General features: G+C 59.2%; 46 protein-coding genes, 1 pseudogene and 1 riboswitch. Of the genes and pseudogenes, 12 read left to right on the forward strand and 35 right to left on the reverse strand.

The window, feature by feature from the left end; translation table 11 throughout:
* Positions 1 to 67 precede the first annotated feature (67 nt).
* The 6 genes from AC3WP4_RS25225 to cobO are packed head-to-tail and all read right to left on the reverse strand — an operon-like array spanning position 68 to position 6,075.
* Positions 68 to 1,519 carry a cobyric acid synthase gene (locus AC3WP4_RS25225; protein ID WP_102614654.1) on the reverse strand — a complete coding sequence of 484 codons (1,452 nt, stop codon included), beginning with the start codon at positions 1,517 to 1,519 and terminating at the stop codon, positions 68 to 70.
* On the reverse strand, positions 1,516 to 2,508 hold the full coding sequence (cobD, locus tag AC3WP4_RS25230) for a threonine-phosphate decarboxylase CobD (RefSeq protein WP_102614655.1): 993 nt from the start codon (positions 2,506 to 2,508) through the stop codon (positions 1,516 to 1,518). The genes AC3WP4_RS25225 and cobD overlap by 4 nt, the downstream gene beginning before the upstream one ends.
* The gene (cbiB, locus tag AC3WP4_RS25235; protein ID WP_102614656.1) at positions 2,501 to 3,409 is read right to left on the reverse strand and encodes an adenosylcobinamide-phosphate synthase CbiB; all 909 of its coding nucleotides are present in this window, start codon (positions 3,407 to 3,409) and stop codon (positions 2,501 to 2,503) included. The genes cobD and cbiB overlap by 8 nt, the downstream gene beginning before the upstream one ends.
* Entirely contained in the window at positions 3,406 to 4,056 is a 651-nt protein-coding gene (gene bluB / locus AC3WP4_RS25240) for a 5,6-dimethylbenzimidazole synthase (protein WP_102614657.1), read from the reverse strand. Before bluB ends, cbiB begins: the two co-directional genes overlap by 4 nt.
* Entirely contained in the window at positions 4,053 to 5,453 is a 1,401-nt protein-coding gene (locus tag AC3WP4_RS25245) for a cobyrinic acid a,c-diamide synthase CobB (RefSeq protein WP_102614658.1), read from the reverse strand. Before AC3WP4_RS25245 ends, bluB begins: the two co-directional genes overlap by 4 nt.
* A gap of 10 nt (positions 5,454 to 5,463) precedes the next feature.
* Entirely contained in the window at positions 5,464 to 6,075 is a 612-nt protein-coding gene (cobO, locus tag AC3WP4_RS25250; RefSeq protein WP_074874701.1) for a cob(I)yrinic acid a,c-diamide adenosyltransferase, read from the reverse strand.
* A gap of 81 nt (positions 6,076 to 6,156) precedes the next feature.
* A riboswitch (cobalamin riboswitch) is annotated at positions 6,157 to 6,389 on the reverse strand.
* 154 nt (positions 6,390 to 6,543) lie between these two features.
* On the opposite strand from cobO, the gene AC3WP4_RS25255 reads away from it, so the two are divergent.
* Positions 6,544 to 7,128 carry a hypothetical protein gene (locus AC3WP4_RS25255; RefSeq protein WP_102614659.1) on the forward strand — a complete coding sequence of 195 codons (585 nt, stop codon included), beginning with the start codon at positions 6,544 to 6,546 and terminating at the stop codon, positions 7,126 to 7,128.
* Positions 7,129 to 7,195: 67 nt separating this feature from the next.
* Complete coding sequence (locus AC3WP4_RS25260; protein ID WP_102614660.1) at positions 7,196 to 8,503, forward strand: PQQ-dependent sugar dehydrogenase; 1,308 nt, start codon at positions 7,196 to 7,198, stop codon at positions 8,501 to 8,503.
* A 118-nt stretch (positions 8,504 to 8,621) separates the two neighbouring features.
* On the opposite strand, the gene AC3WP4_RS25265 is transcribed toward AC3WP4_RS25260, so the two are convergent.
* The 6 genes from AC3WP4_RS25265 to AC3WP4_RS25290 form a co-directional block, all read right to left on the reverse strand.
* Positions 8,622 to 9,275: an O-methyltransferase gene (locus tag AC3WP4_RS25265; RefSeq protein ID WP_076030220.1), complete on the reverse strand. Its 654-nt coding sequence runs from the start codon at positions 9,273 to 9,275 to the stop codon at positions 8,622 to 8,624.
* A gap of 15 nt (positions 9,276 to 9,290) precedes the next feature.
* Positions 9,291 to 9,827 carry a C40 family peptidase gene (locus AC3WP4_RS25270; RefSeq protein ID WP_074880553.1) on the reverse strand — a complete coding sequence of 179 codons (537 nt, stop codon included), beginning with the start codon at positions 9,825 to 9,827 and terminating at the stop codon, positions 9,291 to 9,293.
* Positions 9,828 to 9,991: 164 nt separating this feature from the next.
* Positions 9,992 to 10,639 (reverse strand): C40 family peptidase, encoded by a 648-nt coding sequence (locus AC3WP4_RS25275; RefSeq protein WP_076030219.1) that lies wholly within the window; start codon positions 10,637 to 10,639, stop codon positions 9,992 to 9,994.
* A gap of 214 nt (positions 10,640 to 10,853) precedes the next feature.
* On the reverse strand, positions 10,854 to 11,558 hold the full coding sequence (hda, locus tag AC3WP4_RS25280; RefSeq protein WP_008148645.1) for a DnaA regulatory inactivator Hda: 705 nt from the start codon (positions 11,556 to 11,558) through the stop codon (positions 10,854 to 10,856).
* A gap of 230 nt (positions 11,559 to 11,788) precedes the next feature.
* Positions 11,789 to 12,862 carry an AI-2E family transporter gene (locus tag AC3WP4_RS25285; protein ID WP_074874691.1) on the reverse strand — a complete coding sequence of 358 codons (1,074 nt, stop codon included), beginning with the start codon at positions 12,860 to 12,862 and terminating at the stop codon, positions 11,789 to 11,791.
* Between the two features lie 37 nt (positions 12,863 to 12,899).
* The gene (locus AC3WP4_RS25290; RefSeq protein WP_102614661.1) at positions 12,900 to 13,958 is read right to left on the reverse strand and encodes a DUF2066 domain-containing protein; all 1,059 of its coding nucleotides are present in this window, start codon (positions 13,956 to 13,958) and stop codon (positions 12,900 to 12,902) included.
* 382 nt (positions 13,959 to 14,340) lie between these two features.
* On the opposite strand from AC3WP4_RS25290, the gene purM reads away from it, so the two are divergent.
* The 3 genes from purM to AC3WP4_RS25305 are packed head-to-tail and all read left to right on the forward strand — an operon-like array spanning position 14,341 to position 16,783.
* Complete coding sequence (gene purM / locus AC3WP4_RS25295) at positions 14,341 to 15,399, forward strand: phosphoribosylformylglycinamidine cyclo-ligase (protein ID WP_074874687.1); 1,059 nt, start codon at positions 14,341 to 14,343, stop codon at positions 15,397 to 15,399.
* A gap of 11 nt (positions 15,400 to 15,410) precedes the next feature.
* Positions 15,411 to 16,061, forward strand: a complete 651-nt coding sequence (gene purN / locus AC3WP4_RS25300; RefSeq protein ID WP_074880550.1) for a phosphoribosylglycinamide formyltransferase — start codon at positions 15,411 to 15,413, stop codon at positions 16,059 to 16,061.
* An 8-nt stretch (positions 16,062 to 16,069) separates the two neighbouring features.
* On the forward strand, positions 16,070 to 16,783 hold the full coding sequence (locus AC3WP4_RS25305) for a DUF3108 domain-containing protein (RefSeq protein ID WP_102614662.1): 714 nt from the start codon (positions 16,070 to 16,072) through the stop codon (positions 16,781 to 16,783).
* A 63-nt stretch (positions 16,784 to 16,846) separates the two neighbouring features.
* Here the strand turns inward: AC3WP4_RS25305 and AC3WP4_RS25310 are convergent, their stop codons facing one another.
* From AC3WP4_RS25310 to AC3WP4_RS25325, 4 genes and pseudogenes are all read right to left on the reverse strand, one after another.
* The gene (locus tag AC3WP4_RS25310; RefSeq protein WP_102614663.1) at positions 16,847 to 18,025 is read right to left on the reverse strand and encodes a cystathionine gamma-synthase; all 1,179 of its coding nucleotides are present in this window, start codon (positions 18,023 to 18,025) and stop codon (positions 16,847 to 16,849) included.
* A complete protein-coding gene (locus tag AC3WP4_RS25315; protein WP_074874681.1) occupies positions 18,022 to 19,398 on the reverse strand; it encodes a pyridoxal-phosphate dependent enzyme in 1,377 nt (458 codons plus the stop codon). Before AC3WP4_RS25315 ends, AC3WP4_RS25310 begins: the two co-directional genes overlap by 4 nt.
* Positions 19,399 to 19,567: 169 nt before the next feature.
* Complete coding sequence (locus AC3WP4_RS25320; RefSeq protein ID WP_404942553.1) at positions 19,568 to 20,431, reverse strand: methyl-accepting chemotaxis protein; 864 nt, start codon at positions 20,429 to 20,431, stop codon at positions 19,568 to 19,570.
* A pseudogene (locus AC3WP4_RS25325) lies at positions 20,423 to 21,193 on the reverse strand (MCP four helix bundle domain-containing protein); the annotation flags it as partial. The gene AC3WP4_RS25320 and the pseudogene AC3WP4_RS25325, both read right to left, overlap by 9 nt.
* A gap of 253 nt (positions 21,194 to 21,446) precedes the next feature.
* On the opposite strand from AC3WP4_RS25325, the gene AC3WP4_RS25330 reads away from it, so the two are divergent.
* Positions 21,447 to 21,863, forward strand: coding sequence for an OsmC family protein (locus tag AC3WP4_RS25330; RefSeq protein WP_102614665.1), 417 nt, complete (start codon positions 21,447 to 21,449; stop codon positions 21,861 to 21,863).
* Positions 21,864 to 21,924: 61 nt separating this feature from the next.
* The gene (locus AC3WP4_RS25335; protein WP_102614666.1) at positions 21,925 to 22,812 is read left to right on the forward strand and encodes a pirin family protein; all 888 of its coding nucleotides are present in this window, start codon (positions 21,925 to 21,927) and stop codon (positions 22,810 to 22,812) included.
* A 41-nt stretch (positions 22,813 to 22,853) separates the two neighbouring features.
* Here AC3WP4_RS25335 and htpG read toward each other — a convergent pair whose 3' ends face one another.
* The 3 genes from htpG to AC3WP4_RS25350 form a co-directional block, all read right to left on the reverse strand.
* Positions 22,854 to 24,758 (reverse strand): molecular chaperone HtpG, encoded by a 1,905-nt coding sequence (gene htpG / locus AC3WP4_RS25340; RefSeq protein ID WP_074880547.1) that lies wholly within the window; start codon positions 24,756 to 24,758, stop codon positions 22,854 to 22,856.
* A 96-nt stretch (positions 24,759 to 24,854) separates the two neighbouring features.
* Positions 24,855 to 25,292, reverse strand: coding sequence for a PaaI family thioesterase (locus AC3WP4_RS25345; protein ID WP_074874673.1), 438 nt, complete (start codon positions 25,290 to 25,292; stop codon positions 24,855 to 24,857).
* Complete coding sequence (locus AC3WP4_RS25350) at positions 25,289 to 25,765, reverse strand: PaaI family thioesterase (protein ID WP_074874671.1); 477 nt, start codon at positions 25,763 to 25,765, stop codon at positions 25,289 to 25,291. Before AC3WP4_RS25350 ends, AC3WP4_RS25345 begins: the two co-directional genes overlap by 4 nt.
* 156 nt (positions 25,766 to 25,921) lie before the next feature.
* On the opposite strand from AC3WP4_RS25350, the gene AC3WP4_RS25355 reads away from it, so the two are divergent.
* Positions 25,922 to 26,155 carry a hypothetical protein gene (locus AC3WP4_RS25355; RefSeq protein WP_008032682.1) on the forward strand — a complete coding sequence of 78 codons (234 nt, stop codon included), beginning with the start codon at positions 25,922 to 25,924 and terminating at the stop codon, positions 26,153 to 26,155.
* A gap of 73 nt (positions 26,156 to 26,228) precedes the next feature.
* On the opposite strand, the gene AC3WP4_RS25360 is transcribed toward AC3WP4_RS25355, so the two are convergent.
* From AC3WP4_RS25360 to sdhC, 12 genes are all read right to left on the reverse strand, one after another.
* Entirely contained in the window at positions 26,229 to 26,630 is a 402-nt protein-coding gene (locus AC3WP4_RS25360; RefSeq protein WP_074874670.1) for an MAPEG family protein, read from the reverse strand.
* Positions 26,630 to 27,367, reverse strand: a complete 738-nt coding sequence (locus AC3WP4_RS25365; RefSeq protein ID WP_074874668.1) for a DUF599 domain-containing protein — start codon at positions 27,365 to 27,367, stop codon at positions 26,630 to 26,632. The genes AC3WP4_RS25360 and AC3WP4_RS25365 overlap by 1 nt, the downstream gene beginning before the upstream one ends.
* A gap of 263 nt (positions 27,368 to 27,630) precedes the next feature.
* The gene (gene brnQ / locus AC3WP4_RS25370; protein ID WP_074874666.1) at positions 27,631 to 28,944 is read right to left on the reverse strand and encodes a branched-chain amino acid transport system II carrier protein; all 1,314 of its coding nucleotides are present in this window, start codon (positions 28,942 to 28,944) and stop codon (positions 27,631 to 27,633) included.
* A 457-nt stretch (positions 28,945 to 29,401) separates the two neighbouring features.
* Entirely contained in the window at positions 29,402 to 30,283 is an 882-nt protein-coding gene (sucD, locus tag AC3WP4_RS25375) for a succinate--CoA ligase subunit alpha (RefSeq protein WP_008148605.1), read from the reverse strand.
* Positions 30,283 to 31,449 carry an ADP-forming succinate--CoA ligase subunit beta gene (gene sucC / locus AC3WP4_RS25380; protein WP_008148602.1) on the reverse strand — a complete coding sequence of 389 codons (1,167 nt, stop codon included), beginning with the start codon at positions 31,447 to 31,449 and terminating at the stop codon, positions 30,283 to 30,285. Before sucC ends, sucD begins: the two co-directional genes overlap by 1 nt.
* A 200-nt stretch (positions 31,450 to 31,649) precedes the next feature.
* Positions 31,650 to 33,086: a dihydrolipoyl dehydrogenase gene (gene lpdA, locus AC3WP4_RS25385; protein WP_102614667.1), complete on the reverse strand. Its 1,437-nt coding sequence runs from the start codon at positions 33,084 to 33,086 to the stop codon at positions 31,650 to 31,652.
* A gap of 110 nt (positions 33,087 to 33,196) precedes the next feature.
* Positions 33,197 to 34,417, reverse strand: a complete 1,221-nt coding sequence (odhB, locus tag AC3WP4_RS25390; RefSeq protein ID WP_074874662.1) for a 2-oxoglutarate dehydrogenase complex dihydrolipoyllysine-residue succinyltransferase — start codon at positions 34,415 to 34,417, stop codon at positions 33,197 to 33,199.
* 42 nt (positions 34,418 to 34,459) lie between these two features.
* Positions 34,460 to 37,291 carry a 2-oxoglutarate dehydrogenase E1 component gene (locus AC3WP4_RS25395; protein WP_074874658.1) on the reverse strand — a complete coding sequence of 944 codons (2,832 nt, stop codon included), beginning with the start codon at positions 37,289 to 37,291 and terminating at the stop codon, positions 34,460 to 34,462.
* A gap of 262 nt (positions 37,292 to 37,553) precedes the next feature.
* Positions 37,554 to 38,258: a succinate dehydrogenase iron-sulfur subunit gene (locus tag AC3WP4_RS25400; protein ID WP_074874656.1), complete on the reverse strand. Its 705-nt coding sequence runs from the start codon at positions 38,256 to 38,258 to the stop codon at positions 37,554 to 37,556.
* An 11-nt stretch (positions 38,259 to 38,269) separates the two neighbouring features.
* Positions 38,270 to 40,042, reverse strand: coding sequence for a succinate dehydrogenase flavoprotein subunit (gene sdhA, locus AC3WP4_RS25405; RefSeq protein WP_074874654.1), 1,773 nt, complete (start codon positions 40,040 to 40,042; stop codon positions 38,270 to 38,272).
* Positions 40,043 to 40,045: 3 nt separating this feature from the next.
* Entirely contained in the window at positions 40,046 to 40,414 is a 369-nt protein-coding gene (gene sdhD, locus AC3WP4_RS25410; RefSeq protein WP_007959040.1) for a succinate dehydrogenase, hydrophobic membrane anchor protein, read from the reverse strand.
* Positions 40,408 to 40,782 (reverse strand): succinate dehydrogenase, cytochrome b556 subunit, encoded by a 375-nt coding sequence (gene sdhC / locus AC3WP4_RS25415; protein ID WP_074874652.1) that lies wholly within the window; start codon positions 40,780 to 40,782, stop codon positions 40,408 to 40,410. The genes sdhD and sdhC overlap by 7 nt, the downstream gene beginning before the upstream one ends.
* A 363-nt stretch (positions 40,783 to 41,145) precedes the next feature.
* Here sdhC and gltA point away from each other — a divergent pair, with 363 nt between their 5' ends.
* Entirely contained in the window at positions 41,146 to 42,435 is a 1,290-nt protein-coding gene (gene gltA / locus AC3WP4_RS25420; RefSeq protein WP_008148584.1) for a citrate synthase, read from the forward strand.
* Between the two features lie 662 nt (positions 42,436 to 43,097).
* On the opposite strand, the gene AC3WP4_RS25425 is transcribed toward gltA, so the two are convergent.
* From AC3WP4_RS25425 to AC3WP4_RS25435, 3 genes are all read right to left on the reverse strand, one after another.
* Positions 43,098 to 44,756 (reverse strand): cation acetate symporter, encoded by a 1,659-nt coding sequence (locus AC3WP4_RS25425; RefSeq protein ID WP_074874650.1) that lies wholly within the window; start codon positions 44,754 to 44,756, stop codon positions 43,098 to 43,100.
* Positions 44,753 to 45,064 (reverse strand): DUF485 domain-containing protein, encoded by a 312-nt coding sequence (locus tag AC3WP4_RS25430; protein ID WP_017337238.1) that lies wholly within the window; start codon positions 45,062 to 45,064, stop codon positions 44,753 to 44,755. The genes AC3WP4_RS25425 and AC3WP4_RS25430 overlap by 4 nt, the downstream gene beginning before the upstream one ends.
* A gap of 294 nt (positions 45,065 to 45,358) precedes the next feature.
* On the reverse strand, positions 45,359 to 46,210 hold the full coding sequence (locus AC3WP4_RS25435; protein WP_074874649.1) for a glycine betaine ABC transporter substrate-binding protein: 852 nt from the start codon (positions 46,208 to 46,210) through the stop codon (positions 45,359 to 45,361).
* 300 nt (positions 46,211 to 46,510) lie between these two features.
* Between AC3WP4_RS25435 and AC3WP4_RS25440 the strand changes: the two genes are divergently transcribed.
* On the forward strand, positions 46,511 to 48,106 hold the full coding sequence (locus AC3WP4_RS25440) for a glycoside hydrolase family 17 protein (protein ID WP_102614683.1): 1,596 nt from the start codon (positions 46,511 to 46,513) through the stop codon (positions 48,104 to 48,106).
* Between the two features lie 123 nt (positions 48,107 to 48,229).
* Here the strand turns inward: AC3WP4_RS25440 and AC3WP4_RS25445 are convergent, their stop codons facing one another.
* Entirely contained in the window at positions 48,230 to 48,598 is a 369-nt protein-coding gene (locus tag AC3WP4_RS25445; protein ID WP_102614669.1) for a hypothetical protein, read from the reverse strand.
* A gap of 224 nt (positions 48,599 to 48,822) precedes the next feature.
* On the opposite strand from AC3WP4_RS25445, the gene AC3WP4_RS25450 reads away from it, so the two are divergent.
* Both AC3WP4_RS25450 and AC3WP4_RS25455 read left to right on the forward strand, forming a co-directional pair.
* Positions 48,823 to 50,121: a serine/threonine protein kinase gene (locus AC3WP4_RS25450; protein ID WP_074874647.1), complete on the forward strand. Its 1,299-nt coding sequence runs from the start codon at positions 48,823 to 48,825 to the stop codon at positions 50,119 to 50,121.
* Positions 50,114 to 50,902 carry an MlaA family lipoprotein gene (locus AC3WP4_RS25455; protein ID WP_074874646.1) on the forward strand — a complete coding sequence of 263 codons (789 nt, stop codon included), beginning with the start codon at positions 50,114 to 50,116 and terminating at the stop codon, positions 50,900 to 50,902. Before AC3WP4_RS25450 ends, AC3WP4_RS25455 begins: the two co-directional genes overlap by 8 nt.
* Positions 50,903 to 51,134 lie beyond the last annotated feature (232 nt).

Here is a 51,134-nt window from a genome sequence, read left to right on the forward strand (position 1 = left end):
GCTCCCACAGGTGATCGCATTCCAATGTGGGAGCGAGCCTGCTCGCGATGGGGCCGCAACAGCCACCTTAAATCCCGCAGAGCTCACGCAACAGTCGGGTATCCAGATGCTTCTCCACCAGATCCGCCAGCCGCTCGATATCGCGCTCACGTAACGCGTGATAATCCACGTCCTGCACCGCCTGCAAACCGGCCCAGCGCAACAGCGCACTGCACGCCGCGGGCGATTCAAACAAGCCATGCAAATAGGTACCGAAAATCTGCCCGTCCACACTTTGCGCACCGTCGCAGCGACCGTCGTCCAGCAGCACCGCGGCGTTTTCCAGCGCCGGTCCGGTGGTGACCCCGGCATGAATTTCATAGCCGCTGACCGGCGCGTCTTCCAGCGCCAGACGCCCGCGCACATTGCGCAATTGCTTCTCTTCTTCGAGCCGGGTTTCGAATGCCAACAAGCCCAGACCGGCGCTGGAACCCGGGGCGCCTTCGAGGCCCAGCGGGTCGTGGACCTGTTCGCCGAGCATTTGCAGACCGCCGCAAATCCCCAGCACTTTGCCGCCATAACGCAGATGACGACTGATCGCAGTGTCCCAGCCGTTGGCCCGCAGATACGCGAGGTCATTGCGCACGCTTTTCGAGCCGGGAAGAATTATCAGGTCGGCCGGTGGAATTGCCTGCCCGGGGCCGACAAATTGCAGATCCACCTGCGGATGCAGGCGCAACGGATCGAAATCGGTGTGGTTGCTGATGCGCGGCAGCACCGGCACCACCACTTTCAGAACGTGGTCGGCCTTGTCGGTCTGACGCTGATCGATGCCGTCCTCGGCTTCCAGGTGCAAGTCCATCACGTAAGGCAGAACGCCGATCACCGGTTTGCCGGTGCGCGCTTCCAGCCAGTCCAGCCCCGATTGCAGCAAAGCGATATCGCCGCGAAACCGATTGATGATGAAGCCTTTGACCCGCGCCTGCTCGCTGGGCGACAGCAGTTCCAGCGTGCCCACCAGATGCGCGAAAACCCCACCGCGATTGATGTCGGCAATCAGCACCACCGGACAATCCACGGCTTCGGCGAATCCCATGTTGGCGATGTCGCCGGCACGCAGATTGATCTCGGCCGGCGAGCCCGCGCCTTCGACCATGACCACTGGATACGCCGCGCTCAGTCGTTCATGGGAGGCCAGCACTGCTTGCATGGCAATGGCTTTGTAGTCGTGATACGCGACTGCGTTCATCGTCGTGACGGCGCGGCCATGGATGATCACTTGGGCGCCAGTGTCGCTGTTGGGCTTGAGCAGCACCGGGTTCATGTCGGTGTGCGGCTCGAGGTTGGCGGCCTGGGCCTGCACCGCTTGCGCACGACCGATCTCGCCACCGTCGGCGGTCACGGCACTGTTGAGCGCCATGTTCTGTGGTTTGAACGGTACGACGCTGACGCCCTGACGCGTGACCCAGCGGCACAACGCCGTTACCAGCGTACTTTTACCGGCGTCGGAAGTGGTGCCTTGCACCATCAAGGTAGTCATTGGGTTTCCTCAGCGTAGGCTTCGAACGCTTGCGCGAGACGTGTCCAGTCGGCTTCATCGGCGGGCAAGCCGAAACGCAGGCTGCTGTTGTGCGTGAACATTCGCAGCAGAATGCCGCGCCGGGCCATGAAGGCATGCAGCTCTTCGGCGCGTTCGGTGATCAGCCATTGGAACAAGGCGCAGCCGCCCTGTGGTTCGAAGCCGTGGTGTTCAAGCAGCAGCGCCAGACGTTTGCTGGCCTCTTCTGTGCGAACCCGTTGCCGGATATGCCCTTCGGTATCCAGCAGGCAGGCCTGACCCAGTACCCGCGTCGGCCCGCTGACCGCCCAAGGCCCGACTTGCTCGGCCAGCAACTTGAGCACCTTGCGCTCAGCCAGAACGAAACCCAGACGCACACCGGCCAGGCCGAAAAACTTGCCGAAGGAACGCAGCACGATCAACCCGACCTGATTGGCAAAAGGTGCCAGGCTCAGCTGCGGCGTGTTGTCCATGAATGCCTCGTCCACCACCAGCCAGCCACCGCGTTGGGCCAGCCGCGTGTGCCAGTCGAGCAAGCGACTGGGTGTCAGGCTCAGGCCGGTAGGATTGTTCGGATTGACCACCACCAGCACGTCGAGGCTGTCGAGAAAGAAGTCGACTTCCTGCTCCAGCACTTCACGCACGATGTAGCCATTGCGGCGCCACGCTTCGGCATGTTCGGCGTAACACGGCGAGAGCACGCCGACCTTGCCGGCCCGGCGCAAACGCGGCAGCAACTGGATCGCCATTTGCGAGCCGGCCACCGGCAGCACCTGGGCAGCGCCGTAATATTCACAGGCCGCCTGCTCCAGACCGTCATCGGTTTCCGGCAACCGCGCCCAGGCCCGCAACGGGATCGGCGGGACCGGAAACGGCCAGGGCGCGAGGCCGCTGGACAGGTCGAGCCAATCGGCTTCGGCGATGCCGTAATCGAGCGCCGCCTTGCGTAACCGCCCACCGTGCTCAAGCATAAAATTCAGCCCCCACGCAGAGGATCAGCAACCATAACCATACCCCGCGCTGGACCAATTGCCAGCCGCGGTCGATGGAGTCGGCGTCTGCCGGTTCGCCTTCGCCCAATGGCGGACGCTGATGCAGTTCGCCGTGATAAATCGCCGCCCCGCCCAACTCGACGCCGAGCGCACCGGCACCGGCCGCCATCACCGGACCGGCATTCGGGCTGTCCCAAGTCGGGCCTTGAGTGCGCCAGCATTTCAACGCCAGTCGGGTTTTGCCCAGCACCGCGTACGTCAACGCCACCAGGCGTGCAGGAATATAGTTGAGGACATCGTCGATCTTTGCCGCGGCCCAGCCAAAACGCTCGAAGCGTTCATTGCGGTAACCCCACATCGCATCCAGCGTGTTGCTCAAACGGTAGAGCACCACGCCTGGCGCGCCGGCCACGGCAAACCAGAACAGCGCAGCGAATACCGCATCGCTGCCGTTCTCCAGCACCGATTCGGTGGCGGCGCGGGCGACTTCGGTCTTGTCCAGTTCGCTGGTCTGGCGGCTGACCAGATAACTGACCCGTGTGCGCGCCTCGTCCAGGTCATCACTGCGCAGCGCCTTGGCCACCGGCTCGACGTGTTCACCGAGGCTGCGCATGCCGAGGGCGCAATAGAGCAGGAGAATCTCGACGATCCAGCCGATGTAGGGCGCCCAGGAAAATGCGGTGGCCAGCAGGGTCAGCGGCAACACCGCGATCACCCAGGCAGTGACGCCATGGCTGCGCCAGCCGCGACCTTCACCATTGAAACGTTGCTCGATTCGGTCGGCAAAGCGGCCGAACGCCACCAGCGGATGCCAGCGTTTGGGTTCACCCAGCAGCGCATCCAGCGCAACCGCGGCGACACTCAACAACGCCACACTCATTGACTCACTCCCCAATAATTTTCATACAGCAGTTCACTGAGCGGACGCGCCTGCGCCCAGCCTTCGAGTACCAGCATCGGCGCCGGATAGAACTCCGTGACCGGCCCCAGGCAAAGAACGGCCAAGGGTTTGGCACCCGCGGGAAAACCCAACAGGTCCGCCAGGGCTTGCGGCTCGAACAGCGAGACCCAGCCCATGCCCAATCCTTCAGCGCGGGAGGCCAGCCAGAGGTTCTGGATCGCGCAGGAGAGCGACGCCATGTCCATTTCCGGCATCGTGCGCCGGCCGAAGATGTGACGCTCGCGATCGTCCATCAGCGCGGCGACCAGCACCTCGGCGCAGTCGTTGATGCCTTCGACTTTCAGCTTCATGAATTCGTCGGTGCGCTCGCCGAGGGCTTCGGCGGTGCGGATGCGTTCTTCTTCCACCAGTGACTGGATCTTGCCGCGCAGGGCTCGATCGCTGATGCGGATGAACCGCCAGGGCTGCATCAGGCCGACGCTCGGCGCCTGGTGTGCGGCTTCGAGCAGGCGCTGCAGCAACTCAGGCTCGACGATGCCGCCGCTGAAATGACGCATGTCGCGGCGTTCGCCGATGGCTCGGTAGACCGCCGCGCGTTCGGCTTCAGAAAATGCGTTGTCGGTCATGGCCTCTTCGCGAGCAAGCCCGCTCCCACAGTGGAAGGTGTGCTATCTGAAGAAACGCGGTCCCCTGTGGGAGTGAGCCTGCTCGCGATGGCGTCCTTATGGTCAGGCACAAACAGCGCGGCAATCGCCAATGGATTGGACGGAAAATAAAAGTGCACATAAGAAGCCGTCATCCGCCCCTCACGATAAACCGCCTCCGCCCCTCGCCCACCATTCGGGCTCAGCCCACGAGCAATCGGCTCAAGCTCAGTGCTGGTCAACGAGTGGTGATAGGTGTGCCCGCGCAACAAACCTTCCGGCAATTCGACGGCCTGCAACGCCAACGCGGCCAGACGCTTTTGCATCACCGCATCCCCCGTCAGCAAGCCAACCAGTTCAGCGCGAGTGCCCTCGACATCGGTCAACGAATCGAGCAGATACAGCATGCCGCCGCACTCGGCCAACAACGGCTTACCCGCCGCATGGTGAGCGCGGATTGCGGCCAGCATCGTGGTGTTCTGTGACAGCGCCACGTGATGCAATTCAGGATAACCGCCAGGCAGATAGAGGCTGTCTGCCTCCGGCAGTTGCATGTCACGGATCGGCGAGAAAAACGACAACTCGGCGCCCATGGCCCGCAGCAGATCCAGGCTCGCGCCGTAGGTAAACGCAAAGGCTTCGTCCCGGGCCACGGCAATTCGCACACCGGCCAGCAAGGGTTCGGCTGCGATCATTTCAGGCGCGGCGAATTCCACAGCCGGTGGTAGAGCGACATCGCAACTGCTGGCCAATGACTCGGCGGCGGCATCGAGGCGCAGGTCGAGATCGTTCAACTCACTGGCCTGAACCAGCCCGAGGTGCCGACTCGGCAATTCGATACCGGTTTCCCGGGACAGCGCGCCATACCAGCGCAAACCTTCAGTCAGACTGCCTTCGAGCAACTGCGCATGGCGCACGGTGCCGACGCGGTTGGCCAGCACACCGGCAAACGGCAAGTCCGGCTGATACTTCGCCAGCCCCAACGCCAATGCGCCAAAGGTCTGGGCCATGGCGGTGCCGTCGATCACGCCGAGCACCGGCACACCGAAGTGCCGCGCCAGATCAGCGCTGGACGGCGTACCGTCGAATAGCCCCATGACGCCTTCGATGAGGATCAGATCGGCTTCGCCGGCCGCTTCCCACAACAGTCGACGACTTTCCTGCTCGCCGACCATCCACATGTCCAGTTGATACACCGGCGCACCGCTGGCGCGCTCGAGAATCATCGGGTCGAGAAAGTCCGGCCCGCATTTGAACACGCGCACCTTGCGCCCCTGATTGCGATGCAAACGGGCCAGCGCGGCGGTGACGGTGGTCTTGCCCTGACCGGAGGCCGGTGCGGCAATCAATACCGCCGGGCATTGACGATGGCTATTCATAAAGTGCAGCTCACAACTCGACGCCTTTTTGCGCCTTGATCCCGGCCTGGAACGCGTGCTTGATCACGCCCATTTCGGTGACGGTGTCGGCCAGCTCGATCATCTCCGGCTTGGCGCCGCGACCGGTGACTACCACGTGCTGCATTGGCGGACGGGCCTGCAAGTCGCTGAGCACCTGATCGAGATCCAGATAACCGTGCTTGAGCGCGATGTTCAATTCGTCCAGCACCACCAGGCCGATCGACGGATCACGCAGCAATTCGCGCGACACTGCCCACGCAGCTTCAGCGGCGGCGATGTCACGCTGGCGATCCTGGGTTTCCCAGGTGAAGCCCTCACCCATCACATGAAAACGCACCTGCTCCGGGAAGCGCCGGAAGAACAGCTCCTCGCCGGTGCTGTTGCGCCCCTTGATGAACTGCACCACGCCACACTGCATGCCGTGGCCCATGGACCGGGCGAGCATGCCGAAGGCCGAGCTGCTTTTGCCTTTGCCGTTGCCGGTCAGCACCAGCAGCAGGCCGCATTCATTCGGGGAATTGGCGATGCGTTCGTCGATCACGGCTTTTTTGCGCAGCATGCGCGCCAGATGACGTTCGTCACGATCGGGGGTATCAGTCATGGGGGAGCTCTCCGTTGAGGCTGGATAACGGCGGGCAGGCACAAGAATAGACGGCAACAAGCCTGGCATCGCCCACCGTGATGCCGCTGGATGGATCAGGCCGGTCTCCGGGCTCATGAGCGGCGTTGGCCTGACTGCGCGCCTTCCCATGTTGATATCAACACAGTGGCTCAAGGCGCAGCCTTCACTCATTTACCGTTGCGGGGGCAGCGCCGGGATCATGGCTCTTCGTCGCTTGAAGAGCGTCACTCACCGGCTTCCCTGTTTCACTCTGTCGACCAAGGTCACAGAGCACCTGAAACAAGCCGCGAAGGTTAGAGGGTTGGGGATGGAGCGTCAATTGAAGACGGGCAGCCTGGGAGCGAATAACTGCTGTCGATCAATTATCTGACGCCAATCTTGTGCCACACTCCCAGCAGTGATATCAAAGAGCCACAATCTCACAACACAATAACAAGGGTGAGCCACATGCAAGGCATGATCATCAGCAATCCGAAGCTGGAATTCCTGCGACCGGTGCTGGAACGCTGGTTTGACTGTATCGACCGCTACAACGCCGTGCGCGGCGATAACGAAACGCCTTACTGGTTCGATGAAAAAGCCAACCTGAGCCTGCTGTCCGCCGCGGCCTGGATGGCAGAGATGGTCACGCTGCAACAAACACCGACCCGTAAACAGATCGAAGAAGGCGAACGCAATGGCCGCGCCGATCTGTTTATCTCGGGCAGCGAAGAACGCGCTTACCTTCAGGCGACCCAGCGCTGGCCACGGGTCAACAACCTGAACCTGACTCAAGCGTTGCAGGACATCACCAGCGACGCCAAACGCATCAGCTACGCCAGCGACCTGAAACTCGGCTGCCTGTTCGTTGCGCCGCAAAAAGCCCAACAAAGCGCCACCCCGGAAGAGCTCCAGGACATGGTCGACGACCTGCAAAAGGAACACACCTGCGCAGTGGCCTGGTACTTCCCCTATGCCTATCGCAAGTTGCGCAACGAAACCGGCAACTATCACCCCGGCATCGCCGTGCTGTTCAAGGAATCCCGCGGCTGACCGGTTGAACCATCGCGCACTGCACTTCTCTATTGATTAGCTCACTGCATTCATAGGGAAGATCAGCATGCGCAAGCCTCAGCTCGCTCTCGTCATCGTGCTCGCCGGAGGGCTTGCCGCCTGTGGTGAAACCGCCAGGCTGCAAGTCTCCGACGGCACCGGCCCATCGCCCAAGCTGCCAGAACCGAACAAAACCCTGATCCCGACGGTGAACATCGCCCCGGCGATCGGCTGGCCGGACGGCGCAAAACCTATCGCCGCGACAGGAACTCAGGTGGTGGCTTTTGCCGAAGGCCTCGATCACCCGCGCTGGCTCTACGTGCTGCCCAACGGCGACGTGCTGGTCGCCGAAACCAACGCACCCGCCAAACCCGATGCCGGCATTCGTGGCTGGATCATGGGCAAAGTCATGGGCCGTGCCGGCGCCGGCGTACCCAGCCCGAACCGCATCACGCTGCTGCGGGACAAGGACCACGACGGCATCGCCGAAACCCGTACGGTGTTCCTGGAAAACCTCAACTCGCCCTTCGGCATGACCCTGGTCGGCAATGACCTGTACGTCGCCGACACGGACCGCTTGCTGCGCTTCCACTATGAAAGCGGCGAGACGGCGATCAAGTCGCAGCCGATGAAGGTGATCGACCTGCCGGGCGGCACGCTGAATCACCACTGGACCAAAAACGTCATCGCCAGCAAGGACGGCAGCAAGCTGTACGTCACCGTGGGCTCGAACAGCAACATCGGTGAAAACGGCATGGATCAGGAGGAAGGTCGCGCGGCAATCTGGGAAGTGGATCGCGCCACCGGTAATCATCGGATCTTCGCCTCGGGGATTCGTAATCCAAACGGCCTGGCCTGGGAACCTCGCAGCGGCGCATTGTGGACAGCGGTCAATGAGCGCGACGAAATCGGCAGCGATTTGGTGCCGGATTACATCACTTCAGTGAAGGACGGCGGGTTTTACGGCTGGCCTTACAGTTATTACGGTCAGCATGTCGATGTTCGCGTCAAGCCGCAAAACCCCGACCTGGTGGCCAAGGCCATTGCGCCGGACTACGCGGTCGGCCCGCATACCGCCTCGTTGGGCCTGACGTTCGCTGAAGGCAACAGACTGCCGGCGCAATTCAAGGAAGGAGCATTCATCGGCCAGCATGGGTCATGGAACCGTAAACCGCACAGTGGCTACAAAGTGATTTTCGTACCGTTCAGCGCAGGGAAACCGAGCGGGCCGCCGATTGATGTGCTCACTGGCTTCCTCAATAACGAGGAAAAAGCCATGGGCCGGCCGGTGGGCGTGGTGATTGACCGGCAGGGGGATTTGTTGGTGGCGGATGACGTGGGCAACAAGGTGTGGCGCGTGTCGGCGGCTCAATAACTGCAATACACATCAACTGTGGGAGCGAGCCTGCTCGCGATGAGGCCGGTACACCCGACATTGAACTTGCCTGACCCACCGCTATTCGCGAGCAAGCCCGCTTCCACAAGAACCGCGTTCAGCGCTTGCGGCAGAGTGTGAGCCCATCCCCCAACGGCAACAGCGACAAATCCACACGCGAGTCATCCTTCAAGGCGCAATTGAGCGCCTGGATGGCTCGGGTGTCTTCACTCTCGGGATTGTCCTCAAGCACCCGACCACTCCACAGCGTGTTATCAAACACCGCCAGCCCGCCGACGCGCAGCAGACGCAATGCATGCTCCAGGTAAAGGGGGTAGTTGGCTTTGTCGGCATCGATAAAGATCAGGTCGAATGACTCTGGCTGATCCAGCTGAGCCAGGGTTTCCAGCGCGGGCGCCAAACGCAGATCGATCCGCGCGGCAAGTCCCGCTTCCTGCCAGTAACGGCGCGCGGTGGCGTTGTAGTCACCGGGAATGTCACAGCAGATCAGCGAACCGTCATCCGGCAGCGCAGCCGCCATGCACAAGGCGCTGTAACCGGTGAAAGTACCGATTTCCAGCAGGCGCCTGGCACCGATGAGTTTCACCAATAGCGCGAGGAATTGCCCCTGCTCCGGCGCCACCTGCCAGCGAGCCATGGGCAGCGCCTGGGTTTCGTCACGCAAACGCTTGAGCAACGGCGTTTCGCGCAGGGAAACGTCGAGCAGGTATTGATACAGGGAATCGTCGAGATTGAGTGTGCGAGCGGTCATGACAACCTCTGCCCTTTAGGGATTGCGTGCCAAGTGCTCAGGTTGCAAGACGCGCTTGGCGCTCAGATAGGCTTTCTGCCAGTAAGCTTTGGACAAGCTGTCGAGCTTCACCGTGCCGCCGGTGGCTGGCGCATGGACGAAGCGACCTTCGCCGACGTAGATCCCGGCGTGGCTGACCTGAGAACCGCCATTGGTGGCGAAGAAGATCAGATCACCGGTTTGCAGGCCTTCCTTGCCCACGCTGGCCGCCTGCATGCCGATCATCTCGCGCGTGGTCCGCGGCAGGGAAATGCCGGCGACATCACGGTAGACATAACCGATCAGCCCGCTGCAATCGAAACCCGAATCCGGCGTGTTGCCACCCCAGCGATACGGCGTGCCTACCAGGCCGAGCGCGCGGAACAAGACGTCTTCTGCCTCAGGCGAGAATGCTTGGGAGGAACTGAAAACAATCGGCGCGCGAACCACCGGTGCAGGTGGCGGTGTACGGCTGGCGCAGGCGCTGAGCAGCGCTGCGAAGAACATGATTGCGAGGCGGGCCGACGTCGACATAGGCAGAACATCCTGATCTGGCTGCGGCTTTTTCTGCAGGGGCGCAGAAAAGAAAACCGCCTGCGCAGGACGCAGGCGGTTTGCCATCAATAATAGATCAGGATTCTAGCTGCTACGGGGCAAACTTCAAGTAAGACTTTAAGTTCACCTTACAAACTGTCCGCTTACTTGCGCGCCGTGACGATCGGGGCCGTCGCCGGTGCCATCGCGAGAGCGCGTTTGGCTTCGATGAAAGTCTTGCTCCAGTAGCTGTCGCCCAGGCTATCGATCCGCACACCACCACTACGACGGCTGCTGGAATGGATGAACTGGTTGTCACCCAGGTAGATCCCGGCGTGACTGACGCGGCCGCGACGGCCATTGGTGGCGAAAAACAGCAAGTCGCCCGGCTCCAGTTTGCTGCGAGAAACCAGCGGAGCGTCGACGTTGATCATTTCGCGGGTGGAACGTGGCAGGTTCAGGCCGGCTTCTTCACGAAACAGGTAACCGATGAAGCCGCTGCAATCAAAGCCTGCTTCGGAGGTGCCGCCGAAACGGTAACGGGTACCGATCAGGGACATGCCGCGTTCAAGGATGCTGTCGGCCAGAACCGGAAGCTGATACGACTTGCCGCCGGCGAAGTCTGCCAGTTCTTTTTCGCTGGCCGCTTCTTCCTGCTCAAGCGCTTGTTGATAAAGAACGGAAGATTGGGCGGTAGCAGAGTTTTTAACCTGCTGTTGTTGCTCTTGCTGGGACACTGGAGAGTGAGCAGCGCAACCGAACAACAGGGTGACGAGTGCGAGAGGCACGAGGGGTGCAAAGCGATTTAGCATGGGCACGACCGTGGCTGATAGTTCTAAGAAGCCGAGACTATGCCTACTATCAAACTCATTTGCAAATTCAATCGACCTTTATGTGACTTCTTGGTTTCGCGTTTACATCTAAGCGCTTAAGCCCGTTTTAGACGTTCGCGCAGCCTGCAACCCTGTAGGAAAGCGGATTTCTTGACGCCTGAAATATGCCGAAACCCGCTACAGGCCTTGGTTTTCACCAGCCTAGCGTTTCTTTCAGGAACGGGATGGTCAGCTTGCGTTGAGCCTGGAGGGAAGCCTGATCGAGACGTTCAAGCAGCTCGAAAAGCGCACTCATGCTGCGCGTACCGCGGGTCAAGATGAAATGCCCGACTTCATCGGTCAGGTGCAGGCCACGACGCGAGGCGCGCAGTTGCAAGGCACGCAATTTGTCTTCATCGGAGAGCGGACGCATCTGAAAGATCAGCGCCAGAGTCAGACGGGATTTGAGGTCCGCCAGCTTCACTGGCAGTTCACGCGGGGAGGTCGATGCGGCGATCAGCAGGCGCCGACCGCTGTCACGCAGACGATTGAACAGATGAAACAACGCCTCTTCCCAATCCGCCCGACCAGCCACCGCCTGCAAATCATCCAGGCAGACCAGTTCGTACTGTTCGAGGTTGTCGAGGATCGCGATACCGCGATCGAGCAGTTCGGCCAACGGCAAATACACCGCCGGCTCTCCCAGTTGCTCGAAGCGCAGGCAGGCCGCCTGCAACAAGTGCGTACGCCCTACCCCGTCCTTGCCCCAGAGATAAATCAGGCTTTCGGTCCAGCCGGCGTCGGCTTCGCATAGCCGCTCGACATAGCCGAGTGCAGCGGCATTGGCGCCTGGATAGTAATTGATAAAGGTAGCGTCATCACGCAGACGCACACCTAGGGGCAGCTGAATCGGTTTCATGCTGACTGAACAGTTCCAAAGGAACCGTTAGTGGCCTCTGTGTAAAGTTTGCGAAGTTTATACCCGTGAGGCGGGTCGCACAATGCGACAGACCACAAGCAAAATCAAAGGTTTGCGTTAACACCCTGGTTTTATGACAGTTTCTTTGGCGGCGCAGGTGACAGCCGCGCGAGGGATTCGGGCCAGCCCGGCAATGCACCAGGCTGGCCGCGATGGTTGATCAGCCGCTCTTAAATCCCGGACTCATCAACACCGCTGTACATATCAGAATCTTTATACAAATCATGCATATGGCGCACCAGCACCATGATCACAGCCGCCACCGGCAGCGCCAGCAGCACGCCGGTAAATCCGAACAGCTCGCCCCCAGCCAGAATCGCGAAGATCACCGCCACCGGGTGCAGACCGATCTTGTCCCCCACCAACAATGGCGTGAGCACCATGCCTTCCAGCGCCTGCCCCACCATAAACACCGCGACGATACCGAACAGGGGATACAGATCGCCGCCGAACTGGAACAGACCGGCAATCAAGGCCGCGCCGATCCCGATGACGAACCCCATGTACGGCACGATCGCCGCCAGACCGGCAATCAACCCGATCAACAGCCCCAGCTCCAGCCCGATCAACATCAGGCCGGCCGCGTAGATCACGCCCAACGCCACCATCACCAGCAACTGCCCGCGCACGAACGCACCGAGCACTTCATGGCATTCACCTGCCAGGGTCATAACCCGCTCTTCGCGGTCACGGGGCAGCAGGCTGCGGATCTTGGCCATCATCAGGTCCCAGTCCCGCAGCAGATAGAAGACTACTACCGGGATCAGCACCAGATTCGCCAGCAAGCCAATCAATGCAAGGCCCGAGGCCGTTGCCTGACTCAGCACCACTCCGACGATGTCAGTGGTCTGGCCCATGTGCTCACTGATCGCAGCCTTGAGCTTGTCGAACTTCCAGAAATTATCCGACAGTCCGAATTTCGATTGCGCCCATGGCAGTGCAGTGTGCTGCAACCAATCGAGCATCTGCGGCGTCAGCTCATACAAGCGAAACAACTGCTTGGCGAGCATGGGTATCAACACCAACAGCAATGCCGTGAAGATCAAGGTAAACAGCGCAAACACCGCCACAACGCCCCAGGTCCGAGACAGGCCGGCCTTCTCCAGCCGATCCACCAGCGGGTCGAACAGATAGGCCAGCAGCAATGCGATCAGGAACGGGGTCAGGATCGGATGCAACAACCAGACAAACACGCAGAGCAGAACCACCCCACCCAACCAGAACCAACGCCGCGTATCGGCCATGTACCACTCCATATGCATCTATATAAAGAAAGAAAACTTACCAACGGAAACGCAGCTGCGGCGTCGGTGCCGGCGTTGGCGCTACGGCCGGTGTCGAACCGGCGGCCGGTTGAACGGGGGTGGCGGGGGCTGGTGCCTCACCCGCTGGAACTTCCTGCAACCTGGCCAGCGACAATTGCGCCTTCAACTGTTCGGCACTGCCGTTGACCCGATAAAGAATCCGGTCGCCGTCGACACTTTGCAGGCGCGCACCAAACGGTTCCAGCAAGCGCCCAAGCGCCGCGTAGTGTTCCAGATTCATGCCCTGCACCTCGAGCAATTGTTCGCCCGAAGCCCCCGGCTTGACGACAAACCGCGGTGCCAGCCGCTGACTGACCGCCAGCATCACCGCATCGGCCACCGCGGCCTGATCCGCGCCCTGCACGCTGCCCGCCTCCTTTTTGTCGCCGAGCCACAAATTCCACTTGGCCTGCCACTGTCCGCCCTCTTCACGCGCATGCACCGCGAGCAAGGCGTCAGCGTTGTAACGCTCCGATGCCCCGCGCAGTGGCGTCGCGTCCGTACCTTCCAGATTCGGTGCGGTGGCGACGATCTGCTCGCTCAGATCGGCCAGCGGCAAACGCAGCGGCAAGCCACGGTGTTGCGCCGCTCGACGCAACGGCGCAGCACTGGCCTGGCCATCGCCGACCAGGCTCGAACCCTCGGTGGAATCGTTCAACCACCAGCCGAGGATCGAAGGCCGGTTTGCCCCCCACAACGACAGCCCGGCACGGCGCAATGCCTGCTCGGTGGAGGCCGGGTCGAAATCGACCTTCAGCACTTCCGGCGGGCCGGCGTCAAAGCCGTACTGACTGATGATTTGCTGCGGATCCTTGCGCAGTGCCGCCAACCCCGGACTTTGTGCAGCCTTGGGATCGCCGGTCAGCCGCAACACCAGCGTCTCCAGCGCTTGCTGGGTCGCTTGATCGCGCACTTCCGGGGTTTGACCACTGACAGGCTGACGCACCTGATACAGATTTTTTACGGTTTCGGCATGACTCGCCAGGCTGACCAATGACATACAGCCCGCAAACAAAAATCTAGAAAAAAAACGCATGGCGGATTCCTGACGACAAGAGCGGCTGGAACAGGCCGCGTGAACCGGATTGAGCAAGGCTGTGACCACGCCCCCCAGCAAAACATTCACCTGACCCTGGTAAGTTTTTGCACTGTCCTAACGATAGACGGTTAATAGCGATACCTTATACAGCCATGAAGGAGGCGACCAACACGGGCAATGAAGGTTTTTTTAAGCGGATATGCCCCTGCTGTCGGCCTGAGGATGGCCGCTGCCCCTCAAGCCTGATAAAATCGCGCGCCTTCGCAGACCGGCAACAGCCGGGCACCCTGAAATTCGTCGATGGCACTCGCCTTCGCCTGTTTCGGCGGTCCCACTGGACTCGGTCGTTACCCCTGAATCCCCCCTAAAGGCCTGGATCATGAGCAAGCAACCCTCCCTGAGCTACAAGGACGCCGGTGTAGACATCGACGCCGGTGAAGCATTGGTCGAACGCATCAAGAGCGTCGCCAAGCGCACTGCGCGCCCGGAAGTCATGGGCGGCCTGGGCGGTTTCGGCGCCCTCTGCGAAATCCCGGCCGGCTACAAGCAGCCCGTGCTGGTTTCCGGCACCGACGGCGTCGGCACCAAGCTGCGCCTGGCGCTGAACCTGAACAAGCACGACAGCATCGGCATCGACCTGGTTGCCATGTGCGTGAACGACCTGGTGGTCTGCGGCGCAGAGCCGCTGTTCTTCCTCGACTACTATGCCACCGGCAAACTCAACGTCGAAACCGCGACCCAGGTCGTGACCGGCATTGGCGCTGGCTGTGAATTGTCCGGCTGTTCCCTGGTTGGCGGCGAAACCGCTGAAATGCCAGGCATGTATGAAGGTGAAGACTATGACCTGGCCGGCTTCTGCGTCGGCGTCGTGGAAAAGTCTGAAATCATCGACGGTTCCAAAGTCGCTGCAGGCGATGCCCTGCTCGCCCTGCCGTCTTCCGGCCCGCACTCCAACGGCTACTCGCTGATCCGCAAGATCATCGAAGTGTCCGGTGCAGACATCGAAAATATCCAGCTCGACGGCAAACCGCTGACCGACCTGCTGATGGCCCCGACCCGCATCTACGTGAAGCCGCTGCTCAAGCTGATCAAGGAAACCGGCGCCGTCAAAGCCATGGCCCACATCACCGGTGGTGGCCTGCTGGACAACATCCCGCGCGTTCTGCCAAAAGGCGCACAAGCGGTGGTTGACGTTGCAAGCTGGACTCGCCCTGCCGTGTTCGACTGGCTGCAAGAGAAAGGCAACGTCGACGAAAACGAAATGCACCGCGTGCTGAACTGCGGCGTCGGCATGGTCATCTGCGTTGCTCAAGAGCACGTCGAAACCGCGCTGAACGTATTGCGTGAAGCCGGCGAGCAGCCTTGGGTCATCGGTCAGATCGCCACCGCTGCCGAAGGCGCGGCTTCGGTTGAACTGAAGAACCTCAAGGCACACTGATGCAAGAGCGGATGTCCCAGACCTGTGATGTGGTGGTGCTGTTGTCCGGCACCGGCAGTAACTTGCAGGCCTTGATCGACAGCACGCGGACCGGCGACAGCCCGGCCCGCATCGCTGCGGTGATTTCCAACCGCGCCGACGCCTACGGCCTGCAACGCGCCAGGGACGCGGGTATCGACACCCGCACCCTGGATCACAAGGCTTTCGAAGGCCGCGAGGCCTTCGATGCCGCGCTGATCGAACTGATCGATGCGTTCAATCCCAAACTCGTGGTACTGGCCGGGTTCATGCGCATTCTCAGCGCTGACTTCGTGCGCCACTACGCGGGTCGCCTGCTCAACATCCATCCCTCGCTGCTGCCCAAATACAAAGGGTTACACACTCATCAGCGCGCGCTGGAAGCCGGCGACACCGAGCACGGCTGCTCCGTGCACTTCGTCACCGAGGAACTCGATGGCGGACCACTGGTCGTACAGGCAGTAATACCGGTAGAGTTGCACGATTCGCCGCAGAGTCTGGCGCAGCGAGTCCATACCCAGGAACACCTGATCTACCCGTTGGCTGTACGCTGGTTTGCCGAAGGTCGTTTATCACTCGGCGAGCAAGGTGCTTTACTGGATGGAAAGTTGCTCGCGGCCAGCGGCCACTTGATTCGAACCTAGGAGATTTTATGCGTCGCGCCCTGCTCTTCGCTTGCGCTCTGCTCGCACTGCCCTTTGCGCAGGCTGCAGAACTTCAACCTTTCTCCGCCAGCTACACCGCTGACTGGAAGCAGTTGCCCATGAGCGGCACCGCTGAACGCAGCCTGACCAAACAAGCCAACGGCGCCTGGAAGCTCAGCTTCAAGGCCTCGATGATGATCGCCAGCCTGACCGAAGAAAGCACCCTGACTTTGGACAAGGACACCTTGCTGCCGCAGTCCTACCACTTCGAACGTGGCGGCCTGGGTAAAGCCAAGAAGGCTGACCTGGATTTCGACTGGACCAACAAAATGGTCACCGGCACCGATCGCGGTGATCCGGTCAAGATCCCGCTCAACCGCGGCATGGTCGACAAGTCCACTTATCAGCTCGCCCTGCAGCACGACGTGGCCGCTGGCAAGAAAAGCATGAGCTATCAGGTCGTCGACGATGGTGAAGTCGATACCTATGATTTCCGCGTGCTGGGTTCGGAAAAGGTCGACACCAAGGCTGGCCAGATCGAAGCAATCAAGGTCGAGCGCGTGCGCGACCCGACGCAAAGCAAGCGCATCACCGTCCTGTGGTTCGCCAAGGATTGGGATTACCTGCTGGTTCGTCTGCAACAGGTTGAAACCGACGGCAAGGAGTACAACATCATGCTTCTCGACGGTACGGTCAACGGCAAGGCTGTCAAAGGCAGCTGATCCGGCTCGACACCAAAATCCGGAATCCGATAAGGGTTCCGGATTTTTTTTGCCTGCTGATTTTCAGATCCGCGCCAGCGCCTGTGCCAGGTCGTCGCGCAGGTCTTCGACATCCTCGATCCCCACGGACAACCGCACCAACGCATCACCGATGCCGAGTTGCGCACGGGTCTCTTGAGGGATGCTGGCGTGGGTCATGATCGCCGGGTGCTCGATCAGGCTTTCCACCCCGCCCAGGCTCTCGGCCAAGGCAAAGATCCGCACACTCTCGAGGAAGCGCGTGGCACCGGCCAGGTCGCTGTTCAGGTCGAGGGAGATCATCCCGCCGAAACCACGCATCTGCCGCTGCGCCAGTACGTGCTGCGGGTGCGACGGCAGGCCCGGATAATAGACGCGCGCCACTTGTGGCTGACGCTCCAGCCATTGCGCCAGGTCCAGCGCGTTGTTGCAGTGGCGCTCCATGCGCAGCGCCAGGGTCTTCACGCCGCGCAGGGTGAGGAAAGCGTCGAACGGCCCGGCAATCGCGCCTACCGAGTTCTGCAGGAAGCCCAGACGCTCCGCCAGGTCTGCGTTTTGTCCAACCACCGCGATGCCGCCGATCACGTCGGAGTGGCCGTTCAGGTACTTGGTGGTCGAGTGCAGCACGATGTCGAAGCCCTGCTCCAGCGGGCGTTGTATCCACGGGCTGGCAAAGGTGTTGTCGGCCACACAAATGATGCCTCGCGAGCGACAGATGCGTCCGACGGCAGCGAGGTCCGTCAGGCTCAGCAAGGGATTGCTTGGCGTCTCGACCCAAACCATCTTCGTGTCGGGCTGCAGTGCCGCTTCGAATCCCTCCAGGTCAGTCAGATCGACGAAGCTGAAGCGATGCCCGGCGCTGCGTTTGCGCACCTTGTCGAACAGCCGAAAGGTGCCGCCGTACAAATCATTGCCGGAGACGATGTGCGAGCCCGCGTCGAGCAATTCGAGCACGGTGGAAATCGCCGCCAGCCCCGACGCGAACGCGAAGGCTCGGGTGCCGCCCTCGAGGTCTGCAACGCAACGCTCCAGCGCAAAGCGCGTCGGGTTGTGCGAGCGCCCGTAGTCGAAGCCTTTGTGCACACCGGGGCTCTGCTGCAAATAGGTGGAGTTGGCATAAATCGGCGGCATCAGCGCACCGGTGGAAGGGTCGGGCGTTTGCCCGGCATGGATCACACGGGTGGCGAAGGCGCGTGGTACTGCGTTTTCGTCGTGTTGACTCATGTAAGGGATCTCCGTAGGTGAATGAGCATGTCGACTCGAGTAATCAAGCCGTAGAAGCCCGAAGCGTCGGCGATGATCGCCACCAGCCCACGGTCGAGCTCCGCTCGCAGTTGCGCCAGACTGGCGCTGGGCGGCAGGGTTTGCAGCTTGTCGGTCATCGCGCTGGCCACACTCATGCGAAAGTGCGAAGCATCTTCCTGCAGGCCAAGCAGAATGTCGGACTCGTCGATCACGCCGACCAGCCGCTTCCCGCCCTCCAGCACCGGCAGTTGCGACACATCCGCCAGACGCATGCGCTGGAACGCGGTGAGCAGTGTGTCGTCCGGGCCTACGCTGATCACCCGGCCATCCTCGAAACGCCGCGAGATCAGGTCGCGCAGATCGCCATAATGTTTGTATTGCAACAGGCCCTGGTCGTTCATCCACTGGTCGTTGTAGACCTTCGACAGATAGCGCGTGCCGGTGTCGCAGACGAAGCTGACGACCCGCTTCGGCTCGGTCTGCTCGCGGCAATAACGCAACGCCGCCGCCAGTAGGGTACCGGTCGAAGAGCCACCGAGTATGCCTTCGGCGCGCAACAGCTGGCGGGCATGATCGAAGCTTTCCTCGTCGCTGATCGAATAGGCGTGGCGCACGCTGGACAGGTCGGCAATCGACGGAATGAAGTCTTCGCCGATGCCCTCCACCGCCCAGGAGCCGGGCGTGTTCATGGTGCCGCTGCGGCTGTATTCGGCCATCACCGAGCCGACCGGATCGGCCAGCACCATGACCAGGTCCGGTTGCACGCGGCGAAAGAAACGAGTCAGCCCGGTCAGCGTACCGGCCGAGCCGACGCCGACGACGATCGCGTCCACGTCATGCTGAGTCTGCGCCCAGATTTCCGGCGCGGTGCTGCATTCATGGGCCAGCGGGTTGGCCGGGTTGTTGAATTGATCGGCGAAGAAAGCGTCGGGGATTTCCAGCGCCAGCCGCGCCGCAACGTCCTGGTAGTAATCGGGATGGCCCTTGCCGACATCGGAGCGGGTGATGTGCACCTCGGCGCCCATCGCCTTGAGGTGCAAGACCTTCTCGGTGGACATCTTGTCCGGCACCACCAACACCACTCGGTAACCCTTGGCACGACCGACCAGGGCCAGGCCAAGGCCGGTGTTGCCGGCGGTGGCCTCGACGATGGTGCCGCCGGGACGCAGGCTGCCATCGCGTTCGGCCGCGTCGATCATCGCCAGACCGATGCGATCCTTGATCGAACCGCCGGGGTTCTGCGATTCGAGCTTGAGGAACAGCGTGCACGGGCCGGTATCGAAACGGCTGACGCGCACCAGCGGCGTGTTGCCGATCAGTTCGAGCACGGCGGGTCGGGAGTCGGTGGGCATGTCGTCACCTCGCTACGCAAATCAGCACTGGATGGACAGCAACCGACGGCGAGTCATCACGCGCCAGTCGCAAGTAAAGTATCGTTTGGACCATAGGCCGGGATGGCGCCACCCGCAACCTTGCACAGCCAGCCGGTAGCGCCGCCGGAACGACAAAACCGCTGCGCGTTCAGACCGAGAACCGCGCCACCATCGTGTTCAGATCGACCGCCAACCGAGACAGCTCCTGGCTCGCGGCACTGGTTTGATTTGCCCCGGCCGACGTCTGTAACGCCAGATCGCGAATGTTCATCAGGTTGCGATCCACCTCGCGCGCGACAGCCGCTTGTTCCTCCGAGGCGCTGGCGATCACCAGGTTGCGCTCATTGATCAGGGTAAACGCCGTGGCGATTTCCTCCAGCGCCGTGCCCGCCGCTTTCGCCACTTCAAGAGTCGAACGCGCGCGCGTGTTGCTCTGCTGCATCGAACTGACCGCAGCATCGGTGCCTTTCTGGATGCCGGAGATCATCTGCTCGATTTCCTGGGTCGATTGCTGCGTCCGGTGCGCCAGCGCCCGCACTTCATCGGCCACCACCGCAAAGCCGCGCCCGGCACTCCCGGCCCGCGCCGCTTCGATGGCCGCGTTCAGGGCCAGCAAGTTCGTCTGCTCGGCAATCGAGCGAATCACATCCAGGACTTTGCTGATGCCATAAACTTTCTGCGCCAGGTCCTCGACCTGGGTGGCGTTGGCGGTGACATCGTCGGCCAGGGATTCGATGGACAACACGGTCTGATGCACCTGCTCGCGACCGTGCTGGGCGATCCGGTCGGATTCCCGAGACGCTTCGGACGTGGCCACCGCATTGCTCGCGACCTCCTCCACCGCCGCGGTCATCTGATTCACTGCCGTGGCGGCCTGGTCGATTTCCAGGCTCTGCTGGTGCAGGCCCCTGGTGGCCTCTTCGGTCACACAACTGAGCTGTTCCGAGGCCGAGGCCAATTGGCTGGATGAGTCGGAAATACGCCGCAGGGTTTCGCGCAAACTCCCCTGCATGCTCTTGAGGGCGTGCAGCAGCCGCGCCGGTTCGTCCTTGCCGCTGATGCTGATATCACCGGTGAGATCGCCGCCAGCCACCCCTTCAGCCACCCTCAACGATTGGGAAAGCGGCACGACAATACTGCGAGTCAGCAGCAGCGCCAGGCCGATGGTCATCAGCGCTGTCAGGCCGATCATCACCCCGACCCAGACCCGCGCATGGCTGAACACCTGGCGCGCCGCCTGCGTCGCCAGGTTAGCATTGTGCTTGTTCAGTTCGACCAATGCCTTGAGGGTGGCGGCGATTTCATCGGCCAACGGGCTCATCTCGCCATTGAGGACAGCGGCCGCCTCCTCCACCCGTCCCTGAGCAGACAGCGTCATCACCTGAGTCTGGAACTGCAGGTATTGTTGCTCCGAGGCTTTGAAGCGATCGAACAACACACGCTCTTCGGGCAGCACGATCAGCGCGTCATAGCGCTGCCGAGGTTCATCCAGGATGCCTTTGAGCTCGTTGAGTTTGCTGACGTTTTGCGCCAGCGCCTGCGGGTCCCGATTGATCAGCAGGCGCATGGTCAGTGCCCGCAGCCGCAGCATGTCCTGATTCATCTCCCCGACCGCCATCACGCTGGGCAGCCAGTTGTCATCGACCTGATCGGACTGCGCGCGCATGTTCGACATTTGCAGCAGCGCGAACGCCCCCAATCCAAACACCATTAACGCCAGCAGGCCAAAACCCAGGCCCGCGCGCGGCGCAATATTGAGACTTCTGATACTCATTGCTCTGGTTCCTTCCAAAAGCGCTGCATCAACCCTGCAGCGGGCTGCTTAAGAAGGTATCGGCCCGGAGAAATTTTGCGTAAGACGAAAACGTGATATCAAAACGCCTTAACTGCTTCGATCACCGGGCGGTAACGGTTCAGCGTTCGAGAATGGGCGAGCTATCAAGTGGAACGCGTCACTGGAAGAGTGCTCTATACCTTCAAGGTGTTTTTTGCTCGAATGACTTTTCCTGTTGCCTATGAGGTTTCCCATGACTGTCACCGTCAATACCGTTTCCACCGAAGGTTATCGTCACAGCGTCCAAATCGATGACCATCAACTGTTTGCCGACGTACCGACACTCGCCGGCGGCGAAGGCTCGGCGCCCGAGCCACACGATTACTTCGACGCCGCCCTGGGTGCCTGCAAGGCGCTGACCCTGAAGATGTACGCGAAGAAAAAAGACATCCCGCTGACCGGTGTCACGGTCGAAGTCAAACGTGACAACAGCGAAGAGCAGAAAGGTAAATATGCCCTGCACGTCAAACTGACACTCAAAGGTGTGCTCTCCGACGCTCAGCGCGACGAGTTGCACCGCGTCGCCGACCGTTGCCCGGTCCACAAGTTGATGACCACCACAGACGTCAGCATCGAAACGCACCTGGCTGAAGGTGCCTTCAGCCAATAGCGGCAAGGGCTGCGCAAGCGGGTTATGCTCCACGCATTACCCGCTCAGCCTGGAATGCAGCATGAACACTCCGCTCGTGATCCGCCCCCGTGCCGAAGATGTCGAAGGCCAACCCATACTTCGTCCACTGCCGTCAGCCAAATGCCGCAGCGTCGGGCCTTTCGTGTTTTTCGACCACATGCTCGAAACCCGTTATGAGGCGGGAAAAGGCATGAACATCCGTCAGCATCCACACATTGGCCTGTCGACCCTCACCTACTTGTTCGAAGGAAAAATCCAGCACAAGGACAGCCTCGGTTCCGACCAGGTCGTGGAGGCCGGTGATGTCAGCTGGATGACGGCGGGCAGCGCGATTGCCCACGTCGAGCGCACGCCCGAGACGTTGAAGGACAGCGGTTTCACGATGCACGGTTTGCAGATTTGGCTGGCCTCACCGAAAGAAAAAGAGCACGGCCCCGGACACTACAGCCACCATCCGGCGGCCACCCTGCCGGTCAGCGATAACCTGGGGGTTAAGATCCGCATGATTGCCGGGTCAGGCTTTTGCCTGGAATCGCCGGTCCCGGTGCTTTCTCCTACCTTGTATGCCGAATTGAACCTGCAAACGGCGACCACCTTGCTGATTCCTGCCGAGCATGAAGAGCGGGCGTTGTATGTGCTGGACGGCGAGGTGCAACTGGATGGCGAGCTGATAGAACCGCATTCGCTGGTGGTGTTGCCGGTCGGGGAAGAGATGACACTGTTTGCTGAAAGCGACTGTCATGCCGTGCTGTTTGGTGGTGCACCGCTGGATGGGCCGCGGCGGATCAACTGGAACTTCGTGGCGAGCGATCCGGCGTTGATCGATGAAGCACGGCGACGCTGGGCGGCCGGGGATTGGCCGACGGTGCCAGGGGAAAGTGAGAGGATCGAATTGCCAAAAGGACGAAGCGAGCCAACCCCGCTGTAACGATCAAAAAACCCGCCGAAGCGGGTTTTTGTACAGCGAAGTTAAACCGACAATTCAACCAACAGCTTGTTGAGACGGCGCACGTACGCGGCCGGGTCTTTCAAGCTGTCGCCAGCGGCCAGGGCCGCCTGATCGAAGAGAATGTGCGACAGGTCGCCGAAGCGTTCGTCGCTCTGCTCGTTGTCGAGCTTCTCGATCAGCGGGTGAGCCGGGTTGAATTCGAAGATCGGCTTCGAATCCGGCACCTTCTGACCGCTGGCTTCGAGGATCTGACGCATCTGCAAGCCCAGGTCCTGCTCGCCGATGGCCAGAATCGCCGGGGAGTCGGTCAGGCGGTGGGAAACCCGAACTTCAGCGACGGAATCGCCCAGTGCAGTTTTCAGACGCTCAACCAGACCTTCCTTGGACTTGGCGACTTCTTCCGCCGCTTTCTTGTCTTCTTCCGAATCCAGATTGCCGAGGTCGAGGTCACCACGCGCCACGTCGACAAAGCTCTTGCCGTCGAAGTCGCTGAGGTAGCTCATCAGCCACTCGTCGATGCGGTCGGTCAGCAGCAGCACTTCGATGCCTTTCTTGCGGAAGACTTCCAGGTGCGGGCTGTTCTTGACTTGCGCGTAGGTCTCGCCGGTCAGGTAGTAAATCTTGTCCTGACCTTCCTTGGCGCGAGCCAGGTATTCAGCCAGACCCACCACTTGCTCGCCTTCATCACCGTTGGTCGATGCGAAACGCAGCAGGCCAGCGATTTTCTCTTTGTTGGCGAAGTCTTCTGCCGGGCCTTCTTTCATGACCTGGCCAAAGTTTTTCCAGAAGCTCTTGTATTGCTCAGGCTCGTTCTTCGCCAGCTTTTCCAGCATGTCGAGAACACGCTTGGTCAGCGCCGACTTCATCGAATCGATGATCGGGTCTTTCTGCAGGATTTCCCGCGATACGTTCAGCGACAGGTCGTTGGAATCGACCACGCCCTTGATGAAGCGCAGGTACAGCGGCAGGAACGACTCCGCCTGATCCATCACGAACACGCGCTGCACGTACAGCTTCAGGCCTTTCGGCGCTTCACGCTGGTACAGATCGAATGGAGCACGGGCCGGCACGTAGAGCAGCGAGCTGTATTCAAGCTTGCCTTCGACCTTGTTGTGGCTCCAGCTCAGCGGATTCTCGAAGTCATGAGCGACGTGTTTGTAGAACTCCTGGTATTCCTCGTCCTTGATCTCGGTACGCGGACGGGTCCACAGGGCACTGGCGCGGTTGACGGTTTCCCATTCAACGGCCGGTTGCTCTTCGCCTTCAACGGCCGCCACTTCTTTCGGCAATTCGATCGGCAGAGCGATGTGGTCGGAGTACTTCTTGATGATGTTGCGCAGACGCCAGCCATCGGCGAATTCGTCTTCACCGGCTTTCAGGTGCAGGACGATACGAGTGCCGCGCTCGGCTTTATCGACGGTGGCAACTTCAAAATCGCCTTCGCCCTTGGACGACCAGTGCACGCCTTCGCTGGCAGCAGCACCGGCACGACGGCTGAACACGTCGACTTTATCGGCGACGATGAATGCAGAGTAGAAACCCACACCGAATTGACCGATCAGGTGCGAGTCTTTTTTCTGATCGCCGGAAAGATGTTTCATGAAATCGGCAGTGCCGGATTTGGCGATGGTCCCCAGGTGGGTGATCGCATCTTCACGGCTCATGCCAATGCCGTTGTCTTCGAGGGTGACGGTTTTAGCGTCCTTGTCGAAGCTCACACGGATTTTCAGTTCGGCGCCGCCTTCCAGCAACTCAGGCTTGGACAGGGCTTCGAAGCGTAATTTGTCGACAGCGTCAGAGGCGTTAGAGATCAATTCGCGAAGGAAAATTTCCTTGTTGGAATACAGCGAATGGATCATGAGGTGCAGCAGTTGCTTCACCTCGGTCTGGAAGCCCAGGGTTTCCTTTTGAGTTTCCACACTCATGGTCATCAAACTCCAATCAGATGGCAGTGGCCGCGACCTGAAGGGTCGGCGGCGGGTTGTCATCAAAGTTGGGGGCTCAGTTCAGGATTTCAAGGGCTATTCAATTTTGAAATGGGCGCGGGCGGTGGCAATCGGTTCGACTTCAGTGCTTTGCCAGGCCGTAATCGCGACGTTGGCCACCCGGCGGCCCTGCCGGCAAACCTGGCATCTGGCCCAGGTGTCGCGAAACTGCCCGGCACGCAAGTAGTCGAGGGAGAAATCGATGATCTTCGGCACACCCGGCGAACCGGTGAAAATCAGCAGGTGCAGCGCCGCGGACAGCTCCATGAACCCGGCGATCACGCCACCATGAATCGCCGGCAATAAAGGGTTACCAATGTTGTCCTTGTTGGCCGGCAAGCGAAACAGCAGATCATCCCCTACCCGCGAACATTCGACGCCGATCAGTTTGGCGTAGGGGATCAAGTGCAGCAGCGAGGCATAGTCGCCCTGCTCATGTGCCAATTGCAGTTGTTCCTTGAAGGAATCGGTCATTTCGCACCTCCGGCGATAGCGCCGCCAAAGCCTTTGGTGCCCTTGATGGCTTTACCCATGCGCATGAAAGTGCCCACCACATGGGCGATGGGCTGCTCGGGGTCGTCCTGATAGGCGAAACCGCGAGCAAAGATCACATCCGTGGTCACCCGGTAGCACTGGGCAAAACCGTAGACATCCTTATGCGGCTCGGCGGCGTGCATGTAGTCGATGCGCAGGTCGAGGGTCGGACACACTTCGAACTCGGGCAGCACGCAGAGGGTGGCCATACCGCAGGCCGTGTCCATCAGCGAGGTCAGCGCCCCGCCATGAATCACGCCGGTTTGCGGGTTACCAACGATTTGAGGGCTGTACGGCAGGATAACCGTCAGTCCTTCGCTGCTGGCGCTGTGAACCCGCAGCCCCAGTACCTGGCAATGTCGCAGCGCCGATAGAAATCGTGTAGCACGCTCAAAAACGGGGTTTTCCGCCATTTTGATAAACTCTTCTTAGTGTCCGGGCGACACACCTGGTGTTTTAGTAAAAGTTCCCGTCGGAATAAACTTATATATCTGTATGAATTGAGGAACTTAACGCTATGCGCTGTGCTCGAAAGGCCAGTAGATATTTTCCATAAGGAGAAACACCCCATGCGTAAGACTTTAGCTATTGCCTTGATGTTGACCGCTTCCCTCGGTCTCGCTGCTTGCGATAAAAAATCCGAGGACAAAGCTCAAGAAGCCGAAAAACATGCCGAGCAAGCTCAGCAAGACATGAGCAAAGCTCAGGATAAAGTGAACGACGCAGCGAAAGAAAACGCCGAAGCCGCCAAAGCTCAGGCTGAATCGGATGCAGCGGCAGCAAAAGAAGCACCTAAAAACTAAAACAGTTTTTAGCGTGATAAAGAAAACCCGCCAAGTGCGGGTTTTCTTTTGCCTTTTTTTTGCCTGGCAGGCGTTACAGCAAAATTGTTCTAAAAGTCGGACTAATCATCAATAGCAACGAACACAATAGTCCAATACCCCACACCAGGCTGCGCTGCCAGGCCAGATCAACCCAATAGCACAACAAATAAATGATTCGGGTAATCACGAAGATGATTGCCAGCAAGTCGATCAGCCACCCCGCTGTCTGCGTGGTATGCGCCATCAGCACCCCCACCGCGAACAGAATGAACGCCTCAAAACAGTTCTGATGAGCGGCCAACGCACGGGCACCAAAGCCAGTCAGTTGCGCCTGTTGCTGACGCGGCAGATGGTTGTCATAACCACCCAGGTCATTCATCGCTTTGGCCACGGGAATCTTTGCTACAAAAATAAGCAAGGCACTGATTAACACACACCAGAACGGAATACTCATCAAACAGCCTCTTTAATCGCCTCGGGCAATGGCGCCTCTGTAGGTGTATAGACCATCACGTCAAGAACGTCGGAATGAAATTCCCGGCGATACAACACCAACACCACACCGGTACTCATCAACATGAACAACCATGGGCTGACGAACCAGGCCAGCATGGTCATGCCGAAGTAGTAGGAGCGCAGTCCGAAGTTGAACTGGTTGGCGGCCATGGAAATGACGCGGGCCGCCCGGGCAGCGAAGGCTTTGCGTTCTTGTTCGGATACGTGACGCTCTCCGACCATAGGCGCCGAGCCCACCAGAATGGCCGCAAAGTTGTACTGGCGCATGCACCAGCTGAACGTAAAGAACGCATAGACAAACACCAGCGCCAGACACAGCAACTTGATCTCCGACATCCCCTGGGATGCCTGCTGCACCATCGGGATATCCGCCAACAACGACACTGCCCTTTCGGAGGCTCCGAGCACCGTGAGAATGCCGGCCAGGATAATCAGTGTGCTGGAGGCGAAGAACGAGGCGTTGCGCTCCAGATTACCGATCACGCTGGCGTCAGCGATGCGGTTGTCGCGCAACAGCATGCGGCGCATCCAGTCTTCGCGATAAAGGTGCAGCACGCTGGCCAGGCACGCAGTGTCGCGGCCCTTCCACGTCGCATAACGGGTGTAGCCGCCCCAGCAGATGGCGAACCAGAGCGCGGCGAGGATGTGGATCATGTTGGCGTGGATGAACGACATGCAGGTCCTTGTGGTGTGTATTCGGAGTACTGAAACCTGTGGGAGCGAGCCTGCTCGCGATGGCGGTAGATCAGCCAACATATCTATTGAATGTAAAGCCGCCATCGCGAGCGGGCTCGCTCCCACATTAGATTTGGCAATGCTTCGACGTTAGCTCAAGGAAAAAGACACTGCACCCCCTCCAAAAAAAATGCCCCGTATCGATTGATACGGGGCATTTCCTTGTGTGTTCACGACCCGCTTGTGGCGGGCCATGAAGCGGCTTAAGCCAGTGCTTCTTCGCGCTTGCCCAGCAGGCGATCGCAAACCACCGCGACGACCAGGGTCATGACCGACGGCACCAGCCAGGCCAGGCCTTGCTCGCTCAGCGGCAGGTGGGACAACTGAGTCGGCATCCAGTCCGCCAGACCCGCGCCCTTGAGGGCGTCGATCAAACCGAAGATGAACGACACCAGCATCACCGGACCGACGATGCGGCCCTGCTCATGCCAGAAGTCCTTGCAGAAGCTCAGGGCGACCAAGGCGATGCACGGCGGGTAGATCGCGGTCAGCACCGGGATCGAGAACGCAATCAGCTTGGTCAGGCCCAGGTTGGACACAAACAGCGAGAACACCGCCAGGATGATGACCAACGTCTTGTAGGACAGCGGCAGCACACGGCTGAAGTATTCGGCGCAGGCGCAGGTCAGACCTACCGCCGTCACCAGGCAGGCCAGGGAGATCAGCACCGCCAGAAAACCGCTGCCCAAAGAGCCGAAGGTGTGTTGCACGTAAGCGTGCAACACCGCTGCGCCGTTGGTAGCACCCGCGGCCACTTCATGGCTGCCCGAACCGAGACGGAACAAGCTGACATAAACCAGCGCCAGGCCCACACCGGCAATCAGCCCGGCGATGATCGCGTAACGGGTGATCAACACCGGCGACTCGACGCCACGGGAACGGATTGCATTGACGATGACAATGCCAAACACCAGCGCACCCAAGGTATCCATGGTCAGGTAACCATTGATGAAGCCTTGGGAAAAAGGTGCCGCCACGTATTCCGGGGTGGCCACGCCGACATCACCGGCCGGCAATGCAAACGCGGCGATGCCGAGCGCGGCCAGGGCGATGATCTTCAGCGGTGCGAGGAAACGTCCTACGGTATCCAGCAGCCGGCCCGGATAGAGCGAGATGAAAAAAACCAGCAGGAAGTACACCGAGCTGTAGAGGAACAACGCCAACGGGCTCTCGCCAGTCAACGGCGCCAAGCCGACTTCGAATGACACGGTGGCGGTGCGCGGTGTCGCGAACAGCGGGCCGACAGCGAGGTAGCACGCGGCCGCCAGCAGGCCACCGGCGACTTTCCCGATCGGGCTGCTCAAGGCATCCATGGCGCCACCGACCTTGGCCAGGGCAACAACGGTGATCACCGGCAAACCGACCGCGGTGATCAGAAAGCCCAGCGCCGCCATCCAGACATGTGGACCGGATTGCAGACCGACGATAGGCGGGAAGATGATGTTGCCAGCCCCGACAAACAGGGCAAACGTCATAAAACCAAGTGCCAGGATGTCCTGGCCTTTCAACACTTTCATTAAGGAAATACCACACTACTGAATCGGAATTTAGAGAGGGATTTCCCTGAGGGGTGAGGGAAATGCTGTCGGTCCGTATAGGACTGACCCGTTTAGCGCGTAGCAACCTTGTGGGCCGCGGACGCAAAAATGGCTGCTAGCCTAACGAATTTGCCCAACAAACGCACTGTTAGGGTGCGATCTATCCGATACGCGACATTTCCGTGTCGCGTTTACATATCTAATTTACTTACAAAGAACCCTGTGGCGAGGGGATTTATCCCCGTTCGACTGCACAGCAGTCGTAAAACCATCGCATGCGGTGCATCTGATACACCTCGGATGCAGATTTTAGAATCGCTTCGCGACCCAACGGGGATAAATCCCCTCGCCACAAAAGCCCGGTACAAACCCCGGAAACGACAAAGGCCACCCGAAGGTGGCCTTTGTTTGGTGAAGCGTCAGATAAGCGCGAGGCTTACTTGATTGCCCAACCAGTCAGCTCGGACAATGCCTTGCCGATGTCTGCCAGCGAACGCACGGTTTTAACGCCTGCGTCTTCCAGGGCAGCAAACTTCTCGTCTGCAGTGCCTTTGCCGCCAGAGATGATTGCGCCAGCATGGCCCATGCGCTTGCCCGCAGGGGCAGTCACACCAGCGATGTAGGAAACAACCGGCTTGGTCACGTGTGCCTTGATGTAGGCAGCCGCTTCTTCTTCAGCCGAACCGCCGATCTCACCGATCATCACGATCGCTTCGGTCTTCGGGTCTTCCTGGAACAGCTTCAGGATGTCGATGAAGTTCGAGCCCGGGATCGGGTCACCACCGATGCCGACGCAAGTCGACTGACCGAAACCGGCGTCAGTAGTTTGCTTCACAGCTTCGTAGGTCAGGGTGCCGGAACGGGAAACGATACCGACCTTGCCTGGCAAGTGAATGTGACCTGGCATGATGCCGATCTTGCATTCGCCTGGAGTGATCACGCCTGGGCAGTTAGGACCGATCAGGACTACGCCCAGCTCGTCGCACTTGACCTTGGCATCCAGCATATCCAGGGTAGGAATGCCTTCAGTGATGCAAACGATCAGCTTGATGCCGCCGAAGGCTGCTTCCAGGATGGAGTCCTTGCAGAAAGGAGCTGGAACGTAGATCACGCTGGCGGTGGCGCCAGTGGCAGCTACAGCATCTTTCACGGTGTTGAACACTGGCAGACCCAGGTGCTCGGTGCCGCCTTTTCCTGGAGTTACGCCACCGACCATCTTGGTGCCGTATTCGATGGCTTGCTGGGTGTGGAAACTACCTTGCGAACCGGTAATACCCTGGCAGATAACTTTGGTGTCTTTATTGATCAGGACGCTCATTATTTGCCCTCCGCAGCTTTGACAACTTGTTGAGCAGCGTCGGTCAGGCTGGTAGCAGCGATGATGTTCAAACCGCTTTCTGCCAGTACTTTAGCGCCCAGCTCAGCGTTGTTGCCTTCAAGGCGAACAACAACCGGGATTTTCACGCCGACTTCTTTCACAGCGCCGATGATGCCTTCGGCAATCATGTCGCAACGAACGATGCCGCCGAAGATGTTGACCAATACTGCAGCGACGTTAGTGTCGGACAGGATGATCTTGAACGCTTCGGTAACGCGTTCTTTGGTAGCACCGCCGCCCACGTCGAGGAAGTTGGCTGGTTTGCCGCCATGCAGGTTGACGATGTCCATGGTACCCATGGCCAGGCCAGCACCGTTGACCATGCAACCGATGTTGCCTTCCAGTGCTACGTAGTTCAGTTCGAACTTGGCAGCGTGCGCTTCGCGCGGATCGTCTTGCGACGGATCGTGGAAAGTCTTCAGCTTAGGCTGACGGTACATGGCGTTGGCGTCGATGTTGATCTTGGCGTCGAGGCAATGCAGATCGCCGTCAGCCTTGATCACCAGCGGGTTCACTTCCAGCAGAGCCAGGTCGTGATCCTTGAACAGCTTGGCCAGACCTACGAAGATCTTGGCGAACTGAGCAACTTGCTTGCCTTCCAGACCCAGCTGGAATGCCAGCTCGCGACCCTGGAATGGCTGAGCGCCAACCAGTGGATCGATAGTGGCCTTGAGGATTTTCTCAGGGGTGTCGTGAGCGATTTTCTCGATGTCCACGCCACCTTCGGTGGAAGCCATGAACACGATGCGACGGCTCGAACGGTCAACGACAGCGCCCAGGTACAGCTCTTTAGCGATATCAGTGCACGATTCAACCAGGATCTTGGTGACTGGCTGACCATTGGCATCAGTCTGGTAAGTCACCAGACGCTTGCCCAACCACTGCTGAGCGAATGCTTTGGCGTCTTCTTTGCTGCGAACCAGCTTAACGCCGCCCGCTTTACCGCGACCACCTGCGTGAACCTGGGCTTTGACAACCCATTCGGTCCCGCCGATCTTGTCGCACGCTTCTGCTGCTGCTTCCGGGGTGTCTACGGCGAAACCCTGGGATACTGGCAGGCCGTATTCAGCGAACAGCTGCTTACCCTGATACTCGTGAAGATTCATGCTTATTACCGTCTTCGTTAGGTACTGCGCATTCGGTGCTGCACTTGTTCAAGTGCCGCACCACCTGTGACTGCTGCTTGCGTAGGTGTTCCGGACAACCGGTGAGACTACGCAAGGCTGCGTCCGGCGGACATTCCGCGGTGAGTCTTGCACGCAAGGCTCACGACGGGCCTTCCGCCGTGGTTTCTTATTGTCTTGTCTTAACGCTTCTTGCGGTTGGCGATGTGGATGGCGCCGCCATTCACAGCCAGAGCTGCTTCGTGCAAGGCTTCGGACAGGGTCGGATGGGAGAAAACCATCATGCCCAGGTCTTCCGCGCTGGTGCCGAATTCCATACCGATCGCGCCCTGCTGAACCAGTTCTGCAGCGCTCGGGCCAATCACGTGGACGCCCAATACGCGGTCAGTCTTGGCATCGGCAATGACTTTCACGAAACCGCCGGTGTCGTTGGCTGCCATGGCACGGCCACTGGCTGCGAACGGGAAGGTGCCAACGTTAACTTCAACGCCTTCAGCCTTCAAGGCCTGCTCGGTTTTGCCGACCCACGCGATTTCCGGGTGAGTATAAATAACCGACGGGATCAAATCATAGTTCATCTGGGCTTTGTGGCCCTTGATGCGCTCGACGACCATGATGCCCTCTTCCGAGGCCTTGTGTGCCAGCATCATGCCGCGAACCACGTCGCCGATCGCGTAAACGCCCGGTACGGTGGTGGCGCAGTGATCGTCAACGTGCACGAAACCGCGCTCGTCCAGGGTCACGCCGCAATCAGCGGACAGCAGATCAGTGGTCACCGGACGGCGACCAACGGCTACGATCAGCTTGTCGAAAGTGATGTTCTGTTCGCCGTTGGCATCGGTGTAGTTCACGACTACTTCGTCGCCGTTCACTTTGGAACCGGTAACGCGAGCACCCAGCTTGATGTCCAGACCCTGTTTGGTCAGGGTTTTCAGCGCTTCCTTGGAAACAGCAGCGTCAGCGGCCATCAGGAAGGTGTCCAGCGCTTCAAGAACGGTGACTTCTGCGCCCAGACGGGACCAGACCGAACCCAGTTCCAGACCGATCACGCCAGCGCCGATCACGCCCAGACGTTTTGGAACCGATTGGAATTCCAGCGCGCCAGTCGAATCGACGATCACATTCTGGTCGACCGGAGCCGGCGGAATGTCGATCGGACGCGAACCTGGAGCCAGAATCACGTTCTCGGCTTCAATGATTTCTACCGAACCGTCTGGCTTGGTGACTTCGACTTTCTTGCCGGCCAGCAGTTTTCCGTGGCCCTGGATCGAGGTCACGCCGTTGGCTTTGAACAGGGTGGCAACACCCGACGTCAGGCCTTTGACGATGTTGGCTTTACGGCCGACCATTGCTGGCACGTCCATGGTCACGCCAGCGTGGTTGATACCGTGGATCGCGAAGCCGTCCTGGGCTTCGTGGAATTTCCAGGAGCTGTCCAGCAGCGCCTTGGATGGAATGCAACCGACGTTCAGGCAAGTACCGCCGAGGGCCAGTTTGCCTTCCTTGTCGGTGTATTTCTCGATGCAGGCAGTGGAGAGGCCCAGTTGCGCTGCTTTAATGGCAGCCACGTAGCCGCCAGGGCCCGCGCCAATCACTACCAGGTCGAATTTCTGAGTCATGTGTCATTCCTTCTCGAATCAAACCGGACAGTCCCTTTTGGGGACTGTCGTGGGACGAAGCTGGTCATTACAGGAGGACCGTCCATCACTGGACGGCCCGTGCAACGAAATCAGATATCCAGCAGCAAACGAGCCGGGTCTTCCAGCAGGTTCTTGATGGTAACCAGGAAGGTCACAGCTTCTTTGCCATCGATCAGACGGTGATCGTAGGACAGAGCCAGGTACATCATCGGACGGATAACAACCTGACCGTTGATCGCCATAGGACGCTGCAGAATGTTGTGCATGCCCAGGATGGCCGCTTGCGGCGGGTTGACGATCGGAGTCGACATCATCGAACCGAAAGTACCACCGTTGGTGATAGTGAACGTACCGCCGGTCATCTCGTCCATCGACAGTTTGCCGTCACGAGCCTTCTTGCCGAAGGTGGCGATGCCGCCTTCGATTTCAGCCAGGCTCATCAGTTCGGCGTTACGCAGAACCGGAACAACCAGGCCGCGGTCGCTGGAAACAGCAACACCGACGTCAGCGTAGCCGTGGTAAACGATGTCAGCACCGTCGATCGACGCGTTGACAGCCGGGAAGCGTTTCAGCGCTTCGGTGGCCGCCTTGACGAAGAACGACATGAAACCCAGGCGCACGCCGTTGTGGGACTTCTCAAACAGGTCCTTGTACTTCGAACGCAGGGCCATGACTTCAGTCATGTCGACTTCGTTGAAAGTGGTCAGCATCGCCATGTTCGATTGAGCTTCAACCAGACGCTTGGCGACAGTGGCCCGTACGCGGGTCATCGGTACGCGCTTCTCGATGCGATCGCCGGCAGCGAACACTGGAGCAGCAGCGGCAGGCGCAGCAGCCTTGGCAGGCGCGGCAGCCGGAGCGGCTTTCTTGGCAGCTACTGCGGCAACAACGTCTTCCTTGGTGACACGACCGCCTTTGCCGGTGCCGGCAACGGAAGCGATGTTGATGCTGTTTTCTTCAGCCAGCTTGCGAGCAGCCGGTGCAGCAACAGGATCATCTTCGCCTTCAGCGGCTGGAGCAGCAGCTTGTGCAGCGGCAGGAGCAGCGGCAGCAGCTGGAGCGGCAGCAGCGCCGCCCGCTTCGATGGAGCCCAGGACTTCGTCGGACAGAACGGTGTCGCCTTCGTTCTTGACGATAGCGCCCAGCACGCCATCAGCGGTAGCCAACACTTCCAATACGACTTTGTCAGTTTCGATGTCGACGATCAGGTCATCGCGCTTGACGGCGTCGCCCGGCTGTTTGTGCCAGGTGGCAACGGTGCCATCGGCAACCGATTCCGGGAAAGTGGGGGCTTTGATTTCGATAGCCATTATCTGTGGGTCCTTAAATTCGGTTTCAGGTGCGCGAAGGCGTTAAACAGTAAAGGCGTCTTGCAGCAGTTTTTCCTGCTGCTCAGCGTGCATCGATGCATAACCACAAGCAGGTGCAGCAGAAGCATCACGACCGGCGTACTCGAGGAAGAGTGCTTTGTTGTGATTGCCAACGATGCGGCGCATGTGGTGTTGGCTGCAGTACCAGGCACCCTGGTTCATCGGCTCTTCCTGACACCAAACGATATGTTTGAGGTTGGTGTACGGAGCCAGGACTTCGTTCAAGTCGTCCTCAGGGAATGGGTAAAGCTGCTCGATACGCACGATGGCGATGTCATCACGACCTTCGGCACGGCGTTTTTCCAGCAGGTCGTAGTAGACCTTGCCGCTACACAGAACAACGCGCTCGACCTTTTTCGGGTCCAGGGTATCGATTTCCGGGATAACGGTCTGGAACGAACCTTCAGCCAGATCTTCCAGGGTCGAGATCGCCAGTTTATGACGCAGCAGCGACTTCGGCGTCAGGACGATCAATGGCTTGCGCAGCGGGCGAATCACCTGACGACGCAGCAAGTGGTAGATCTGGGCCGGCGTAGTCGGTACTGCTACCTGAATGTTGTGCTCGGCGCACAGCTGCAGGTAACGCTCCAGACGAGCCGAAGAGTGCTCCGGACCCTGACCTTCATAACCGTGCGGCAGCAGCATGGTCAGACCGCAGAGGCGGCCCCACTTGTGCTCGCCACTGGTGATGAACTGGTCGATAACCACTTGGGCACCGTTGGCGAAGTCGCCGAACTGGGCTTCCCAGATCACCAGCGCCTCAGGCGTGGTGGTCGAGTAACCGTATTCGAACGCCAGCACGGCTTCTTCGGACAGGAACGAATCGTACAGGTCGAAACGTGGCTGGCCTTTGTACAGGTTTTGCAGCGGGATGTAGGTGCCCGCGTCTTTCTGGTTGTGCAAGACAGCGTGACGGTGCGAGAACGTACCGCGACCGATGTCCTGACCCGTCATGCGAATCGGGTGACCTTCGAACGCCAGGGTCGCATACGCCATGGTTTCGGCGTAACCCCAGTTGATCGGCAGGCCACCGGCTTGCATCTTCTGACGGTCTTCGTAGATTTTCGAGACTTGGCGCTGAACCACGAAGCCTTCCGGAATTTCCAGCAGCTTGGCGGACAGTTCCTGCAAGGTTTTCAGATCGAAGCGAGTGTCGTGACGTGCGGTCCAGGCGTGGCCCAGATACGGACGCCAGTCCACGAACAACTCTTTGTTCGGCTCTTTGACCAGGCTTTTTACAACATGCAGACCGTTGTCCAGCGCATTGCGATATTCATCGACTTTCGCCTGAACACGCTCTGCGTCCAGCACACCGCCCTGGGTCAGACGATCGGCATACAGCTCACGGGTGGTGCGCTGCTTGGTGATCTGCTGATACATGATTGGCTGTGTGCCGCTTGGCTCGTCGGCCTCGTTGTGGCCACGACGACGGTAGCAGACCAGATCGATCACCACGTCACGCTTGAACTGCATGCGGTAGTCGATGGCCAGCTGGGTCACGAACAATACGGCTTCCGGATCATCACCATTCACATGGAGGATCGGCGCCTGGATCATCTTCGCAACGTCGGTCGCGTACTCGGTGGAGCGCGAGTCCAGCGGGTTGCTGATGGTGAAACCGACCTGGTTGTTGATCACGATGTGCACGGTGCCGCCGGTCTTGAAACCGCGGGTCTGCGACATCTGGAAGGTTTCCATCACCACGCCTTGACCGGCAAATGCCGCGTCACCGTGGATGGAGATCGGCAGGACCTTCTCGCCGGTAGGGTCGTTACGACGATCCTGACGGGCGCGAACCGAACCCTCGACCACTGGAGAAACGATTTCCAGGTGGGACGGGTTGAATGCCATCGCCAGGTGAACTTCACCGCCGGTGGTCATCACGTTGGAGGAGAAGCCCTGGTGATACTTCACGTCACCGGAACCCAGCTCGACCTTCTTCTTGCCTTCGAACTCGTCGAACAGCTCGCGCGGGTTCTTGCCGAAGGTGTTGACCAGCACGTTCAGACGACCACGGTGGGCCATGCCGATAACGATTTCCTTGGTGCCGTAGGAACCGGAACGCTGGATCAGCTCGTCGAGCATCGGGATCAGGCTCTCGCCGCCTTCCAGACCGAAACGCTTGGTACCCGGATATTTGGTACCCAGGTATTTTTCCAGGCCTTCGCCGGCGGTGACGCGCTCAAGCAGGTGGCTCTTGATGTCGGCGGAGTACGTCGGACGGCCACGCACGCTTTCCAGACGCTGCTGGAACCACTGGCGCTGCTCGGAATCGGTGATGTGCGTAAATTCAGCGCCGATGGTGCGGCAATATGTCTGCTGCAACGCTTCGTGAATTTCGCGTAGGCTCGCCTCCTCTTTGCCGATGAACAGGTCGCCGGCACGGAAGGTCGTATCAAGATCGGCATTGGTCAAGCCGTAATGATTGATCGACAGGTCTGCAGGTGCAGGACGCTGCCACAGCCCCAGCGGGTCAAGCTGGGCTGCCTGGTGGCCACGCATACGGTAGGCCTGGATCAATCGCAGCACTTCAACTTGCTTCTTCTCGTGCTCACTGCTCACGCTACCGGCGGAAACCGGTTGGGCGCGGCGCTGGTTCTTTGCCAGCAAGACGAAATGATCGCGAATTGTGGAGTGCGAAACATCGGTGGCAGGGTTGCCGTCAGCAGGCAACTTCTGGAAGTAGGTGCGCCACTCTTCTGGCACAGCGTTAGGGTCGTGCAGGTAGAGCTCGTAGAGCTCTTCCACATAGGCAGCGTTACTACCGGATAGGTAGGCGCTGTTCCACATGCGCTGCATCACGCTTTCTTGCATGCTTGGTCACCCTCGGTTAGGGGAACACCACCGGCGTCGACACCGAGCACACTTGCAGAAGTCCGAATGCAGCGACTAAAACAAGCCACTTAGGATCACGCTGATAGTCCGGGTACCAGCCCGGATGCCCCTGCTTGTCTCATTTCTTCAAAATAAGAGCCGCAGCCTTATAAGCTGCTGCTCAGGTTAAGACTACGGCGCCGGTTGAAGCCTGCGCCGTAGCATCTACGGGTACAGCGGTCTTGCGGGTACTACAGCTGAATCACACGCCGCTTTGCAGAAGCATGTTACGAATGTGACCGATGGCCTTAGTCGGGTTCAGGCCTTTCGGGCAAACGTTGACGCAGTTCATGATCCCGCGGCAGCGGAATACGCTGAACGGGTCATCCAGCGAAGCCAGACGCTCGGCAGTCTTGGTGTCGCGGCTGTCTGCCAGGAAGCGATACGCTTGCAGCAACGCAGCTGGACCCAGGAACTTGTCCGGGTTCCACCAGAAGGACGGGCAAGAGGTCGAGCAGCAAGCGCACAGGATGCACTCGTACAGACCGTCGAGCTTTTCACGCTCTTCAGGGGTCTGCAGACGTTCGATGGCCGGAGCCGGCGTGTCGTTCTGCAGGTATGGCTTAACCTTTTCGTATTGCTTGTAGAAGATGCTCATATCGACGACCAGGTCACGGATAACCGGCAAACCTGGCAGAGGACGAACGATCAGCTTGTTACCTTTTACGACAGCAGACAGCGGCGTGACGCAGGCCAGACCGTTTTTGCCGTTGATGTTCATGCCGTCGGAACCGCAAACACCTTCACGGCAAGAGCGACGATAGGAGAAACCTTCGTCCTGCTCTTTGATCAGGGCCAGCACATCCAGCACCATCAGGTCTTTACCACCGGTATCGACCGAAAATTCCTGCATGAACGGCGTAGCGTCCTGATCAGGGTTGTAGCGATAAACACTGACTTGCAACATGGCGGCCACCCTTAATAAGTCCGAATCTTAGGTTCAAAAGTCGGAACAGTCTTCGGCGAGAAGTTCACAGCACGCTTGGTTACGCGCTTGTCACCCGGGAAGTACAGGGTGTGGCACAGCCAGTTTTCGTCGTCGCGATCTTCGTAGTCTTCACGGGCGTGAGCGCCGCGGGACTCTTTGCGGATCTCAGCGGCGATGGCGGTAGCTTCGGCCACTTCCAGCAGGTTCTGCAATTCCAGCGCTTCGATACGAGCGGTGTTGAACGCCTGGCTCTTGTCGTTGATCTTGACGTTGGCGATACGGCCACGCAGATCAGCCAGTTGAGCAATACCCTTCTGCATGTATTCGCCGGTACGGAACACACCGAAGTAGTTCTGCATGCAGCTTTGCAGTTCTTTACGCAGGGTGGCGACGTCTTCGCCTTCGGTACGCGAGTTCAGAGCGGACAGACGGGCCAGGGCCGTTTCAATGTTGGCGTCGGTGGCGTCGTCGTATTCGATGCCTTCAGTCAGCGCTTTTTCCAGGTGCAGACCAGCCGCACGGCCGAACACAACCAGGTCGAGCAACGAGTTGCCGCCCAGACGGTTGGCACCGTGAACCGATACGCACGCCACTTCACCCACTGCGAACAGGCCAGGGATGATGGTGTCGACGCCGTCGGCATCCTGGGTGATCGCCTGGCCATGAATGTTGGTCGGAACGCCGCCCATCATATAGTGGCAAGTCGGAACGACCGGAACCGGAGCAACCACCGGGTCAACGTGAGCAAACGTCTTGGACAGTTCGCAGATGCCTGGCAGACGGCTGTGCAGTACTTCCTCGCCCAGGTGATCGAGCTTGAGCAGTACGTGGTCGCCATCCGGACCGCAACCGTTACCGGCGATGATTTCCTTAACCATCGAGCGGGCAACAACGTCACGACCGGCAAGGTCTTTGGCGTTCGGAGCGTAGCGCTCCATGAAACGCTCGCCGTGCTTGTTGATGAGGTAACCACCTTCACCACGGCAGCCTTCAGTAACCAGTACACCAGCGCCGGCGATGCCGGTCGGGTGGAACTGCCACATTTCGATGTCTTGCACCGGCACGCCAGCACGCAGAGCCATGCCGACGCCGTCACCGGTGTTGATCAAGGCGTTGGTGGTGGACGAGTAGATACGACCGGCACCGCCAGTGGCCAGAACGGTGGCCTTGGCGCGAATGTAGCTGGTTTCACCGGTTTCGATGCAGATGGCGATCACACCGACGAATGCGCCGTCCTGGTTTTTCACCAGATCAACAGCGTAGTACTCGTTCAGGAACGTGGTGCCGGCTTTCAGGTTGCCCTGATAAAGCGTGTGCAGCAGCGCGTGACCGGTACGGTCGGAGGCAGCGCAGGTACGGGCAGCCTGGCCACCCTTACCGTAATCCTTCGACTGACCGCCGAATGGACGCTGGTAGATACGACCTTGTTCGGTACGCGAGAACGGCAGACCCATGTGGTCCAGCTCGAACACCGCAGCCGGGCCTTCCTGACACATGTATTCGATAGCGTCCTGGTCACCGATATAGTCGGAACCCTTGACGGTATCGTACATGTGCCAGCGCCAGTCATCGTTCGGATCAGCCGAAGCGATCGCGCAGGTAATGCCGCCCTGAGCGGACACAGTGTGCGAACGGGTAGGGAAAACCTTGGTGATTACGGCAGTCTTGTGACCGCCCTGTGCCAGTTGCAGCGCTGCGCGCATGCCGGCACCGCCACCACCAATAATGATGGCGTCGAAAGAAATCGTTGGAATGTTAGCCATGAATCAGATACCCCAGAGAATCTGCACACCCCAGACGAAGTAAGCGAACATCGCAACGCCGCATACTGCCTGGAAAAGGAAACGTACTGCAGTCGCGGACTTTCCCAGCGCCATTGGCGTCAGGTAGTCGGTCGCGATGGTCCACATGCCGACCCAGGCGTGAGCGCCCAGGGCCACAAGGGCCAGCAGACTGAAGATACGCATCCCGTTGTGGGCGAACAGGCCATGCCATTGGTCATAGCCAATGCCCGGATTCGCTACAAGGTATCCGATCAGGAAGATGAAATAAGCCGCGAGAACGACCGCAGACACACGTTGCGCCATCCAGTCATAAAGACCGGAACGCGAAAGGTTCGTAACGCTGGTTACCATATCCAAACTCCTGCCAGAACGATCAGCACCACGGAAACGGCGATGATAATTTTCGAGCCCAGGCGGCCGCCTTCCAGCGTCTCACCGATGCCCATGTCCATGATCAAGTGGCGCACACCGGCTACCAGGTGATACAGAAGAGCGGACAGGAGGCCCCATGCTACGAACTTGGCCAGCGGGCTGGTCAAGCATGCCTTCACCTCGGCAAAACCTTCCTCGGAATCCAGAGACTTGCCCAATGCATAAAGCATGAAGCCAAGGCCCAGAAAGAGAATGATGCCGGAAACACGGTGAAGAAACGACGTAACGCCGGTGATGGGGAGTTTGATGGTCCTTAGGTCTAGGTTTACAGGTCGTTGGCTTTTCACGGCTTTTTTTTCACACTGAAGAGCCCCTAACAATCAGGGCAAAGTTGTTGGGGAGTGCACTGGTCAGGTAACCACCACCCAGGGATGCGACCCCCAATAAAGCAGGCCCAAAAGCCCCTGGCGGTCGGTGGCCGAGTATAGACAGTTAGGCTACTAATGACAACGCGTTCACCTTCCCCTAATAGCGCATTGCACAAGTCGGATAAAAGGCGTAAATGGCAGGCAATTTCGAGGAAAAAGTCCGGTTAAAGCCTTCTGGAGCAAGACTTTAGGCAAATTGACATTCGAATTTATCTCACTATAGTGGTGCGGGCCCTGCGTGGGGGGTCTGTCTGATGATTTCAAGCATAAATAGGAGGCCACATGGCTGACAAAAAAGCGCAGTTGATCATCGAGGGCGCAGCCCCCGTCGAGCTGCCCATTTTAACCGGCACCGTTGGTCCCGATGTTATCGATGTTCGGGGCCTGACGGCCACGGGCCGTTTCACCTTTGACCCTGGTTTCATGTCGACAGCTTCCTGCGAGTCGAAGATCACCTATATCGACGGCGACAACGGCATCCTGCTGCACCGCGGCTACCCGATCGAACAGCTGGCTGAAAAGTCGGACTACCTGGAAACCTGCTATCTGCTGCTCAACGGCGAATTGCCGACTGCAGAACAGAAGGCCCAGTTCGTCAGCACCGTAAAGAACCACACCATGGTTCACGAGCAGCTGAAGACGTTCTTCAACGGTTTCCGTCGCGACGCCCACCCAATGGCCGTCATGTGCGGTGTAGTCGGCGCCCTCTCGGCCTTCTACCACGACTCCCTGGACATCAATAACCCGCAGCATCGCGAAATCTCCGCGATCCGCCTGGTTGCCAAGATGCCGACCCTGGCAGCGATGGTTTACAAGTACTCGATGGGGCAACCCATGATGTACCCGCGCAACGACCTGACGTACGCGGAAAACTTCCTGCACATGATGTTCAACACCCCGTGCGAGATCAAACCGATCAGCCCGGTACTCGCCAACGCCATGGACAAGATCTTCATCCTCCATGCCGACCACGAGCAGAACGCATCGACTTCCACCGTACGCCTGGCCGGCTCTTCGGGTGCCAACCCGTTCGCCTGTATCGCCGCCGGTATCGCTGCACTGTGGGGCCCTGCCCACGGCGGCGCGAACGAAGCCGTTCTGACCATGCTCGATGAAATTGGCGATGTGTCGAACATCGACAAGTACATCGCCAAGGCCAAGGACAAGAACGATCCGTTCAAACTGATGGGCTTCGGTCACCGGGTTTACAAAAACCGCGACCCACGCGCAACAGTGATGAAGCAGACCTGCGACGAAGTACTGAAAGAACTGGGCATCACCAACGATCCGCAACTCGAACTGGCCATGCGCCTGGAAGAGATCGCCCTGACCGACCCGTACTTCATCGAACGCTCGCTGTACCCGAACGTCGACTTCTACTCGGGGATCATCCTCAAGGCGATCGGCATTCCAACCAGCATGTTCACCGTGATCTTCGCTTTGGCGCGGACTGTCGGCTGGATCTCCCACTGGAAAGAAATGCTCTCCAGCCCGTACAAGATTGGCCGCCCGCGCCAGCTGTACACCGGCTACGAGTCGCGTGACATCACCAAGCTGGAAGACCGCAAATAAGACCTGTCTTGCGATAACGTCTTAAAGTTGCACCGGGAACGGCCTCTATTTATATAGAGGCCGTTTTTGTTTGTGCGATGAACCTTATCGTTCCTACGCTCCGCGTGAGAATGCCGCCGGGAACGCTCCGCGTCCCGCCTTCCGGTGAGTTGAGTCCTACATATTGGTGACGCGGAGCGTCACGGGATGCATTCCCACGCGGAGCGTGGGAACGATCAGTGAGTGAGCGGTGGGGGCTGTTATCTTGCTTTGGCTTTGGCTTTGGCTTTGGCTTTGGCTTTGGCTTTGGCTTTTGATCTGCCCCGTCGGGAGGCCGAGTGGAGGTTCTGCGCAGTGGGCAGCTCGGCATGGATGCCGGGCTAGCCGCCCCCGGCCATGGATGGCCGATGGCGGCGGGCCCACGGAGCAGGACCGGAGCGAGGGCACCCTGAGCCTAGGCGAAGGGCCGTACGTCAGGGGCCAAGCGTTTTGGTTACTTTCCGCCGGGCCGCGCAGGCTCTTCCAAAGTGACCCGCTGTAAGAGCGGAACCATAGGTGGCCGTTACCGAAGAAACGGATATGTATGCAGTCAACAAGGGCCGATAACCGCAAAAAAAAAATGCCCCGATCTCTCGACCGGGGCATTTCTGTTTAACGCAGCTTACATGGAGAAGCTCGAAGCCTTAGTGCGAAACCGCCCCACTCGCGCCCAAGCCCGTCTGCGAACGAACGAACTGAGGGAAGAACAGCGCCCGCTCATTAACGCCGGCCGTCGACTTGTCAGTGATCGAGAAGAACCAGATCCCGACAAACGCAATGGCCATGGAGAACAGCGCCGGGTACTCATACGGGAAGATAGCCTTCTCGTGATGCAGGATCTGCACCCAAATGGTTGGCCCAAGGACCATCAAACCAACGGCACTGATCAGCCCCAACCAGCCACCGATCATCGCACCACGTGTGGTCAGCTTCTTCCAGTACATCGAAAGCAGCAGCACCGGGAAGTTACAGCTCGCCGCGATGGAGAACGCCAGGCCCACCATGAACGCGATGTTCTGGCTTTCGAACAGAATGCCCAAGCCGATTGCCAACACACCCAGGCAGACGGTGGTGATTTTCGAAACGCGAATCTCGTCCTTGTCGTTGGCCTTGCCCTTCTTGATCACGCTGGCGTAAAGGTCGTGAGACACCGCCGTAGCGCCGGCGAGCGTCAAACCAGCCACTACAGCCAGGATGGTTGCGAACGCTACAGCCGAGATGAAGCCCAGGAAGATACTGCCACCCACCGCATTGGACAGGTGCACCGCCGCCATGTTGTTGCCGCCCAACAGCGCGCCAGCAGCATCTTTAAAGGCAGGGTTGGTGCTGACCAGCAAGATCGCGCCGAAGCCGATGATGAAGGTCAGAATGTAGAAGTAGCCGATGAAGCCGGTTGCATACAGCACGCTCTTGCGAGCTTCTTTCGCGTCACTCACGGTGAAGAAGCGCATCAGAATGTGCGGCAGGCCAGCGGTACCGAACATCAGCGCCAGACCAAGGGAGAATGCCGAGACCGGATCTTTCACCAGGCCGCCCGGGCTCATGATGGCTTCACCTTTAGGGTGAACCTTGATCGCCTCGGAAAACAGCAAGCTGAAGTCGAAGTTGACGTGTTTCATGACCATCAGCGCCATGAACGAAGCACCGGAGAGCAGCAACACGGCCTTGATGATCTGCACCCAGGTGGTCGCCAGCATGCCGCCGAACAACACATACATGCACATCAGGATACCGACCAGGATCACGGCAACGTAGTAGTCGAGACCGAACAGCAGCTGGATCAGCTTGCCGGCACCAACCATTTGCGCGATCAGGTAGAACGCCACCACCACCAGCGAACCGCAAGCGGACAGCGTGCGGATCTGGGTCTGCCCAAGGCGGTAGGACGCTACGTCGGCAAAGGTGTATTTACCCAGGTTACGCAGGCGCTCGGCGATCAGGAACAGAATGATCGGCCAGCCCACCAGGAACCCGATCGAGTAGATCAGGCCGTCGTAACCGGAAGTGAACACCAGGGCGGAAATACCCAGGAAGGATGCCGCCGACATGTAGTCACCGGCAATCGCCAGACCATTCTGGAAGCCGGTGATCTTGCCACCCGCCGCATAGTAGTCAGCCGCCGAATTGTTGCGCTTGGAAGCCCAGTAGGTGATGCACAGGGTCAGGCCAACGAACGCGACGAACATCAGGATCGCGGAAACGTTGAGCGGTTGTTTGTGCACTTCGCCGGTCAGGGCTTCACCTGCCCAGGCGCCAGGTGCAAAGGCTGCGATGCTCAATAGAGCCATTAGACGCCGGATCATTGCTGAGCCTCCTTGAGAATCGCATTGTTCAGGTCATCAAATTCGCCATTGGCGCGTCGTACGTAGATTGCAGTCAGGATAAAGGCCGAGAGAATCAGCCCGACACCAATCGGTATTCCCCAGGTAATCGAAGACTCGGGGCTGATTTTTGCTCCCAGAATATGCGGCCCGTAAGCAATCAAAAGGATGAATCCGGAGTAAAGCCCAAGCATGATCGCCGAAAGAATCCAGGCGAACCTTTCTCGCTTACTAACCAGCTCCTTGAAGCGCGGGCTGTTTTGAATCGAGAGGTAAATGCTGTCGTTCATTGTTTTTATCCTCGCAGCACAGATGAAGTTGGAACGTTATCCACTCTATGCGGCTACGGAACTGGTTCCAGACGACCTTAGTATTAGAACGACATGACGGTTATGCCATTCTCCAGTCTGCATCAAACACTGTGGGAGCGAGCCTGCTCGCGATAGCGGTGTGTCAGTCAACTTCAATATCGACTGATACACCGCTATCGCGAGCAGGCTCGCTCCCACAAAGGAAAGCAAAAGGCCGCTTGGCTGTTATGCCAAGCGGCCTTGAGAAGTGCTGACCAGACGCGTCAGCTCAAATCATTTAGTCCAATCTGCAACGCGTTCCGGGTGCTTGGCGACCCAATCCTTGGCGGCGGCTTCAGGTTTGGCACCATCCTGAATGGCCAACATGACTTCGCCGATTTCGTCTTTCGACGCCCACTGGAAGTTCTTCAGGAACTTGGCAACTTCCGGAGCCTTGGTTGCCAGTTCTTTGCTGCCGATGTTGTTTACAGTTTCTGCCGCGCCATAAACGCCTTTCGGGTCGTCCAGGAAGCGCAGTTTCCACTTGGCGAACATCCAGTGCGGCACCCAACCGGTGACAGCAATGGATTCGTTTTTCTTCTCGGCACGGGTCAGCTCGGCAATCATGCCGGCGCCGGAACTGGCCTTGAGTTGGTAACCGGTGAGATCGTAGTCCTTGATGGCCTGTTCGGACTTGATCATTACGCCCGAACCGGCGTCGATGCCGACGATGCGATTTTTGAAGCTGTCGTCGGTTTTCAGATCGGCAATACTTTTGGCTTTGACGTACTCCGGCACGATCAGGCCAATTCTTGCGTCCTTGAAGTTCGGACCGTAATCGACGACCTGGTCCTTGTTCTTGGTCCAGTATTCACCATGAGTCACAGGCAGCCACGCAGACATCATGGCATCGAGTTTGCCAGTGGCTACACCCTGCCACATGATCCCGGTGGCAACTGCTTGCAGTTTCACGTCATAACCAAGTTTCTGCCGGATCACTTCAGCAGCCACGTTGGTCGTGGCAACACTGTCCGACCAGCCGTCGACATAACCGATAGTCACTGCCTTGCCTTCGGCGCTGGCCAAAGTAGAGCTGATCGCCAGCACCAAAGCGGCACCTGCGCCCAAGAGTCGTCGCATCTTCATCGTTACTTCCCCGAAAGTGCTGCGCTCGACGGATGCCGAGTCGCGTCAACGTATTGTTATAGTGCACAGCGCGCCCATCACGCCCACCGCAAACTCATCCGAACATCAGCGCGATTTATCTATGAGAGCACTGACGCGTCGATAATCAACCTCAGGACAATGACGACCTTCTCTGCCAGCGACCTCAAGGCATCGAGAAACGACATCAGAACGCCATTAATCTAGACCACCGAAAGTCCGCCCGCCAATCCGCCCAAACTTTGCATGTCAAAAGTATGCAGGCCACCAGCCATGCCGCAAATGAAGGTAACATGCGCGGCTTTGCTCCCAGACGGCCTGACCATGCCCGCGACATCCCGCTTTCCTTTTTTTGCTTATCTATTCGCCTGCCTGCTGGGGCTTTTTGCCCTGGGTGGTTTCTGGTATGGCCTCGGTAAACCGGTGGTTCTGCCAGACGTGGCCAGTGCGACGCACAAGCTGCAATGCGCCTCCTACACCCCGTTCGACAAGGACCAATCACCGTTTGATCAGCCGTTCAAGCTGCGCCCTGAACGCATGGATGCCGACCTCGCGCTGCTGGCCAAAAGCTTCGAATGCATCCGCACCTACTCCATGACCGGCCTCGAGGCGCTGCCCGACCTGGCGCGCAAGCACGGGCTGAAGCTGATGATCGGCGCCTGGGTCAACAGCAACGCGGTGGACACCGCCAAGGAAGTCGACCTGCTGATCGCCTCGGCCAACGCCAACGCGGACGTGGTGACCTCGGTGATCGTCGGCAATGAAACCCTGTTGCGCAAGGAAGTCACGGGCGCGCAACTGGTCAAGCTCATCAGTAAAGTCAAAAGCCAGGTCAAGCAACCCGTCACTTACGCGGACGTCTGGGAGTTCTGGCTCAAGCACCCGGAAATCGCCCCGGCGGTGGATTTCCTGACTATCCATTTGTTGCCGTACTGGGAAGATGACCCTTCGAATATCGACGCGGCCCTGCAGCATGTGGCCGAAGTCCGTCAGGTATTCGGCAACAAGTTCGCCCCCAAGGACGTGATGATTGGTGAAACCGGCTGGCCCAGCGAAGGCCGTCAGCGTGAAACCGCCCTGCCGAGCCGGGTCAATGAAGCCAGGTTCATTCGTGCTTTTGTCATCATGGCGGAGCAGCAAGGCTGGCATTACAACCTGATCGAAGCCTTCGACCAGCCATGGAAACGCGCCAGCGAAGGTGCGGTCGGTGGTTACTGGGGGCTGTTCGATGCCGATCGCCAGGACAAGGGCGTGCTTGCCGGTCCGGTGTCGAACGTACCTTACTGGTCGCAGTGGCTGGCGGTGGGTGGTTTGATTTTCCTTGGCACGTTGATCCTCGGCGGCCGTGTACGCAGCACTCGCGCCGCGCTGGTTCTGCCGCTGCTCGGTGCGCTGGCCGCTTGCTCGATTGGCGCCTGGGGTGACCTGGCCCGTATCACCACGCGGTTTACCAGTGAATGGTTGTGGGTCGCTTTGCTGACGGCGTTGAATGTGTTGGTGCTGGCCCATGCGGCACTGACCCTGAGCCCTCGGGCCGGTTGGCGCGGACGGACGTTCAATGCGCTGGAACGTCGGGCGGGCTGGTTGCTCGCGGTGGCCGGGTTTGCCGCTGCAGTGACCATGCTGGAGCTGGTGTTCGATCCGCGCTATCGCAGCTTCCCGAGCGTCGCGTTCATCCTGCCGGCGCTGGTTTATCTGTGCCGCCCGGTCAGTGTGCCGCGTCGGGAGATTGCCCTGTTGACCTTCATCATCGGTGCCGGCATTGCGCCGCAGCTTTACCGTGAAGGCTTGCAGAACCAGCAGGCCTGGGGTTGGGCGCTGGTGAGTGTATTGATGGTTGCAGCGTTGTGGCGCAGTTTGCGGGTTCGCAAGGGGTAATCCTCTGCGCAGCTACTGGCCTCATCGCGAGCAAGCTCGCTCCCACAGGGTTCTTCAGCGAATACAGAATTTGTGTACGACAAAGATCCCTGTGGGAGCGAGCTTGCTCGCGATGGCTGACTGTCAGACGCTGCGGGAAGCCCGGACCAGACGCAATCCAGCAAGCACCACCGCAAAAACAGCCAACGTCGTGTTGTACAACGCCAACGCCGGCAACCCGAACACCAGCGCCAGCACCGCCAACCACCACCCTGCCCGGCCCGGCAGCACAAACCCGATAACGGCTGCCGCCAATGCCGCGAAGCCCAATACCTTGAAGTGAATCATCAAGCCCAGGCTCGAACGAATCTGGCATTCCCAGCGGCTCGCTTCGTCCACGCAGATGCCGACCCATTGAGCATCCTCCATGAAGCCATACCGCGCGCCATAACTGGCGGCCAGCCATAACGGCAGGAGAACGAGCAGCAGAATCACAGGCAGACGGCGGGACATGAAGCACTCCAATCAACGAAATCGGCGGCCAGCTTAATCTCCCGCCAGCGCTAAGCAAGCGCATGTGACAGATAATTGGTCACGGAATCACTGCAAAGTGTATCGTCCAGCTACTATTACCCCGAAATTAGGCCTGATTGGTGCCGACTCATGGCACTTTGGCGCAAACCCCGTGGTCATAGCCTGCGAACTTCATTCGGCACCTTTCTCTAAGGGATCTAGTCATGCTCCGTTCCTTGCGCTTCGCCGCCTTGTTTGGCGGCCTTATTTTGAGTGCGTCCGCACTGGCGGTGGACATCGACGCCGCCAGTTATGGCTACCCCTTGACCAACCCGTTCGAGGCGACCATCGCAACGACACCGCCGGACCTTCGTCCGGAGTTGCCGCTGGACGACGACATCGATCAGCAAACCCGTAGCGTCAGGTTGCGCCCGGAGCGTGAATTCGATTTGCCGGACAACTTCTGGCCAGTGAAGAAACTCACCTACCGCATCGCCACCCAGGATAAAGCCGCTCCGCTGATTTTCCTGATCGCCGGCACCGGCGCGCGCTATGACAGCACCCATAACGAATACCTGAAGAAGCTCTACTACAAGGCCGGCTACCACGTGGTGCAACTGTCGTCGCCCACCAGCTTCGACTTCATGAGCGCCGCCTCACGCTTTGCCACACCCGGTATCACCAAGGAAGATGCCGAAGACATGTATCGGGTGATGCAGGCCGTGCGGGCACAAAACCCGAATGTCGACGTTACCGATTACTACCTGACCGGCTACAGCCTGGGCGCACTGGACGCAGCGTTCGTCGCGCATCTGGATGAAACCCGTCGCAGCTTCAACTTCAAGAAAGTCTTGCTGCTCAACCCGCCGGTCAACCTCTACACCTCGATCACCAACCTGGACAAGCTGGTCCAGACCGAGGTCAAGGGCATCAACAACAGCACCACGTTCTATGAGCTGGTGTTGGACAAACTGACCCGCTACTTCCAGCAGAAAGGCTACATCGACCTCAACGATGCGCTGCTCTACGACTTCCAGCAGTCCAAGCAGCACCTGAGCAACGAACAGATGGCCATGCTGATCGGCACTTCGTTCCGCTTCTCGGCAGCCGACATTGCCTTCACCTCGGACCTGATCAACCGTCGCGGCCTGATCATTCCACAGAAATTCCCGATCACCGAAGGCACTACCCTCACGCCGTTCCTCAAGCGCGCGCTGCAGTGCGACTTCGATTGCTACATCACCGAGCAAGTCATCCCTATGTGGCGCGCCCGTACCGACGGCGGGAGCCTGCTGCAATTGATCGATCAGGTCAGTTTGTATGCACTCAAGGATTACCTGCGCGACAGCCCGAAAATCGCCGTCATGCACAACGCCGACGACGTGATTCTCGGCCCTGGCGACCTGGGTTTCCTGCGCAAGACCTTTGGTGATCGCTTGACCGTTTACCCACTGGGCGGCCATTGCGGCAACCTTAATTACCGCGTCAACAGCGACGCCATGCTGGAGTTTTTCCGTGGCTAAATACCTCCTGCTTATCGCAGCGCTACTCTGCGCAGGCGTCGCCAATGCCGACAACAGCAAAGCCAACGCACCGGTTGTGATTGACAGTGATGGCTTCAAGGAGCCGCTGAGCAAACTCAAATTCAACCCGGGACTGGATCAACGCGAGTTCGAACGCTCCACGCTTAACGCACTGAACGTCTACGACCCGTTGGAAGAGTGGAACCGCCGCGTCTACCACTTCAACTACCGCTTCGACCAATGGGTGTTCCTGCCAGTGGTCGACGGCTATCGCTACATCACGCCGAGTTTCCTGCGCACTGGCGTGAGCAACTTCTTCAATAACATTGGTGACGTGCCGAACCTGTTGAACAGCTTGCTGCAGTTCAAGGGGCAGCGTTCGATGGAAACCACCGCGCGCCTGCTGCTCAACACCACCGTCGGCATCGCCGGCCTGTGGGACCCGGCCACCGCCATGGGGCTGCCGCGCCAGAACGAAGACTTCGGCCAGACGCTGGGCTTCTACGGTGTACCGGGCGGCGCCTACTTCGTGTTGCCAATCCTCGGCCCATCGAACATCCGCGACACTGGCGGCCTGGTGGCGGACTTCAGCGCAGAATCGGCAATCAACTTCCTGAACGTCGCCGAGGTCAGCTCCAACCATCCTGAAGTCTTGATCTTGCGTTCCATCGACAAGCGCTATCAGACCGGCTTCCGCTATGGCCAACTGAACTCGCCGTTCGAGTACGAGAAAGTGCGCTACGTGTACACCGAGTCGCGCAAGTTGCAGATCGCCGAGTAATTCATCGGCAACAAAAAAGGCCATTCGATGCGAATCGAATGGCCTGATCGTTCCCACGCTCTGCGTGGGAATGCAGCCCGTGACGCTCTGCGTCACACCTGGAAGCGGACGCAGAGCGTCCAATTGAGACATTCCCACGCAGAGCGTGGGAACAATCAAACACCCACAGGTTTAGCCTTTCACTGCTTTCCAGATTTTGCTCGCGGCCATGACGCCCACCAACACCACCGCC

This window comes from Pseudomonas sp. FW305-20, from assembly GCF_058788075.1.

What these genes read in the sequence shown, in the direction of transcription:
- AC3WP4_RS25225 (WP_102614654.1), bottom strand. Translation starts at nt 1,519, where the DNA reads ATGACTACCTTGATGGTGCAAGGCACCACTTCCGACGCCGGTAAAAGT.
- cobD (WP_102614655.1), bottom strand. Translation starts at nt 2,508, where the DNA reads ATGCTTGAGCACGGTGGGCGGTTACGCAAGGCGGCGCTCGATTACGGC.
- cbiB (WP_102614656.1), bottom strand. Translation starts at nt 3,409, where the DNA reads ATGAGTGTGGCGTTGTTGAGTGTCGCCGCGGTTGCGCTGGATGCGCTG.
- bluB (WP_102614657.1), bottom strand. Translation starts at nt 4,056, where the DNA reads ATGACCGACAACGCATTTTCTGAAGCCGAACGCGCGGCGGTCTACCGA.
- AC3WP4_RS25245 (WP_102614658.1), bottom strand. Translation starts at nt 5,453, where the DNA reads ATGAATAGCCATCGTCAATGCCCGGCGGTATTGATTGCCGCACCGGCC.
- cobO (WP_074874701.1), bottom strand. Translation starts at nt 6,075, where the DNA reads ATGACTGATACCCCCGATCGTGACGAACGTCATCTGGCGCGCATGCTG.
- AC3WP4_RS25255 (WP_102614659.1), top strand. Translation starts at nt 6,544, where the DNA reads ATGCAAGGCATGATCATCAGCAATCCGAAGCTGGAATTCCTGCGACCG.
- AC3WP4_RS25260 (WP_102614660.1), top strand. Translation starts at nt 7,196, where the DNA reads ATGCGCAAGCCTCAGCTCGCTCTCGTCATCGTGCTCGCCGGAGGGCTT.
- AC3WP4_RS25265 (WP_076030220.1), bottom strand. Translation starts at nt 9,275, where the DNA reads ATGACCGCTCGCACACTCAATCTCGACGATTCCCTGTATCAATACCTG.
- AC3WP4_RS25270 (WP_074880553.1), bottom strand. Translation starts at nt 9,827, where the DNA reads ATGTCGACGTCGGCCCGCCTCGCAATCATGTTCTTCGCAGCGCTGCTC.
- AC3WP4_RS25275 (WP_076030219.1), bottom strand. Translation starts at nt 10,639, where the DNA reads ATGCTAAATCGCTTTGCACCCCTCGTGCCTCTCGCACTCGTCACCCTG.
- hda (WP_008148645.1), bottom strand. Translation starts at nt 11,558, where the DNA reads ATGAAACCGATTCAGCTGCCCCTAGGTGTGCGTCTGCGTGATGACGCT.
- AC3WP4_RS25285 (WP_074874691.1), bottom strand. Translation starts at nt 12,862, where the DNA reads ATGGCCGATACGCGGCGTTGGTTCTGGTTGGGTGGGGTGGTTCTGCTC.
- AC3WP4_RS25290 (WP_102614661.1), bottom strand. Translation starts at nt 13,958, where the DNA reads ATGCGTTTTTTTTCTAGATTTTTGTTTGCGGGCTGTATGTCATTGGTC.
- purM (WP_074874687.1), top strand. Translation starts at nt 14,341, where the DNA reads ATGAGCAAGCAACCCTCCCTGAGCTACAAGGACGCCGGTGTAGACATC.
- purN (WP_074880550.1), top strand. Translation starts at nt 15,411, where the DNA reads ATGTCCCAGACCTGTGATGTGGTGGTGCTGTTGTCCGGCACCGGCAGT.
- AC3WP4_RS25305 (WP_102614662.1), top strand. Translation starts at nt 16,070, where the DNA reads ATGCGTCGCGCCCTGCTCTTCGCTTGCGCTCTGCTCGCACTGCCCTTT.
- AC3WP4_RS25310 (WP_102614663.1), bottom strand. Translation starts at nt 18,025, where the DNA reads ATGAGTCAACACGACGAAAACGCAGTACCACGCGCCTTCGCCACCCGT.
- AC3WP4_RS25315 (WP_074874681.1), bottom strand. Translation starts at nt 19,398, where the DNA reads ATGCCCACCGACTCCCGACCCGCCGTGCTCGAACTGATCGGCAACACG.
- AC3WP4_RS25320 (WP_404942553.1), bottom strand. Translation starts at nt 20,431, where the DNA reads ATGCAGGGGAGTTTGCGCGAAACCCTGCGGCGTATTTCCGACTCATCC.
- AC3WP4_RS25330 (WP_102614665.1), top strand. Translation starts at nt 21,447, where the DNA reads ATGACTGTCACCGTCAATACCGTTTCCACCGAAGGTTATCGTCACAGC.
- AC3WP4_RS25335 (WP_102614666.1), top strand. Translation starts at nt 21,925, where the DNA reads ATGAACACTCCGCTCGTGATCCGCCCCCGTGCCGAAGATGTCGAAGGC.
- htpG (WP_074880547.1), bottom strand. Translation starts at nt 24,758, where the DNA reads ATGAGTGTGGAAACTCAAAAGGAAACCCTGGGCTTCCAGACCGAGGTG.
- AC3WP4_RS25345 (WP_074874673.1), bottom strand. Translation starts at nt 25,292, where the DNA reads ATGACCGATTCCTTCAAGGAACAACTGCAATTGGCACATGAGCAGGGC.
- AC3WP4_RS25350 (WP_074874671.1), bottom strand. Translation starts at nt 25,765, where the DNA reads ATGGCGGAAAACCCCGTTTTTGAGCGTGCTACACGATTTCTATCGGCG.
- AC3WP4_RS25355 (WP_008032682.1), top strand. Translation starts at nt 25,922, where the DNA reads ATGCGTAAGACTTTAGCTATTGCCTTGATGTTGACCGCTTCCCTCGGT.
- AC3WP4_RS25360 (WP_074874670.1), bottom strand. Translation starts at nt 26,630, where the DNA reads ATGAGTATTCCGTTCTGGTGTGTGTTAATCAGTGCCTTGCTTATTTTT.
- AC3WP4_RS25365 (WP_074874668.1), bottom strand. Translation starts at nt 27,367, where the DNA reads ATGTCGTTCATCCACGCCAACATGATCCACATCCTCGCCGCGCTCTGG.
- brnQ (WP_074874666.1), bottom strand. Translation starts at nt 28,944, where the DNA reads ATGAAAGTGTTGAAAGGCCAGGACATCCTGGCACTTGGTTTTATGACG.
- sucD (WP_008148605.1), bottom strand. Translation starts at nt 30,283, where the DNA reads ATGAGCGTCCTGATCAATAAAGACACCAAAGTTATCTGCCAGGGTATT.
- sucC (WP_008148602.1), bottom strand. Translation starts at nt 31,449, where the DNA reads ATGAATCTTCACGAGTATCAGGGTAAGCAGCTGTTCGCTGAATACGGC.
- lpdA (WP_102614667.1), bottom strand. Translation starts at nt 33,086, where the DNA reads ATGACTCAGAAATTCGACCTGGTAGTGATTGGCGCGGGCCCTGGCGGC.
- odhB (WP_074874662.1), bottom strand. Translation starts at nt 34,417, where the DNA reads ATGGCTATCGAAATCAAAGCCCCCACTTTCCCGGAATCGGTTGCCGAT.
- AC3WP4_RS25395 (WP_074874658.1), bottom strand. Translation starts at nt 37,291, where the DNA reads ATGCAAGAAAGCGTGATGCAGCGCATGTGGAACAGCGCCTACCTATCC.
- AC3WP4_RS25400 (WP_074874656.1), bottom strand. Translation starts at nt 38,258, where the DNA reads ATGTTGCAAGTCAGTGTTTATCGCTACAACCCTGATCAGGACGCTACG.
- sdhA (WP_074874654.1), bottom strand. Translation starts at nt 40,042, where the DNA reads ATGGCTAACATTCCAACGATTTCTTTCGACGCCATCATTATTGGTGGT.
- sdhD (WP_007959040.1), bottom strand. Translation starts at nt 40,414, where the DNA reads ATGGTAACCAGCGTTACGAACCTTTCGCGTTCCGGTCTTTATGACTGG.
- gltA (WP_008148584.1), top strand. Translation starts at nt 41,146, where the DNA reads ATGGCTGACAAAAAAGCGCAGTTGATCATCGAGGGCGCAGCCCCCGTC.
- AC3WP4_RS25425 (WP_074874650.1), bottom strand. Translation starts at nt 44,756, where the DNA reads ATGATCCGGCGTCTAATGGCTCTATTGAGCATCGCAGCCTTTGCACCT.
- AC3WP4_RS25430 (WP_017337238.1), bottom strand. Translation starts at nt 45,064, where the DNA reads ATGAACGACAGCATTTACCTCTCGATTCAAAACAGCCCGCGCTTCAAG.
- AC3WP4_RS25435 (WP_074874649.1), bottom strand. Translation starts at nt 46,210, where the DNA reads ATGAAGATGCGACGACTCTTGGGCGCAGGTGCCGCTTTGGTGCTGGCG.
- AC3WP4_RS25440 (WP_102614683.1), top strand. Translation starts at nt 46,511, where the DNA reads ATGAAGGTAACATGCGCGGCTTTGCTCCCAGACGGCCTGACCATGCCC.
- AC3WP4_RS25445 (WP_102614669.1), bottom strand. Translation starts at nt 48,598, where the DNA reads ATGTCCCGCCGTCTGCCTGTGATTCTGCTGCTCGTTCTCCTGCCGTTA.
- AC3WP4_RS25450 (WP_074874647.1), top strand. Translation starts at nt 48,823, where the DNA reads ATGCTCCGTTCCTTGCGCTTCGCCGCCTTGTTTGGCGGCCTTATTTTG.